The 57,671-nt window shown below is 65.4% G+C and carries 46 protein-coding genes and 1 pseudogene (2 of these 47 cut by a window edge); 15 read left to right on the top strand and 32 right to left on the bottom strand.

Annotated elements, in window-relative coordinates; translation table 11 throughout:
• The 8 genes from ACTPOE_RS12910 to ACTPOE_RS12945 form a co-directional block, all read right to left on the bottom strand.
• On the bottom strand, window positions 1-229 hold the beginning of the coding sequence (locus ACTPOE_RS12910; protein ID WP_458872534.1) for an endonuclease/exonuclease/phosphatase family protein. It extends 623 nt beyond the left edge of the window; only the first 229 of its 852 coding nucleotides appear in the window; the start codon lies at window positions 227-229; the stop codon falls past the left edge of the window.
• 10 nt (window positions 230-239) lie between these two features.
• Window positions 240-2,033 carry an aspartate--tRNA ligase gene (aspS, locus tag ACTPOE_RS12915; protein ID WP_458872535.1) on the bottom strand — a complete coding sequence of 598 codons (1,794 nt, stop codon included), beginning with the start codon at window positions 2,031-2,033 and terminating at the stop codon, window positions 240-242.
• 31 nt (window positions 2,034-2,064) lie between these two features.
• Window positions 2,065-2,715: a DUF502 domain-containing protein gene (locus tag ACTPOE_RS12920; RefSeq protein WP_458872536.1), complete on the bottom strand. Its 651-nt coding sequence runs from the start codon at window positions 2,713-2,715 to the stop codon at window positions 2,065-2,067.
• 12 nt (window positions 2,716-2,727) lie between these two features.
• The gene (locus tag ACTPOE_RS12925; protein ID WP_458872537.1) at window positions 2,728-2,961 is read right to left on the bottom strand and encodes an FmdB family zinc ribbon protein; all 234 of its coding nucleotides are present in this window, start codon (window positions 2,959-2,961) and stop codon (window positions 2,728-2,730) included.
• A gap of 149 nt (window positions 2,962-3,110) precedes the next feature.
• Entirely contained in the window at window positions 3,111-4,388 is a 1,278-nt protein-coding gene (locus ACTPOE_RS12930) for a putative Na+/H+ antiporter (RefSeq protein WP_458872538.1), read from the bottom strand.
• Window positions 4,389-4,421: 33 nt separating this feature from the next.
• Complete coding sequence (locus ACTPOE_RS12935) at window positions 4,422-6,035, bottom strand: GMC family oxidoreductase (protein WP_458872539.1); 1,614 nt, start codon at window positions 6,033-6,035, stop codon at window positions 4,422-4,424.
• A gap of 126 nt (window positions 6,036-6,161) precedes the next feature.
• Window positions 6,162-7,058 carry a 4-hydroxybenzoate octaprenyltransferase gene (gene ubiA / locus ACTPOE_RS12940; protein ID WP_458872540.1) on the bottom strand — a complete coding sequence of 299 codons (897 nt, stop codon included), beginning with the start codon at window positions 7,056-7,058 and terminating at the stop codon, window positions 6,162-6,164.
• Between the two features lie 53 nt (window positions 7,059-7,111).
• Window positions 7,112-8,317 (bottom strand): aminotransferase-like domain-containing protein, encoded by a 1,206-nt coding sequence (locus ACTPOE_RS12945; protein WP_458872541.1) that lies wholly within the window; start codon window positions 8,315-8,317, stop codon window positions 7,112-7,114.
• A gap of 226 nt (window positions 8,318-8,543) precedes the next feature.
• On the opposite strand from ACTPOE_RS12945, the gene ACTPOE_RS12950 reads away from it, so the two are divergent.
• Window positions 8,544-9,809: a transposase family protein gene (locus tag ACTPOE_RS12950; RefSeq protein WP_458870343.1), complete on the top strand. Its 1,266-nt coding sequence runs from the start codon at window positions 8,544-8,546 to the stop codon at window positions 9,807-9,809.
• A gap of 115 nt (window positions 9,810-9,924) precedes the next feature.
• Here the strand turns inward: ACTPOE_RS12950 and ACTPOE_RS12955 are convergent, their stop codons facing one another.
• The 3 genes and pseudogenes from ACTPOE_RS12955 to ACTPOE_RS12965 all read right to left on the bottom strand — a co-directional run.
• A complete protein-coding gene (locus tag ACTPOE_RS12955; protein WP_458872542.1) occupies window positions 9,925-10,806 on the bottom strand; it encodes a peptidoglycan DD-metalloendopeptidase family protein in 882 nt (293 codons plus the stop codon).
• Window positions 10,793-13,423: a cyanophycin synthetase gene (gene cphA / locus ACTPOE_RS12960; RefSeq protein ID WP_458872543.1), complete on the bottom strand. Its 2,631-nt coding sequence runs from the start codon at window positions 13,421-13,423 to the stop codon at window positions 10,793-10,795. Before cphA ends, ACTPOE_RS12955 begins: the two co-directional genes overlap by 14 nt.
• Before the next feature lie 110 nt (window positions 13,424-13,533).
• Window positions 13,534-15,684: pseudogene (locus ACTPOE_RS12965) on the bottom strand (cyanophycin synthetase); the annotation flags it as partial.
• A gap of 240 nt (window positions 15,685-15,924) precedes the next feature.
• On the opposite strand from ACTPOE_RS12965, the gene ACTPOE_RS12970 reads away from it, so the two are divergent.
• On the top strand, window positions 15,925-18,171 hold the full coding sequence (locus ACTPOE_RS12970; RefSeq protein ID WP_458872544.1) for a cyanophycin metabolism-associated ABC transporter: 2,247 nt from the start codon (window positions 15,925-15,927) through the stop codon (window positions 18,169-18,171).
• Window positions 18,161-18,697, top strand: coding sequence for a cyanophycin metabolism-associated DUF1854 family protein (locus tag ACTPOE_RS12975; protein WP_458872545.1), 537 nt, complete (start codon window positions 18,161-18,163; stop codon window positions 18,695-18,697). The genes ACTPOE_RS12970 and ACTPOE_RS12975 overlap by 11 nt, the downstream gene beginning before the upstream one ends.
• Before the next feature lie 63 nt (window positions 18,698-18,760).
• On the opposite strand, the gene ACTPOE_RS12980 is transcribed toward ACTPOE_RS12975, so the two are convergent.
• From ACTPOE_RS12980 to ACTPOE_RS13045, 14 genes are all read right to left on the bottom strand, one after another.
• A complete protein-coding gene (locus tag ACTPOE_RS12980; protein ID WP_458872832.1) occupies window positions 18,761-19,879 on the bottom strand; it encodes a CaiB/BaiF CoA transferase family protein in 1,119 nt (372 codons plus the stop codon).
• 45 nt (window positions 19,880-19,924) lie between these two features.
• Entirely contained in the window at window positions 19,925-22,138 is a 2,214-nt protein-coding gene (locus ACTPOE_RS12985; protein ID WP_458872546.1) for an acetate--CoA ligase family protein, read from the bottom strand.
• A gap of 21 nt (window positions 22,139-22,159) precedes the next feature.
• Entirely contained in the window at window positions 22,160-23,326 is a 1,167-nt protein-coding gene (locus ACTPOE_RS12990; protein WP_458872547.1) for a CaiB/BaiF CoA transferase family protein, read from the bottom strand.
• A gap of 37 nt (window positions 23,327-23,363) precedes the next feature.
• Window positions 23,364-24,494, bottom strand: coding sequence for an acyl-CoA dehydrogenase family protein (locus tag ACTPOE_RS12995; RefSeq protein ID WP_458872548.1), 1,131 nt, complete (start codon window positions 24,492-24,494; stop codon window positions 23,364-23,366).
• Between the two features lie 111 nt (window positions 24,495-24,605).
• Window positions 24,606-25,706, bottom strand: a complete 1,101-nt coding sequence (locus ACTPOE_RS13000) for an ABC transporter substrate-binding protein (RefSeq protein ID WP_458872549.1) — start codon at window positions 25,704-25,706, stop codon at window positions 24,606-24,608.
• Between the two features lie 69 nt (window positions 25,707-25,775).
• Window positions 25,776-26,564, bottom strand: a complete 789-nt coding sequence (locus tag ACTPOE_RS13005) for an ABC transporter permease (RefSeq protein ID WP_458872550.1) — start codon at window positions 26,562-26,564, stop codon at window positions 25,776-25,778.
• A gap of 48 nt (window positions 26,565-26,612) precedes the next feature.
• Window positions 26,613-27,431, bottom strand: coding sequence for an ABC transporter ATP-binding protein (locus ACTPOE_RS13010; RefSeq protein WP_458872551.1), 819 nt, complete (start codon window positions 27,429-27,431; stop codon window positions 26,613-26,615).
• Between the two features lie 102 nt (window positions 27,432-27,533).
• Window positions 27,534-28,367 carry an IclR family transcriptional regulator gene (locus ACTPOE_RS13015; protein ID WP_458872552.1) on the bottom strand — a complete coding sequence of 278 codons (834 nt, stop codon included), beginning with the start codon at window positions 28,365-28,367 and terminating at the stop codon, window positions 27,534-27,536.
• On the bottom strand, window positions 28,345-29,325 hold the full coding sequence (locus tag ACTPOE_RS13020) for a glycine/sarcosine/betaine reductase selenoprotein B family protein (protein WP_458872553.1): 981 nt from the start codon (window positions 29,323-29,325) through the stop codon (window positions 28,345-28,347). Before ACTPOE_RS13020 ends, ACTPOE_RS13015 begins: the two co-directional genes overlap by 23 nt.
• Before the next feature lie 270 nt (window positions 29,326-29,595).
• A complete protein-coding gene (locus ACTPOE_RS13025; protein ID WP_458872554.1) occupies window positions 29,596-30,717 on the bottom strand; it encodes a hypothetical protein in 1,122 nt (373 codons plus the stop codon).
• Between the two features lie 103 nt (window positions 30,718-30,820).
• Window positions 30,821-31,750 carry a patatin-like phospholipase RssA gene (gene rssA, locus ACTPOE_RS13030; protein ID WP_458872555.1) on the bottom strand — a complete coding sequence of 310 codons (930 nt, stop codon included), beginning with the start codon at window positions 31,748-31,750 and terminating at the stop codon, window positions 30,821-30,823.
• 69 nt (window positions 31,751-31,819) lie between these two features.
• Entirely contained in the window at window positions 31,820-32,809 is a 990-nt protein-coding gene (locus ACTPOE_RS13035; RefSeq protein ID WP_458872556.1) for a zinc-binding dehydrogenase, read from the bottom strand.
• A gap of 15 nt (window positions 32,810-32,824) precedes the next feature.
• On the bottom strand, window positions 32,825-33,862 hold the full coding sequence (locus ACTPOE_RS13040) for an acyl-CoA dehydrogenase family protein (protein ID WP_458872557.1): 1,038 nt from the start codon (window positions 33,860-33,862) through the stop codon (window positions 32,825-32,827).
• Window positions 33,863-33,892: 30 nt separating this feature from the next.
• The gene (locus ACTPOE_RS13045) at window positions 33,893-35,059 is read right to left on the bottom strand and encodes an acyl-CoA dehydrogenase family protein (RefSeq protein WP_458872558.1); all 1,167 of its coding nucleotides are present in this window, start codon (window positions 35,057-35,059) and stop codon (window positions 33,893-33,895) included.
• A 300-nt stretch (window positions 35,060-35,359) separates the two neighbouring features.
• On the opposite strand from ACTPOE_RS13045, the gene ACTPOE_RS13050 reads away from it, so the two are divergent.
• Window positions 35,360-36,175, top strand: a complete 816-nt coding sequence (locus ACTPOE_RS13050) for an IclR family transcriptional regulator (RefSeq protein WP_458872559.1) — start codon at window positions 35,360-35,362, stop codon at window positions 36,173-36,175.
• Between the two features lie 181 nt (window positions 36,176-36,356).
• Here ACTPOE_RS13050 and ssb read toward each other — a convergent pair whose 3' ends face one another.
• The 5 genes from ssb to ACTPOE_RS13075 form a co-directional block, all read right to left on the bottom strand.
• The gene (gene ssb, locus ACTPOE_RS13055; protein WP_376816218.1) at window positions 36,357-36,848 is read right to left on the bottom strand and encodes a single-stranded DNA-binding protein; all 492 of its coding nucleotides are present in this window, start codon (window positions 36,846-36,848) and stop codon (window positions 36,357-36,359) included.
• Window positions 36,849-37,071: 223 nt separating this feature from the next.
• Window positions 37,072-37,764, bottom strand: a complete 693-nt coding sequence (locus ACTPOE_RS13060) for a TetR/AcrR family transcriptional regulator (protein ID WP_458872560.1) — start codon at window positions 37,762-37,764, stop codon at window positions 37,072-37,074.
• Window positions 37,761-38,900, bottom strand: a complete 1,140-nt coding sequence (locus tag ACTPOE_RS13065) for a class I adenylate-forming enzyme family protein (protein ID WP_458872561.1) — start codon at window positions 38,898-38,900, stop codon at window positions 37,761-37,763. The genes ACTPOE_RS13060 and ACTPOE_RS13065 overlap by 4 nt, the downstream gene beginning before the upstream one ends.
• On the bottom strand, window positions 38,830-39,423 hold the full coding sequence (locus ACTPOE_RS13070) for an AMP-binding protein (protein WP_458872562.1): 594 nt from the start codon (window positions 39,421-39,423) through the stop codon (window positions 38,830-38,832). Before ACTPOE_RS13070 ends, ACTPOE_RS13065 begins: the two co-directional genes overlap by 71 nt.
• Window positions 39,424-39,438: 15 nt before the next feature.
• Window positions 39,439-40,194 (bottom strand): SDR family NAD(P)-dependent oxidoreductase, encoded by a 756-nt coding sequence (locus ACTPOE_RS13075; protein WP_458872563.1) that lies wholly within the window; start codon window positions 40,192-40,194, stop codon window positions 39,439-39,441.
• Between the two features lie 263 nt (window positions 40,195-40,457).
• On the opposite strand from ACTPOE_RS13075, the gene ACTPOE_RS13080 reads away from it, so the two are divergent.
• Genes ACTPOE_RS13080 through ACTPOE_RS13125 form a run of 10 tightly spaced genes read left to right on the top strand, consistent with a single transcriptional unit; the run spans window position 40,458 to window position 51,006 of the window.
• Entirely contained in the window at window positions 40,458-41,699 is a 1,242-nt protein-coding gene (locus ACTPOE_RS13080; protein WP_458872564.1) for a branched-chain amino acid ABC transporter substrate-binding protein, read from the top strand.
• Between the two features lie 33 nt (window positions 41,700-41,732).
• Entirely contained in the window at window positions 41,733-42,674 is a 942-nt protein-coding gene (locus ACTPOE_RS13085; protein ID WP_458872565.1) for a branched-chain amino acid ABC transporter permease, read from the top strand.
• A gap of 1 nt (window position 42,675) precedes the next feature.
• Window positions 42,676-43,917, top strand: coding sequence for a branched-chain amino acid ABC transporter permease (locus ACTPOE_RS13090; protein ID WP_458872566.1), 1,242 nt, complete (start codon window positions 42,676-42,678; stop codon window positions 43,915-43,917).
• Window positions 43,914-44,684, top strand: coding sequence for an ABC transporter ATP-binding protein (locus tag ACTPOE_RS13095; RefSeq protein WP_458872567.1), 771 nt, complete (start codon window positions 43,914-43,916; stop codon window positions 44,682-44,684). Before ACTPOE_RS13090 ends, ACTPOE_RS13095 begins: the two co-directional genes overlap by 4 nt.
• Window positions 44,681-45,427 (top strand): ABC transporter ATP-binding protein, encoded by a 747-nt coding sequence (locus ACTPOE_RS13100; protein WP_458872568.1) that lies wholly within the window; start codon window positions 44,681-44,683, stop codon window positions 45,425-45,427. The genes ACTPOE_RS13095 and ACTPOE_RS13100 overlap by 4 nt, the downstream gene beginning before the upstream one ends.
• A gap of 1 nt (window position 45,428) precedes the next feature.
• Window positions 45,429-46,685, top strand: coding sequence for an acetyl-CoA acetyltransferase (locus tag ACTPOE_RS13105; protein WP_458872569.1), 1,257 nt, complete (start codon window positions 45,429-45,431; stop codon window positions 46,683-46,685).
• A 21-nt stretch (window positions 46,686-46,706) separates the two neighbouring features.
• Window positions 46,707-47,933 (top strand): acyl-CoA dehydrogenase family protein, encoded by a 1,227-nt coding sequence (locus ACTPOE_RS13110; RefSeq protein ID WP_458872570.1) that lies wholly within the window; start codon window positions 46,707-46,709, stop codon window positions 47,931-47,933.
• Window positions 47,930-48,703 (top strand): SDR family NAD(P)-dependent oxidoreductase, encoded by a 774-nt coding sequence (locus ACTPOE_RS13115; protein ID WP_458872571.1) that lies wholly within the window; start codon window positions 47,930-47,932, stop codon window positions 48,701-48,703. Before ACTPOE_RS13110 ends, ACTPOE_RS13115 begins: the two co-directional genes overlap by 4 nt.
• Window positions 48,704-48,733: 30 nt before the next feature.
• On the top strand, window positions 48,734-50,218 hold the full coding sequence (locus tag ACTPOE_RS13120; protein WP_458872572.1) for a phosphotransferase: 1,485 nt from the start codon (window positions 48,734-48,736) through the stop codon (window positions 50,216-50,218).
• A gap of 5 nt (window positions 50,219-50,223) precedes the next feature.
• A complete protein-coding gene (locus ACTPOE_RS13125) occupies window positions 50,224-51,006 on the top strand; it encodes a 2-phosphosulfolactate phosphatase (protein WP_458872573.1) in 783 nt (260 codons plus the stop codon).
• A 12-nt stretch (window positions 51,007-51,018) separates the two neighbouring features.
• Here the strand turns inward: ACTPOE_RS13125 and ACTPOE_RS13130 are convergent, their stop codons facing one another.
• A complete protein-coding gene (locus ACTPOE_RS13130; RefSeq protein WP_458872574.1) occupies window positions 51,019-52,224 on the bottom strand; it encodes an MFS transporter in 1,206 nt (401 codons plus the stop codon).
• Window positions 52,225-52,402: 178 nt separating this feature from the next.
• On the opposite strand from ACTPOE_RS13130, the gene uvrA reads away from it, so the two are divergent.
• Window positions 52,403-55,261: an excinuclease ABC subunit UvrA gene (gene uvrA, locus ACTPOE_RS13135; protein WP_458872833.1), complete on the top strand. Its 2,859-nt coding sequence runs from the start codon at window positions 52,403-52,405 to the stop codon at window positions 55,259-55,261.
• A gap of 161 nt (window positions 55,262-55,422) precedes the next feature.
• Here uvrA and ACTPOE_RS13140 read toward each other — a convergent pair whose 3' ends face one another.
• A protein-coding gene (locus tag ACTPOE_RS13140) for a diguanylate cyclase (protein WP_458872575.1) crosses the window boundary here: on the bottom strand, window positions 55,423-57,671 show its 3' portion. The gene runs 478 nt beyond the window's last position; 2,249 of the gene's 2,727 nt are visible here — the last part of the coding sequence; its start codon lies off the right edge, out of view — the gene reads right to left on this strand; it ends in the stop codon at window positions 55,423-55,425.

A 57,671-nucleotide genomic window follows, 5' to 3' on the forward strand; every position in this document is an offset into this window, starting at 1 on the left:
GCACGGCGTTGCAACCGTAGGCGGCCTGCATGCGCAGGGCCGCCGCCAGGGACTCGTGCTGCGCGTCCAGGCTGCCACGCACGCGGTTGCGGCCCTGGACTTCCTGCAGGAACAGCAGGTCGGGCCGCAGGCCGTACAGGCCCAGCCGCAGGTCGGCCAGCGATTCCCGCCCACCCGTGGCCGAACGGCCCTTGTGGATGTTGTAGCTGACGATCCGCAGGGCGGGCATGGCTGGCCCCTTACTTGGCTTCCGTCTGGCGCAGGCGGATGTGCAGCTCGCGCAGCTGCTTCTCGTCCACGGCCGACGGCGCCTGCGTCAGCAGGCACTGGGCGCGCTGCGTCTTGGGGAAGGCGATCACGTCGCGGATGGATTCCGCGCCCGCCATCAGCGTCACCAGACGATCCAGGCCGAAGGCCAGGCCGCCATGCGGCGGCGCGCCGTACTGCAGAGCATCGAGCAGGAAGCCGAACTTCAGGCGGGCTTCTTCCTCGTCGATCTTCAGGGCCTTGAAGACCTTGCGCTGGACATCGGCGCGGTGGATGCGCTCGGACCCGCCGCCGACTTCCCAGCCGTTCATGACCATGTCGTAGGCCCGCGCCAGCGCCTTGCCGGGAGCGGACTCCAACAGGTCCTCGTGGCCCGGCTTGGGGCAGGTGAAGGGATGGTGCGCGGCCGTGTAGCGGCCTTCGCCCTCGTCGTATTCGAACATGGGGAAGTCCACCACCCACAGCGGCTTCCAGCCCGGCTCGAACAGGCCGTTGGCACGGCCGAACTCGCTCTGGCCGATCTTCACGCGCAGGGCGCCGATGGCGTCGGCGACGATCTTGGCGCGATCGGCTCCGAAGAAAATCAGGTCGCCGCTCCGCGCGCCGGTGCGCTCGATCAGGGCGCGCAAGGCGTCGGCGTGAATGTTCTTGACGATGGGCGACTGCAGGCCCTCGGGGATCGCGGCGGCGTCGTTGACCTTGATGTAGGCCAGGCCGCGCGCGCCGTAGATGCCGACGAACTGAGTGTAGGCGTCGATCTCGCTGCGCGGCAGGCTGGCGCCGCCGGGCACGCGCAGGGCCACCACGCGGCAGGCCGGGTCGTTGGCCGGGCCGGCGAAGACCTTGAAGCCCACGTCGCGCATCAGGTCGGCCACGTCGGTGAATTCCAGCTTCACGCGCAGGTCGGGCTTGTCGGAACCGAAGCGGCGCATGGCTTCTTCCCAGCTCATGACGGGGAAGGGATCGGGCAGCGCCACGTCCAGCACCTGGCGATAGATTTCACGCACCATGCCTTCGAAGATCTCGCGGATCTGGACCTCGTCCAGGAAGGAGGTTTCGCAATCGATCTGGGTGAATTCCGGCTGGCGGTCGGCGCGCAGATCCTCATCGCGGAAGCACTTGGTGATCTGATAATAGCGGTCGAAGCCGGACACCATCAGCATCTGCTTGAACAGCTGCGGCGACTGGGGCAGCGCGAAGAATTCGCCCGGATTCACGCGCGAGGGCACCAGGTAGTCGCGCGCGCCTTCCGGCGTGCTGCGGGTCAGCATCGGGGTCTCGATGTCGATGAAACCCAAGGCGTCCAGATAGTTGCGCGCCACCATGGACACGCGATAGCGCAGCATCAGGTTGCGTTGCATCTGCGGCCGGCGCAGATCCAGCACCCGGTGCGTCAGGCGCGTCGTCTCGGACAGATTGTCGTCGTCGAGCTGGAACGGCGGCGTGACCGAAGGGTTGAGGATATCGATCTCGCGGCAGAGGATTTCGATCTCGCCCGAGAGCAGATCGGGATTGGTGGTCCCGGCGGGGCGCAGGCGCACCAGGCCGGTGATCCGCAGGCAGTATTCATTGCGGATCCGCTCGGCGGTCTCGAACGCGGCCTCGTTGTCCGGGTCCACCACCACCTGGGCCAGTCCCGCGCGGTCGCGCAGGTCGATGAAAATCACGCCGCCATGGTCGCGGCGGCGATGCACCCAGCCGAACAGGGTCACGGTCTGGTCGAGGTGGGCTTTGGACACCTCGCCGGTGTAGCAAGTGCGGTTCAAGAATGGCTCCGTCAGAGGAATTGTTCGAGTTTCAATGGGCCTGCCCGCCGGGGGATTCCACGGCCGGCAGATCCATCTGTGTCTGGGGCGGCAGGCCGGGCGGCGCCACCACCCCCATGGACACGATGTATTTCAGTGCCGTTTCCACCGACATGTCGAGCACCTGGACATCGGCGCGCGGCATCATCAGGAAGAAGCCCGACGTCGGGTTGGGCGTCGTGGGCACGTAGACGCTGACGAAATCGCCGTCCAGCAGCGCGGCGATCTCGGTGCAGGGGATCCCGGTCAGGAAACCGATAGTCCAGGCGCCCTGGCGCGGATACTGCACCAGCACGGCTTCCCGGAAGGCCTGGCCGTTGGGCGCGAACACGGTGTCGCTGACCTGCTTGACCGAATTATAAATGGAGCGCACCAGAGGGATGCGGCCCAGCAGGGATTCCCAGCGCGACAGAATGGCGCGGCCGATGAAATTTGCGCAAAACAACCCCGTGACGAGGATGACCACCAGGACCAGCGCCAGTTCGAAGCCCGGGATCGCCACCCCGAACAGGGCCTCGGGGGAGAGGAACGACGGCACCAGGGAGCCGAGCGTGCCGGCCAGCACGGTCAGCACCCAGACCGTGGCCACCAGCGGCAGCCAGATCAGCAGACCGGTGATGAAGTAGCGTTTGAGAAAGCGCATGGGTTCCAGGCGTCAGCCCGACGTCGAGGCGGGCGCGGTGCCGCCGGAGGCGGGCGCGGCGCTCGACGAGGCCCCGCCCGCCGGGTCGGCGGATTTCGGGGCGGATTTCCCGCCCCCGCGAAAATCGGTTTCGTACCAGCCGGAGCCTTTCAGGCGGAACCCGGCGGCCGTCACCTGCTTTTCATAGGTGTCCTGGCCGCAGGCCGGGCAGGTCTTCAGCGGCGGATCCGAGATTTTCCGCAGCACGTCCTGCTCATGACCGCAGCGGCTGCAACGATAGGCGTAGATAGGCACAGCAATTCCAAATGAATCAACCGCCTGGATTTTAATCCTTTTAGGACAAGCGCTTCTGCCACTGAAACAACTCTCCACCGCGGCTTGCGGGCCGCCCGGATTCAACTGAACGAGTTGGGCAGCAGGAACATCACGGCGGCCACCAGCGTCGGTACGGCGGCCGCCCCCAGCAGCTTCAGCGGCGAAATCGAGCCGTCGCCAAAACAGCCCTTCAGAATGGAGAAACCGGCCGGGTTGGGCGCATTGGCGATCACGGTCAGGCCGCCGCCCGTCACGGCGCCGGCCACCAGCATGTAGCGCCAGAGCTCACCGGTGCCTTCGACCAGCGAACCCAGGTAGGTCAGGGCCGCGTTGTCGGTGACCGCCGTCAGAGCCGTGGCCCCCAGATACAGGACGTAGGGCGACAGGCCCCCCAGCAGGTCCTGGAGCCACCATTGCTGCAGGCCGCCCAGCACCACCAGGCCCGCCAGGAAGAAGCCGACCATCAGGCCTTCGCGCAGCAGCAGGGGCGACTGGTGCCGCTTGTAGGCATGGGCATAGCCGATGAACAGCACCAGCAGGGCCATGAAGATCTGCATGTGATGCGAAGCCAGCACCACGCCCAGCAGGAACAGCACATGCACGGCCATGACCACCGGGGACACCGGCGGCCGGCGCTCGCTTTCGTCCGCCTGGACGCCGATGCTGCCGTTGAGCAGGAAGGGTCGGCAGATCAGCGTCAGGATCAGGCCATTGAGCAGCACGGCCATCGCCGCGCGCCAGCCGAAATGGGTCGCCATGAAGGCCGTGTCCCAGCCGAAGGTATGGGCCACCATCAGCACCGGCGGCGCGGCGTAGGCCGTCAGCACCCCTCCGATGGACACATTGACGAACAGCACGCCGACGGCCAGGTACTTGAACCCGTCCTGGCCGGGCCGGCGGAAATAGGCCTGGCGCAGCAGCAGGGCGGCCAGGGTCATGGCGGCCGGCTCCGTGATCAGCGATCCCGCCAGCGGCACCAGGGTCATGATGACGAAGAAGCGCGACAGTTCGCGGGCCGCCGGCAACAGGCGCGACACCCCGTCGACCAACAGGCGGACCAGTTCGATGATGGGCCGGCTGGCCGCCACCACCATGATCACGAAGACGAAGGCCGGCTCGGTGAAGTTGCGCGTGTCGAGATATTCGACCGCCCCCTTCACCCCCAGGGTCAGTCCCATCCACACGAACAGCGCACAGGCCCAGACGCCGAACACGGCTTCGACTTCCGACAGCAGGTGCCACAGGCCCGCGTGCGGCCCGCCCTTGTTGGCCAGGCGGGCGAAAGCGGGTACGGAGAACGTGTGGATGATGGCGATGGCAAACAGAATGCTTGCCACGACCTCGGTATGACTGACCATGTCCGGGTCCTGTGTGAGAGGCTGAAAGGAGATTCAGGCACCGCCCAGAATCAGGCGCGCGCCCTTTTCGGCAATCATGATCGTCGGCGAGTTGGTGTTGCCCGAAGTGATGACCGGCATGATGGACGCGTCGATTACCCGCAGGCTTTCCAGCCCCCGGACGCGCAGTTCCGGATCCACCACGGCCAACGGATCGACGCCCATTTTACATGTCCCCACCGGATGGAAAATGGTGGTACCGATGTCGCCCGCCGCGGCTTCCAGCGCTTCCCGGGTCTGGACGGCATCGCCCGGCAGATATTCGCTGGGCCGATAGCGCGCCAGGGCGGGCTGGGCCATGATGCGCCGCGTCAGGCGCAGGGCGTCGGTCGCCACGGCGCGGTCCTCCGGGGTCTGCAGGTAATTGCAGAGGATGTCCGGCGCGTCGGCGGCGTTGGGCGAAACGATGCGCACGTGGCCCCGGCTGCCAGGCTGCAGATTGCAGACCGAGGCCGTCAGGGCCGGGAAGTCGTGCAGCGGGTCGCCGAACTTGTCCAGCGACAGGGGCTGGACGTGGTATTCCAGGTTGGGACGGGGCCGCGACGGATCCGAACGCGCGAAGGCCCCCAGTTGCGAGGGCGCCATGGACAGCGGCCCGCTGCGGAACAAGGCATATTGCAGGCCCATCGAGGCCTTGCCCCACCAGGAATGGACCAGGGTGTTCAGGGTGCGGGCGCCTTGCAGGCGGTAGATCATGCGCAGCTGGAGATGGTCCTGGAGATTTTCGCCCACGCCGGGCAGGTCCAGCACCATCGGGATGCCGAGCTTGCGCAGGCGCTCGGCGGAACCGACGCCGGAGACCTGGAGCAGCTGGGGCGAACCGATCGCCCCGGCCGCCAGGATGAGTTCCCGCCGCGCCGTGGCATGCAGGCGACCGCCGTCCGCCACGCACTCGACCCCGGTGGCGCGGCGCCCGGAAAAGCGGATGCGCTCCACCCGGACGCCGGTCATCACACGCAGCGTGTCCCGGTGCATGACGGGGCGCAGGAAGGCCTTGGCCGCGTTCCAGCGCACGCCCCGGCGCTGGTTGACCTCGAAGTAATCGCAGCCGGCGTTGTCGCCCCGGTTGAAGTCGTCGGTGCGCTCGATACCCGCCTGGGCCGCCGCGTCGCGGAAGGCGTCCAGCACGTCCCAGCGCAGGCGCTGGGGCTCGACCCGCCAGGTGCCCGAGGCGCCGTGGAATTCGCTGGCCCCCGCATGGTGGTCCTCGACGTCGCGGAACAGCGGCAGCACGTCGGCCCAGGCCCAGCCCGGATTGCCCATCGCCGCCCAGCCGTCGTAGTCGGCGGCCTGGCCGCGCAGATAAAGCATGCCGTTGATCGAGGACGAGCCGCCCAGCACCCGGCCGCGCGGGTAGCCCAGGGAGCGGTAGTTCAGGCCCGGATCCGGCAGGGTGTGGTAGCACCAGTCCGTGCGCGGATTGCCGATGCAGTACAGATAGCCGACCGGAATGTGGATCCAGCGCCAGTCGTCGGCGCCGCCCGCCTCGAGCAGCAGGACGCGGTGTTCGCGCGACAGGCGGTTCGCCAGCAGGCAGCCGGCCGAACCGGCCCCCACGATGACGTAATCGAATTCCAGCGCGGCGGCGTCCGGCGTTGTTGCGGTCATGACGTGCGGTCTCCTGCGGGGCCGTCGGGCGGCCTCGTCGTTTTGCTGGAAACAGTCTATCCGCAACGCCGGACCGGCGCCAGGCGGTCCGGGATCGCCCGCGGCCCGCCGCCTGCGTCCACGGACCTACAGCCAGGGGCGCAAGACCGTGCCCGCCAGGGCGGCGGCGATCAGCAGCACGCCCACCTGCATGTTGGAGCGGAACAGCCGCAGGCCGCGTTCCGGGTGACGCACGTCGAAGACGCACATCTGCCAGATGAAATGCGCGATGATGACGGCCATGACCAGGTAGTAGGGCCAATCCAGGCCCATGCCCCAGCCGGCCGCCAGCCACAAGGCCGCCGTGGCGGCGTACATGCCGCCGATCCATGCCTTGCCCTGGTCGCCGAAGCGCATGGCGACCGATTTCAGGCCCAGCATGCGGTCATCGCGCAGATCGATGTAGGCGTAGATGGCGTCGTAGCCGATCTGCCACAGCACCGCGCCAAACCACATGGCCACGGCGGTCCAGGGCACGATGTCGCGCGTGTCGGACCAGGCCATCAGCATGCCCCAGTTGAAGGCCGCCCCCAGCACGGCCTGCGGCCAGTAGGTGTAGCGCTTGCACAAGGGATAGATCACCACCAGCGGCATCAACGCCAGCGCCAGCCAGCGACTGGTGGCGTTGATGGCCAGCAGCAGCGTGGCGCTGACCAGGATCTGCGCGGCAGCGAACCACAGCGCCGCCCGCAGCGTGAGCTGGCCGCTGGTCAGGGGCCGGAAACGCGTGCGTTCGACGCGGTGATCGAAATCCCGGTCGAAGATATCGTTGAAGGTGCAGCCCACACCGCGCATCAGCAGCGCGCCCAGAGAGAACACCACGAGACGCCACAGAGTCGGCCACCCGTCGGCCGCCTGCACCAGCGCGGCCAGCGCCGGCAGCAGGGTCAGCCAGGTGCCGACGGGCCGGTCCAGCCGGCACAGCCGCGCATACGGCCCCCAGGACGCGGGCAGCCAGCGGGCCACCCAGTCGTCGAAACGCATGTCCGACAGGTCGGGACCGGTCCGTCCCGTCCCGGTGGGGGTGCCGCCCGCCATCATCCGCGCGCGGGCGCCGGACCGATGAGCTCGCCCAGTGTGCGCACGCCGGCGCGGATGCGGTCTTCGGGCACGGTGACGAAACTGAGGCGCAAGGTGTTGACCGGCGCATCGACGGCGTAGAACGGCGCACCCGGCACGAAGGCCACATTGCGCTGGATCGCCGCCTGCAGCAATTGCGTGGTGTCGATGGAGTCACGCAGCGTGACCCAGATGAACATGCCGCCTTCCGGGCGCGTCCAGTGGGCGTCGGACGGGAAATATTCCTGCAGCGCGTCGAGCATATAGCCGCACTGGCGGCGGTAGAGTTCGCGCACTTTCGGCAGGTGTTCGCGCAGGAAGCCGCTGCGCACGGCCTCGTACACCGCCATCTGTGTGACGGTGGCGGTGTGCAGGTCGGTGGCCTGCTTGATCTGCACCAGCTTGGAGATGATGTGGCGCGGCGCCACGACGTAGCCCAGGCGCATGCCGGGCGCCAGGACCTTGGAGAATGTGCCCAGCCGGATCACGGTGGCGCCCGCCGGACGGCCCAGTTCGAGCAGGCCGGGCTGCGGCTCGCCCGCGTAGCGCAGTTCGCCGTAGGGGTCGTCCTCGATGATGGGCAGGCCCAGGCGGGCGCAGCGCTCGACCAGAGCTTGGCGGCGCGCGCGATCCAGCGTCAGGCCGGTGGGATTCTGGAAATTGGGCAGCACGTAGATGAAGCGCGCATCGCGCACCAGATCGTCGCTCAGGGCGTCGGGCACCAGGCCCAGCGCGTCGGTGGGCACAGCCCGGTATTCAGGCTGGAATTGGGAAAACGACTGCAAGGCGCCCAGGTAGCTGGGGGCCTCGACCAGCACGGGCGAGCCCTCGTCGATAAACAGCTTGCCCAGCATGTCCAGCGCCTGCTGCGAACCCGACACGATCAGGACTTCCTCGGGATCGATGTCCAGCCCCGGGCGCGACAGGTCCTGGGCCACCCACTCGCGCAGCGGCGTGTAGCCCTCGGTACGGCCGTACTGCAGCGCCGTGGCGCCCTGGGTGGACAGCACCCGGTCGAAGGCCGCCCTCAGCTCGGGGATCGGGAACCCCTCGGGCGAAGGCAGGCCGCCGGCGAACGAGATGACCTCGGGCCGTTCGGTGATCTTGAGGATTTCGCGGATGGCCGAACTGGTGAGCTGGTTGGCGCGTTGGGAAAAGAGCGTGCGGGAAACGGACGTGTCCATGATTGATTCCGAATGGAAGCCTGCCTTGTGGGCCGACTGACTGGAAATCGCCGGCCGGCCCGGATCCGCGGGCGGTCGGCGCAGGTGAAGCTTTCTATATTAAATCAAGCGCGCCCGGGAGGCCATGGGGAGCCCTGTCCAATATCAGATGAGTCTGAAGGGGGCCTGGTGATTCCAACATCAGATGAGTCTGGAGCTTTGGCCGCGGGTCGTCGATCATCGGGAGATGATCTTGACCTTACACGACGAACGGCTCACCAGCCTGGAGAGCCTGGAACAATTCCTGGCCGGCACCGCTGGCCTGGAGCCACAGGTCGCCGCTGGCACCCAAGCGCAGCGCCAGGTGCACGTCCTGTCGGTGCTGCAGCGCTTTCGATACCCCTCGCTCACTCGCGTCCAGAAGGGACTGGTCATCCGCTACCTGCTCGCGACCAGTGGCTACTCACGCCAGCACCTGAGCCGATTGATCGCCCGATTCCGCGATCACACCCCGCTTGGGCAGCGCCACGCGCCCGCGCACGGCTTTACGCGCCGCTACACCGAGGGGGACATCACCGCGCTGGCCAGGCTCGATGCCCTGCACGAGAACCTGAGCGGGGCGGCCACTCGCCACCTGTGCCAACGCGCCTGGCTGGTCTACGGCGACGCGCGCTATGAGCGCCTGGCCACGATCTCCGTCTCCCACCTGTACAACCTACGCCACCAGGCGCGCTACCGGCAGACGCGCGGCCACTGGGAGCCGACCCGACCCAGCCGAGCCGTCTCCATCGCGATCAGGAAGGCCCCCGAGCCCGCAGGCCGCGCAGGCTTCATTCGCATCGACAGCGTGCACCAGGGCGACTACGACGGCATCAAGGGCGTGTACTACATCGACGCCGTGGATTGCATCACCCAGTGGCAGGTCGTCGCCTGTTGCGAACGCATCTCCGAGGCGTTCCTGCTGCCCGTGCTCGAACAGATGCTCGCCTGCTTCCCGTTTCGCATCCGCGGGGTTCATGCCGATAACGGCGGCGAATACATCAACCACCGCGTGGCCGCCCTGCTCGACAAGCTGAACGCCGAGTTCACCAAGTCCAGGCCCCGCCACACCAACGACAATGCCCTGGTCGAGGCCAAGAACGGCGTGGTCATCCGGCGCACCTTCGGCTACGCCCACATCCCGCAAAAGCACGCCCGGCCCATCAACGCGTTCTGTGAGCAGCACCTCGTGCCCTACCTGAACATGCACCGCCCTTGCCTGTTCCCCGAACAGACGATCGATGCCAAAGGCAAGATCCGCACCACCTACCCTCAAGCGCTCGTGCGAACCCCGCTGGAGAAGCTGCACAGTCTGCCGGCGCCTGCCCGTGGGCTCAAGCCCGGTATCACCCTACAGAGCCTGCTCATCCAGGCGCGGGCCATGAGTGATAATGAAGCCGCCGAACAGCTGCAAAAGGCACGCTCGGCGCTGTTTGCAACCATCCATCGACGATCCGCCGCCAAGGCCGCCTGAACAGCCTGTTCTCTGCAAGTTCAGACTCATCTACGGTTTGGAAAAGACTTGGGGTGGGCCGGGATACGGATCAGTCCCTGCGGGCCGGTCCATGACTGGCGATCGGAGCGGCCGATCAGTTCGGCCGCGCCGCGCCGATGAAAATGGCGGGATCCACCCGCGCGTCGTTCAGGCTGACATTCCAGTGCAGATGCGGCCCCGTGGCGCGTCCGGTGGCGCCCACCCTGCCCACCACGGCGCCGCGCGCGACTTCGTCGCCCACTTTCACGTCGATGGCCGACAGGTGGCAGAACATGCTGATGAAGCCCTGCCCATGGTCCACGAACACGGTCTTGCCGTTGAAGAAATAATCCCCCACCAGCGCCACGCGGCCGGCGGCCGGCGCCTTGACGGGCGTGCCGGCCGGCACGGCGAAATCCAGCCCCGAGTGCGGGTTGCGTTCCTCGCCATTGAAGAAGCGCCGCAGACCGAACGGACTGGAAAGGCGCCCGCCGACGGGGCGGTCCAGCATGACATTGCTCGGCACGACGCCGTCCCGGTACGTGCGATAGGCGGCCAATTGCAAGTCGAGCTCGCGCTCGATCCGCCTGAGGTCGTCGGGATCGGGCGAGACCTGCCGGCGGTTCTTCAGCGTGATGTGCTGGGCCGCGTATTGCTTGGCGCGGACCTCGAATGCGGCCGTCGGCCGGCCTTGCACCTGCACGGCCTGGCGGCCTGGCCTGGTGTCCAGCGGGACGCCCACCAGGGCGATCCAGCGCTGATCGCTGTCGCGGATCACCATGACGCGCCGGCCCGCATAACTGGCCCGCGGCGCCTGGGCGGCCCCTCCCAGCGGCACCACCGCCACCCCTCCCGGCACAGGCACGTCGAGCGTGCGGGCGATATAGCCTTGCGCGGCGGCCGGCGCGCCCGTCAGGGCCGCGGCAGACAGCGCCAGGCCCGCGACCAGGCGCCGTGGATTCGGGCTGCGGAGTGGATTCGGACTACAGATACGCATGCGTTCGCACTATTCCTTCTTTGGCGGAAATTGTATCCATCTCCTCGTTCCGAGGCTCGATCCGGCGGGTGAGGTGCGCCAGCGCCTCCTCGACCTGATCGATCAGGATCAGGCACAGGTCGCCGGGCTCCAGGGCGTCCAGCGCGGTGTCGATGGCCAGGAACTCGCCATGGATCTCCTCCAGGCGGCTCATGCGCCGGGCCGACCCCAGGCCCTCGCGCAGCAGGGCCAGGACCTCGCCATCGCCGCGTCCGCGCTGACACTGGTCCTGGTACAGGACGACCGTATCGAACACGTCGCCCAGGATCTCCGTCTGGCGGCGGATGTCCTGGTCGCGCCGGTCCCCCGCTCCGCTGATCACCACGGTGCGGCGCCGCGCGGGCATGGTCTCCACGGCCTCCGCCAACGCCAGGATCGCGTCCGGATTGTGGCCGTAGTCGGCGATCAGCGTGGCGCCCCGGTGGTCGAACACGTTGAAGCGGCCCGGCACGGTCCCGGCGTCGTTGACGAACGAGGCCAGGCCCGCCTGGATGCGCACCCAGTCCACCCCCAGAGCCCAGGCCGCGGCGGCGGCGGCCATGGCGTTCTCGACCTGAAAGCCGATGCTCCCGGCGCGGGTCAGGGGCACGGCGGCCAGTTCGATACGGGTCTCGATGCCGGCTTCCGCGAACACCAGGTCGCCCTGGTCGACGAACACTACCCGCCCCCTCTGCGCCCGGTGGGTCTCGATCACCGGATGACGGCCGTCGCGGGCGAAGAAGGTGACCCGGCCGGTGCAGCCGGACGCCATCCGGGCGACGATGGGGTCCTGGGCGTTGAGGACGACCATGCCCGTGGATGCCACATTCTCGACGATGACGCGCTTGACGATGGCCAGGTCCTCGACCGTGCTGATGTAGTTCAGCCCCAGGTGGTCGCCGATCCCGATGTTGGTCACCACGGCCACGTCGCAGCGGTCGAAAGCCAGACCCTCGCGCAGGATGCCGCCGCGCGCGGTCTCGAAGACCGCCATGTCCACGTCCGGATGCAGCAGCACGTTGCGCGCGCTGCGCGGCCCGCTGCAGTCGCCCGTGTCGATGCGCCGGCCGCCGACGTAGACGCCATCGGAATTGGTCATGCCCACGCAAGCGCCCGACTGGCCGCACAGGTGCGCAAGCAGCCGCACGGTCGTGGTCTTGCCATTGGTGCCCGTCACCGCCACCACCGGAATCCGGCCCGTTTCACCGGGAGGGAACAACATGTCGATGATGGCGCCGCCCACGTCGCGCCCCGTGCCGAAGGACGGATTCAGGTGCATGCGCAGGCCGGGCGCCGCGTTGACCTCGACGACGCAGCCGGTCTCGGCCGTCAGCGGCTGGTAGACGTCCCGGCCCACCACGTCGATGCCGCAGATGTCCAGGCCCACCATGCGCGCCGCCATGACGGCGCTGGCCGCCAGGTCCGGGTGCACGTGATCGGTCACGTCCGTGGCGGTCCCGCCCGTGCTCAGGTTGGCATTGTTGCGCAATACCACGCAGACACCAGGCGCCGGAACCGATCCGGGGTCGAAGCCCTGGGAGGCCAGGGTATTCAGGGCGATCTCGTCGAGCCGGATGCGCGTCAGGGACGTGCCATGGCCTTCGCCGCGCAGCGGATCCTGGTTGATCTGCTCGACCAGTTCCGCGATGGTGCGATAGCCGTCGCCCACCACCTGGGGCGGATCGCGCCGCGCCGCCGCGACCAGGCGATCCCCCACCACCAGCAGGCGAAAGTCGTGGCCGGGGAAATAACGCTCCACCAGCACGCCCGAGCCGTGCGCACGGGCCACGGCATAGGCGGCCATCACCGGCTCGCGCCCCTGCACGTTCACCGCCACGCCCTTGCCCTGGTTACCGTCCAACGGCTTGATCACGACCGGGCCGCCGATCTCACGAGCGGCGGCCCAGGCGTCCTCGGCATCCTCCACGCAGCGGCCCTGCGGCACCGAAACGCCGGCGGAAGCAAGCAGCGCCTTGGTCAGTGACTTGTCCTGGGCGATGGCCTCGGCGATGGCCCCGCTGGCATCGGTCTCGGCCGCCTGGATGCGGCGCTGGCGACGCCCCCAGCCGAACTGCACCAGGCTGCCCTCGGTCAGGCGCCGGAACGGGATGCCCCGGCGCACGGCGGCCTGCACGATGGCGCCGGTACTGGGCCCCAGCCGCATGTCCTCGTACATGGCCTTCAGTTCGGCGATCGTCGCGCCCGTGTCGAAAGGCTCGTCCCGCAGCGTGGCCATGCACAGCGCCAGCGCCCGGTCGAACGCCAGACGACCGACGGCCTCCTCGACGTACTCGATCGCTACCTGGTAGATGCCTGGCTCCAGGGTCTGCGCGACGCGGCAGAAGGCCACGGGGCAGCCCGCCTGGGTCTGCAGCCGCAAGGCTGCGGCCGCCAGGATGTGCGCCAATGAATGGGTGCCTTCCAGACCCGGGGGACGGGGCAGGTCGAGGTCCGGAAAGCGCGCGCGCAGGCGCGTTTCGAACGCGTCCATGTCACCGATCGCGCGCTCGCTTTCGGAACAGGCGACGATGGCTTCGATCGCGGTCTGGCGAGACCACAGATTGGGCCCGCGCAGGGCCCGGACTCGGGAGACTTCCATGATGGCCAATGTCCTTGGAGGGTAAGGGAGGGTCCGACGGCCGTCCAGCCGGGCCCGGAAGGGATGAGTGTCGTGTACAGGCCCTAGGCGGCGAGCGGTGGCTCATCGGGTATCCGGCGGGCGTTCCAGGTGCGCAGGCCGATGCGCATGCGCTCGACGTCCAGCCCCAGCGCCCAGGCCACGGCCAGGGCCGCCAGCACCGGCGCCGGCCCGTCGGCATCGATCGCCGGGGCCAGTTCGTCCAGACCGATCACCGGGATCTGGACTCCGTCCTCGGCCAGCACCGCCATGCCTCTGTGCACGGACACGGCGCGGCCCCCGGCGTCCAGGTGAGCGCGCAGGGCGGCCCCGTCGGGATCCAGGCCGTAGCACACCACGGTCCCGTCGCACAACGGCGCCAGTTCGGCCGTCAGAGAGTCGTCCGCGTTCAGGACGGCCGTCCCGCCCGGCAGGACGACATCGACCTGGGTACGGAAGATCCGCGCGAGCTGTTCCGGCGTTTCCATGTAGAACTCCGGCCAGGTCACGCCCAGGTCGATGCCGGTGACCACGCCGACCAGGCAGCGATCGTAGGCCAGGCCCTCGCCCAGGATGGCGCGGCCGCCGTTCTCGATCACGGCGTACTCAACCGCCCGGTTCAGCAGGACGCGGCGCGAGGCATCCCAGCACGCGGAATCCTGCGCCGTCACCCGGGCCGCCCCCATGAACAGCCCCTCGGACGAGGCCAGTCCCACCACGCGACCGGCCAGGCGCAACAGGTGCGCGACCAGGTGCGCGACCGCCGCGGTATGCCGGCTGCCGCTGATCCCGATCACCGGAATGCGCCCGTCCTCGGGCGCGGGAAACAGGTCGTCGATGATGGCGCGGCCGACCGGCCGGGGCTTGCCCACGGCGGGCTTCAGGTGCATCAGCAGGCCCGGACCGGCGTTGACCTCGACGATGGCCCCCCGCTGCTCGTCCAGAGGCCGCGAAATGTCGCGCGCCACCAGATCGATCCCGGCGATGTCCAGCCCCACCACGCGAGCCGCCAGCGCCACCTGCGCGGCCACCTCGGGATGCACATCATCGGTGACGTCGATGGACACGTTGCCGCTGCGCTGGACGAGCACCGCGCGGCCTCGCTCGGGAATGGCGTCGCCGCGCAGGCCCTGGCGTTCCAGCTCCAGGCGGGCCGCTGAATCCAGGCGGATGAAATTCAGCGGATGGTCCTCGTCGCGGCCGCGGCGGGGATCGGAATTGAGCTGGCTCTCGATCAGCTGCAGCACGGTGGACGTCCCGTCGCCCACCACCATCGCGGCCTCGCCACGCGCGGCGGCCACCACACGACCGCCCACCACCAGCAGGCGGTGCTCGTCGCCCTGTATGAAGCGCTCGACCATGACGCCGCTGCCCTCGTCCACCGCCACGGCATAGGCGGCCTCGATCTGTTCGCGCGTATTCAGGCAGGTGAAGACGCCGCGCCCGTGGTTGCCGTCCGAGGGTTTGATCACCACCGGCAGCCCCAGTTCCTGCGCCATGTCCCAGGCATCGGCGGCGCTGTCCACCAGGCGGCCCTCGGGCACCGGCACGCCGCAGGACTGCAACAGCCGACGGGTCAGATCCTTGTCGCGCGAGATGCTTTCCGCGATGGCGCTGGTGCGGCTGGTTTCCGCCGTCCAGATCCGCCGCTGGCGGGCGCCGTAGCCCAGCTGCAGCAGGTTGGCGTCGCTCAGGCGGATCGCCGGGATGTCGCGGTCGTCGGCCGCGTCCACGATGCATGCCGTGCTGGGACCCAGGCTCAGGGAATCGGCCAGGTCCTTCAGCCGCTCGACCGCGTCGGTCACGTCGAAGGGCCGGTCCTCGATGGCGGCCATGACCAGGTCGCGCGCGACGTGCAGCGCCTCGCGCGTCAGCGGCTCGTGCCAGGCGCGCACGATCACCTTGTAGACGCCGCGCAACGGCGTTTCCCGCGCGCGCCCGAGCCCGCCCGGCATGCCGGCCAGGCTCTGCAATTCCAGCGTGACGTGCTCCAGGATGTGGGCCGGCCAGGTGCCTTCGCGCACCCGCTTGAGGAAGCCGCCCCGCTCGCCCACGCTGCAGCGGTGCTCGACCAGGGACGGCAGCCAGGCGCTCAGGCGTTCGTAGAAGCCGGGGATAAGGTTGGAAGGACAGTCCTCGAGATCGTGGATGTCCACCAGCGCCTCGATGACGGGCCGGTAGGCCCAGATGTTCGGCCCCCGCAAATGCACCATATTGAGAAACTCAATATTCTTCTCGTTCATGATCGAACCATGCGTCAGGTGCCGGGGCCGGCGAAAACGGCCATCTTTCCCGGTGACCGCTGAAAAACATCGGCACACATATTAATCTCGCCCTTGTTGCGCGGCATAGAAAAAAAGTTGAAAATTGTGACGCGATTTCCTACGCTGAAAATATCCTGAAAGCGCGCTGACAGGCCCCTGAACACCGCCCCGATCCACCCGCGCCCCGATCCGCGACATCCCCCTCGACCATCCCCGTTCATGCAGGGCCTCCCCTCCGATTTCTCGCCGGCCGATCCGTGCCCGCCGGGCCCGCCCGAGCCGTGGCGCACCGTCCTGGCCGCGCAGCTCGCCGCCGATGAACGCATCCTGGGCTGGCTGCGCACCGACCTGGACGCCCATCTGCGCTACGGCGACGGGTTGATCGTCCTGACCGACCGCCGCTGGCTGGCCTGCGGAGCCGACGCCCAGGCCAGCCGATCCTGGCCGCTGCGCCCCGATCTGGAGGCACGGCTGCAGGACCACGCCGGGGTGGGCAGCCTGGAACTGACCGACGGCCACGCCCGCCTGGCGCGCTGGCGCTACACACTGGAACGCCAGCCCGAGGCCCAGCGCCTGGCGGCCGCCTGGCAGGCCCTGCGCGAACCGGCGATCGAGGCGTCCGCCGACACGCACGCCGCCGCCCCGGCGCCGGCCGCTCCGCGCGCCAGTTCCCTGTTCCGCCTGTGGCGCTTCGCCCGTCCCTACGGGCGGCAACTGGCCGCCGGCCTGATCCTGACCCTGGCGGCCACGGCAGCCTCGCTGGTCCCGCCCTATCTCACCATGCCGCTGATGGACGACGTGCTGATCCCGTTCCAGAACGGAATCCCGATCGACTACCACCTGGTGACGCTCTACCTGGGCGGCCTGCTGGCCTCCTCGATCCTCGCCTGGGGGCTGGGCTGGGCACGCAGCGCCATCCTGGCCTGGGTCAGCGAACGCATCGGCGCCGACCTGCGCACCGCCACCTACCAGCACCTGCAGCAACTGTCCTTGCAGTACTTCGGCGGCAAGCGCACCGGCGACCTGATCGCCCGCATCGGTTCGGAGTCCGACCGCATCTGCCTGTTCCTGTCCCTGCACCTGCTGGACTTCGTCACCGACGTGCTGATGATCGTGATGACGGCGGCCGTTCTGCTGACGATCGATCCGCTGCTGGCGCTGGCAACGCTGGCGCCGCTGCCGCTGATCCTGTGGATGATCCACTGGGTGCGAGACCGCCTGCGCCACGGCTTCGAGAAGGCCGATCGTGTCTGGTCGGACATCACCAACGTGCTGGCCGACACCATCCCCGGCATCCGCGTGGTCAAGGCCTTCGCCCAGGAACGCCGGGAAGTCGCGCGCTTCCGCGAGGCCAACGACCGCAACCTGGCCATCAATGACCGCGTCAACGCTCTCTGGTCGCTATTCACGCCCACGATCACGCTGCTCACGGAGCTGGGCCTGCTGGTGGTGTGGATCTTCGGCATCTGGCTGGTGTCCAGGGGATCGATCACCGTCGGCGTGCTGACCGCGTTCCTGGCCTACATCAGCCGCTTCTACGTGCGCCTGGACTCCATGAGCCGCATCGTCTCGACCACCCAGCGGGCCGCGGCGGGCGCCAAGCGCATCTTCGACATCCTCGACCACATCTCCAGCGTGCCGGAGCCCGCCACGCCCCACCGCGCCAGACACGTCCAGGGCCGCATCGAACTCAGCCACGTCAGCTTCCGCTACGGCAGCCGCACGGTGATCCACGACCTGAGCCTGGACATCGCCCCGGGCGAGATGGTCGGCCTGGTCGGCCACAGCGGATCGGGCAAGAGCACCCTGGTCAACCTGATCTGCCGCTTCTACGACGTATCCGGCGGGGCCATCCGCCTGGACGGCACGGACATCCGCCGCTATGCCATCGCCGACTACCGCCGCCGCATCGGCCTGGTGCTGCAGGAGCCCTTCCTGTTCTACGGCACGGTGGCGGAAAACATCGCCTACGGCCGCCCGGACGCCAGCCGTGCGGAGATAGTCGCCGCCGCCCGCGCCGCCCATGCCCACGAATTCATCCTGCGCCTGCCGCACGGCTACGACTCACTGGTCGGCGAGCGCGGCCAGGCCCTTTCCGGGGGCGAGCGCCAGCGCATCTCCATCGCCCGCGCGCTGCTGATCGATCCGCCCATCCTGATCCTGGACGAGGCCACCTCGTCCGTGGACACCACCACGGAAAACGAGATCCAGAAGGCGCTGGACAACCTGGTGCGCGGCCGCACGACGATCTCCATCGCCCACCGCCTCAGCACGCTGCGCGAGGCCGACCGCCTGGTGGTCATGGACCGCGGGCGGATCGTGGAAATCGGCCGCCACGAGGAACTGCTGGCCCGCGACGGCGCCTATGCGCGGCTCCACCGGGCCCAGCTGCAGGGCCAGTCCCCGATGGACCCTCCCGGCTGGGACGAGGCCGACGACACGGAGGAGACTTCCGATGCGTCCTGACACCGCGCCGGCGGATGCCGGCATCCGCCCCTCGCCTGCCCGGGCAGGCGATCCGGCGCCCATCCGCCCGGACTGGTCGCTGGCGCGCGACGCCTTCGGCCGGCTGATCCTCGCCCGTCCCGGGCAAGCCGACACGCCGGTGACGCCGGTCCGCGGCTTTCCCTTCACCGCGCCCGACGAAGGCATCGCCCTGATCGGTGCCCAAGGCCAGGAACTGGCCTGGATCGAACGCCTGGACGCGCTGCCGGCTGAAACGCGACGCCCGGTGGACGAGGAACTGGCGCAGCGGGAATTCAGGCCGGAGATCCTGCGCATCCGCCACGCCTCGACCTGGGCGACGCCCAGCCACTGGGACGTGGACACGGACCGGGGGCCGACCCGCCTGACCCTGAAGGCCGAGGAGGACATTCGCCGCCTGCCGGCCTCGTCCCTGCTGATCGTCGACGCCCACGGCGTGCAGTTCCTGGTGCGCGACACGGCGGCGCTGGACAAGGCCAGCCGCCGCATCCTGGATCATTTCCTGTAGGCTCCGGGGGAGCCGGGCGCGGACCGCGCAGGCATGGAAAAATCCGGGCTCCGGAAGCCGGCGTCAGGGAATGACCCCCCGCCGCCGTAGCGCCTCGATATCGACCGGGCTTCTGCCAAATTCCTGGAGTATTTCCACCGTATGCGCGCCCGGGACGGATATGGGGCCGGATTTCGCCGGCGTACGGCTGAATCGCGGTACGGGGGCGGGATGCACGATGCCATCGGTCTCGATGAACGTCCGGCGGGCGACATGATGGGGATGCCGAGGCGCTTCTTCGAAATCCAGCACGGGCGCGAAGCAGGCGTCGGTGCCTTCCAGCAGCCGGCACCACTCGTCGCGGGTCTTGCCGGCGAACAACCGCTCGAGTTTGGCGCGCAGCGCGGCCCACTGGCCCCGGTCCCACTGCGCGCCAAACGCCTCGTCCTCAATGCCGCACAAGGCCAGCAGCAGTTCATAGAAGGCGGGCTCGATCGCGCCGACGGAAACGTACTTGCCGTCGGCGCATCGATAGCAGCCATAGAAATGCGCCCCGCCGTCCAGCATGTTCGCCTGACGCTCGTTGATCCAGCGCCCCTTCGCCAGCATGCCATGGTATCCCGTGGCGAGAGCGGCGGCGCCATCGGAGATCGCCGCGTCGATCACCTGGCCCGTCCCGCTGTCGCGCGCCTCGAGCAAGGCGCATACGACGCCGAAGGCCAGCATCATCCCGCCGCCGCCGATATCCCCCACGAGATGCAGGGGGGGCGCGGGCGGACGATCGGCATGACCCATCGCATGCAAAGCGCCGGAAAGGGCGATGTAGTTCAGATCGTGGCCCGCGGCCCGCGCCAAGGGCCCCGTCTGGCCCCAGCCCGTCATGCGCCCGTAGACGAGCCCGGGATTGCGTGCCAGGCAGACGTCAGGCCCCAGGCCCAGCCGCTCCATCACGCCAGGCCTGAAGCCCTCGATGAGGGCATCGCATTCCGCCACGATGTCCAGGACGATCCCGGCGGCGCCCGGGGCCTTCAAATCCAGTGCGAGGCTGCGCCGCCCGCGATCCACGATCGTACCGCCCCCACCCAGGAAGCCCGGGGTCTTGCGGTCCACCCGGATCACCTCGGCGCCCATGTCCGCGAACATCATCGCGCAAAAGGGCGCGGGCCCTATGCCGGCAATCTCCAGGATCCGGTAGCCCGCCAAGGGACCGCTGGCCCCGCCTCCCCGTGCATGTCCCCGAGCCACGGCTCACCCCGCCTCGGGAGGATTCGGCTCCCTGAGCACGATCAGGGCGTCGAGAATACGCCACGAGGCGCCTCCTTCAGCGCACACGAGCGGGTTGACGTCGATCTCCGCGATCACATCGCGGTTGGCATGCACGAATGCGCTGAATCCGGAGACCAGCGCGGCAAGCGCGCCGACATCCGCGGGTGGCCTGCCTCTGGCGCCGTGCAGCAATGCCGCGCCTCGAAGCCGTTCGATCATTTCCCGCGCCTCCTCCACGCCGAAGGGGGGCAGGCGCATGACGATGTCGTTCGCGATCTCGACGAATATGCCGCCGATGCCCACGACCACCACCGGACCGAACTCGGGGTCGGTATTGGCGCCCAGGATCAGTTCCTGTTCGAACCGGACCCGTTCCTGGACCAGGACGCGCACCGGACCGGTCTCCCCCGTCAAGGCGCGGATACGGCTCTGGATCGCCTCGAACGCGGACTCGAGCGCGGCCTCGTCGGGCACGTCCAGGAACACGATGCCGGCATCGGACTTATGCAGAATCTCCTCATGCTCTCCCTTCAGCACCACGGGGAACCCCAGCCGCGCGGCGGCCGCTTTCGCCTGCGCGAGGCCGGACACGCCGATTTCCCGCGTTTCCGGCAAGCCCGCGGCGGCCAGCACCCGCTTGGCATCGCTCTCGGTCAACACCCGCCGCCCCTCGCGCACGGCAGCCAGCAGCAGGTCGCGCGCCGCCGCGGGAGAGGCCGGCGCCCCGAGGGAATCCGACGCCCGTCCGGCGCGCGCGTTCCAGACAGCGCAATACCGGTCGAGCGCGCGCAGGCCCCGGGCCGCCCGGGACGTCGTCCGGAACACGGGCACGAGACTGCCGTTCAGGCGCTTCCGTTCTCCCGGCTCGAAACTGCCGCCCGCCCAGACCACGGCCACGATTTCCTCGCGTTCGACGCAAATCTTCATGAAATCGTCGATCGCCGCCCCATAAGAATGCGCCACGGTGATGATGGGCACCACCACCTGGATGTCCGGATCGTCCATCATCACACGGACGCAGCGCCCCCAGAACGCATCATCGCCGATGACCCGCGACGTCGTATCCAGCGGATTCTGGAAATGCCCGTCGAAACCCAGCGCATCGACGATCGCCGGTTGCGTTTCCTGGCGGAATGGCGGGAAGCCCAAGCCCGCCAGGGATCCATGGTCCGCGAACAGGCCCACATTGCCGCCGGAAAGCGACAGGGCCGCGCAGTGCGCGCCGGGGCGCTCATAGCGGCGGAGCTTCCCCGACGCCCTCAGTTTCGAGAACATGGAGGCGATCTGGTAGAGATCGTCGATATCGTCCGCCACGGTCACGCCATACCGGTCGCAGACCATCTCGAACACTTCGGACTGGCCCGCCAAGGCGCCCGTATGCGACGCCGCCATGGTCTTGCCCAGGCTGGACCGTCCGGACTTCAGCACAACGACCGGCTTGTGAGCGGCTCCGGCCGACCGCAGGAACTCGATGAAACGACCGGGATCCTTCACGGCTTCGATGGTCATCGCGATGACGTCGGTACCGGGATCATCGACGAAGAATTCTCCGACCTCGACCGTGTCTATGTCCGCTTCATTCCCCGTGCTGATGAGATGGCTGAAGCCGATCTCTTCCTCGAAGGCGAAATACGCGACGGCCGCCAGCCCCAGGCCGCCGCTCTGCGTCACCAGGCCGATTCGGCCCCGCGGAGGTTCCGGCCACTCCATGACCGCCGCCGCCGACACCGCGGCCCCCGCCTGGAAATTGCAGAATCCGATGCAGTTCGGTCCCAGGAGCCGGATGCCATGGGCATGCGCGTACTTCAGCGCATCATCCTGGAGACGCTTGCCTTCCGCCGTTCCCGCCTCGGCGAATCCTCCGCTGACGACGACGACCAGCCGCACGCCTTTGGCCTTGCACTGCGCCAGGACCTCCATGATGCGGCCCGCGTCCACGCAATAAAGGACGCAGGCCACGCCACCGGGAACGTCCGCAAGCGTCGGATAGGCGGTCAGACCGCCGATCTCCGCGCGCTTGGGATTGACGGGGTAGATGGCGCCCGGATATCCATGGCGCAGCAGGGTCGGCACGATACGTCCCGTGAAACGGCGGGGATCGACCGACGCCCCCACGATCGCGATGGAATCCGGCGCGAACAATGCGCCGAAGGACTCCGCCTGTTCGACCTTTTTCTCAAACCGCTCTACTTTCATGGCTCACCAAAAAATTGTCAGTCAGTCTTTCTTGCCATACGCTGACCGGATCTCGTCGGTATCCTGCCCGAGATGCGGAGGACCCCGCCGCACGGGCAAGTTCTTTTCATTCAGGCGGATCGGCGCGATGAAGGTTCGCGTCTCCCGGCCATTGGGCAGCGTCAGGGGCTGGACCCAGCCCATGTGGGCGGTCTGCGGATCCGCAAGCGCACTTTCAAAGGTATTGATCCGCGCGTGCGGCACGCCGGCTCGATCGAAGGCGCCGATCCAGTGCGCGACCGGCCTCTTCCCGAAGACGGGCTTCAGGATGCGTTCGAGGGCGGCCTGATTCCTGGCGCGATCCGTCGTCGTCCTGAAACGCGCGTCCTCCGCCAGTTCCCGCAGGCCGACCACATCCAGCACTCCATGCCACAGTTTGTCGTTCCCCGCCGCGATCGCGAAATACCCATCGGTCGCCCGGAACGCCTGATAGGGCGCATTGCGCGGATGCGCCGAACCCAATTTCCCCGGGCTGCGGTTCGTACCGAAGTACTCGCTGGTTTGCAAGGCCGCGACACCCAGGGTGCACCCGAACATGGGCACGTCGATATGCGCGCCGGGACCGCCCGCTCGGACGCGCACCAGAGCGGCGGCGATGGAGAACGCGGCATAAAGGCCGGAAGAAAAATCGACCAGGGGAACGCCGCATTTCACCGGCCCGCCCTCCGGCTCCCCGGTGACGCTCATCACGCCCGCGGCTGCTTGAATCGTCAGATCGAATCCTCCCTCGTTCGAACGGGGCCCGCTCTGACCATAGGCGGAAATCGAGCAAAAGACCAGGGCCGGCTTTTCCCCCGCAAAGCTCTCATACCCCAGGCCCAGGCGGTCCATGACGCCGGGCCTGTTGTTCTCCAACACGACGTCCGAGTCGAGGATCAGACGACGGGCGATGGCGATGTCGTCCCGGTCCTTGAGGTTCAGCACCACGGACCGCTTGTTCCGGTTCAAGGACGCGAAATTCTCGCTATAGCCCCCGGTGAGCGGCGGCCATTGCCGAAAGCTGTCGCCGCCCGGCGGTTCGACCTTGATGACGTCCGCCCCCATGTCCGCCAGCAGCATGGCGCCATAGGGCCCGGACGCCGTCGTGCAGAATTCGATGACGCGGATGCCGGACAACGGCAGCGCGGAAGAATCAAGGAAAGCATCCATAGTCGGCAATATGCTCTTGAAATGTGTGATGATCTGGCTAGAGGGATCTCGCCACGATCTCCTGCATGATCTCGTCGGTCCCGCCGAACAGCCTCAGCAGCCTGGAATCGACCCATGCCTTGCCGATCAGGTATTCGGCCATGTACCCGTACCCTCCGAACATCTGCATCAGATCGTCCAGCAGCCGCGTCGCCATCCGGGAGGCGGTCAGCTTCACCATGGCCGCGTCCAGCGCGGTCAAACCGCCCCTCAGATGGCGCTCCAGGCAATCGTTGACGTAGCTTCTGAGCATCACCACCTCCGCCTTCGCGGAAGCCAGCTTGAAGCGGTTGCTCTGGAAATCGAAGACGGACTTGCCGAAGACCGTCCGCTGGCGCGTATAGTCGATCGTCTCGTCCAGCATGGATTCGAGGATGGCGATCGCCCGGATCGCGATCAGCAGACGCTCCTGGGGCAGATTCAGCATCAGGCAGGCGAAGCCCTCGTTTTCCTTGCCCAGCAGATTCTCCACGGGGACCCTGGCGCTGTCGAAAAACAGTTCCGCGGTGTCCTGCGCCTTGAATCCGATCTTGTCCAGGATGGAGCCCCGGGTGAAGCCTTCGGTTCCGCGCTCCACGACGATCAGCGAAATCCCCTTGGCGGCGGCCGAGGGATCCGTCCTGCAGACGACCACGACGATGTCCGCATTGATGCCATTGGTGATGAACGTCTTCTGCCCATTGATCACGTAGGCATCCCCGACCTTCTCGGCCGAGGCCTTGATGGCCTTCAAGTCGCTGCCTGCGCCGGGCTCCGTCATGGCGACCGCCGAAATCACTTCCCCGGACGCCATCCCGGGCAGCCACTTCCGCTTCTGCTCCTCGGTGCCGAAGTTCATGATGTAGGGCGCCACCGTGATCGAGTGGGTGGGAAAGCCGACCCCGGTCGCATTCACCCGCATCAGTTCCTCGACCACCACGGCCGAGTGCCCGAAATCCCCGCCCCCGCCGCCATATTCCTCGGGAACGTCGCAGCACAACAGCCCGGCCGCCCCCGCCTTCAGCCACACATCCCTGGGCACGATGCCCTTTTTTTCCCAGCGGTAATGATTCGGCGCGATCTCGGTTTCGACGAAGCGGCGCACCTGCTGTCGAAAGAGTTCGTGATCCTCACGATATATTTCACTCATAACTGCCCATGCCGTCTCATCCATTGACCGGTTGCGCCATGAACGCCCTTCGGGCCGTTCGAGAAACCGAGACCGCCTTCGCGCGCTCCATGAAGGCGGCCTCTTCGGCCGTCAGCGCGGCGGCGCGAGTTTCTTCGTCTCTTCTATCGAGAAGTCGTTCGCCTTTTGCGCAAACGAGAGATCGACATAGCGTTCCGTGTTGAACGGTTTCTTCAGCGTGCCCGCCTCGTGCAGAAGGTCCGCGGCCCGCTGTATTTCTTCCGGAGTCGCGTTTCCGTACAGGCCGCCATGCGGCTGAGCCAGGGCCAGCCGGGTTTCCAGCAGACGCTTGGCGAGAGCGGCCCTTTTCTCCCGGTCCGCCGCGGGCGGCTGCTGTTCGGGAAACTGCTTCCAATGCAGGGCGACGGCGGCCTCCGGATTGGCGCCGGCCCACACGATCGACTTCCAGAACGCCCGCAGCATGCCGACGACCAGCTCCGGCGATTTCTCGATCGTATCGCTGCTCACGATCACGGGACTCATCCCGGGCAAGCCGTTCATCGGCGAATCCAGGGTGCGCACCTTCTCGACTTCGATCATGTTGAACGCAAGCACGTTGGCCGCGTCCCACAGTCCGATCGCCTGGATGGCGCCACTCTGATAGGCCGCGGCCGCCTGATTGCCCACCCCGACCGGCAGCCAGCTGACATCCTTGTCCGGATCGAGCCCCGCCTTCTGAACCAGGATCCGGTCGAACTGGTACGACCCGGACCCGAGGGACTGGACGCCGATGACCTTCCCTTTCAGGTCGGCCATGGTCTTGATCGGCGACTCGTCCGCCACCTGGATTCGATAGATCCCGTCCGAATAGAAGGCGACCACCCTCAGGTTGCCCGCGATTTCCATGTACGGGTAGAAGCCTCCGGCCCCGGCGATGGAAATCAGCGCCTGGCCGTTCGCGACGGCCTGCGCGCCGGCCGCGCCATCCTTGACGGGCTGCATGATCACGTTCAACCCCTCATCCCGGTAGAAACCCATCCGTATGGGGATCGATGACAAATACATGGACGCCGGAGAATATCCCGGGTCCGTGAACGCGAACACCACATCGGTCAGGGGGCGTTTGCTCCCCGTCGCGGCCATCGCCAGGCCATGGCTCGCGTGATTGGCGCATACGATGCCTGCCGCGCCCAGAGCGGACAGCACCTGTCTTCTATTCCAGCCTGTTTTCATCGTCCTATCTCCTAGTTCATGGGCACCGGCGGACACACGATCCCGGCGCCGTTCCTCCTGCGTGGAAAATCAGTTCCCGGAAACACCTCCCATGGCGCGAGTCACGATATATTGACAACTGAACAGAATCCCGTAACCGACGAGTGCGATGCACGACAGGACCGCCAGAACGCCGAATACGCCCGGAATGTCGCCCACGGTGCTCAACTGGATGATCAGGAAGCCGAGCCCGCTGCGCGCGCCGACGAATTCACCGACGATCACGCCCAGCAAGGCACTGACGATGGCGACCGTCATCGAGGCAAAGATGTAAGTCGTCGCATTCGGGAGCCTGAGATACCGGAACTCCTGCCATGCCGACGCGCGCATGGAGCGCAGCAGATCGACCTGCCCGCCGTCCACGGATTTGAGGCCGGCCACTGTGTTCACGAATACGGGGAAGAAGGCGAGCATGGCGCCGATCACGATCTTGGAGGAATAGCCATAGCCCAGCCAGGTCAGGAGCAGCGGCGCGATCGCGATCTTGGGAAAGGTCTGCCCCATCAGGACGTAGGGATAGCAGGACAGCCGCAGGATATTGGAATAGGCGAACAGCGTACCCAGCACCAGAGCCACGGCGATCCCGATCACGAAGGCGAACAATGCCTCCATGATGGTCACGCCCATGTGGAGCGCCCAGTTCCCCACCCGGAAGCCCTGCGCCAGCGCCGTCAGGACATCCCCCGGCGCCGGCAATACCAGATGCGACACCCAGCGGAACGAATAGGCGGACTGCCATATCGCCATGATGCCTATGAATATGACGACCGTGATCAGAAAATGAACCGGCTTGTACCCCGTGTTTATGCTGTTTGCCATGATTCCAGACCATCCAGGTAAAGTTCAGAGATCGCGCCGCGCCGGGGGCTATGCGATTCCGGCAAGCGCGGGCGCGTCTTCGCCGATGGAGCCTTCCTCCTCCGCCAGGTTGGGATACAGGACGCCGCGCACACGCTTGATCAGTTCGAACATTTCGCTGCTCTGGCGCATCCGGCGCGTCCTCGGCCTGGGCAAATCCACGTGGATGATGTCCTCGATCACCCCCGGCCGCGGGGACATGATGACAATCCGGTCCGACAGGAACACGGCCTCCTCGATGCTGTGCGTGATGAAGAGAATCGTTTTTTTCTCGGCATGCCATATGCGCAGCAACTCATCGTTCAGCGTTTCGCGCGTGAACTCGTCCAGAGCGCCGAATGGCTCGTCCATCAGCAGCACGCGCGGATTCGTGACCAGGGCGCGCGCGATCGCGACCCGCTGCTGCATGCCGCCGGAGAGCTGGTGGGGAAAGTTGTCGACGAACGCCTCCAGGCCCACGAGCCGCAGCAGGTCGTGCGCCCTCGCGTTCGTTTCCTCATTCAAATCGTTATTGATGATCAAGGGCAGGAGAACGTTCCGCAGGACGGTTCTCCACGGCAGGAGCGTCGGCGCCTGAAACGCGATGCCGACCGCGGGGTGCGGTCCATTGATTTCCTGATCTCCGATCCGGACGGTTCCAGTCGTCTGCTTCAGAAGGCCTCCGATGATCTTGAGCAACGTCGATTTACCGCAGCCGCTCGGGCCCACGATCGACAGGAATTCACCCTCGCTGAATTCGAGCGACACCGGCCCGAGGGCTTTGATCGCCCCCCGATTGAATTCTTCTGTGACGTCATTGACTTCGATTGCGATATTTGGCGTAGACATGTCAAAAAGCACCCGGAGATTGATCAGAATGGAACTTGTTCGCGACTCCGACGGCCAGGACGCCGTCCCGGGCCGTGTCGCCACGCCCGCAAAACGCCTGCTTTATCCGCGTCCCCCTATCTCACCGGAAATGCGGTCCGCATACCGCCGGATCAGATCGACGTAATGCGCTTCCGGAGTGATGGAAAACCGATACGCCGGGCCCGACAGACTGATGGCGGCCACCGCGACATGCTCGTGATTGAAGATCGGCGCGGCGATCCCCACGATGTCGGCGCGATACTCACCGCGATTGATGGCATAGCCCTGCGCCCTGATTTCCGCGAGCCGCCGGCGCAACGCGTCCGGGTCGGTCGTGGTGAGCGGCGTATAGCCCTTCAAAGGCGCGGCGCATACGCGCTCCATTTCGGCCTCGTCCTGGTGAGCCAGCAACACAAGTCCGCTCGCGACGCAATGGGCGGGCGCCAGATCGCCCATCCTGACGTATGCCTGCACGGGGCTGGAGCAAACGACGTGTTCGAGATACAGGACATGATTGACCGACGAATATTCCGAGAGCAGGCTGCTTTCCGAAGTGGCCTCGGTCAGATCGCGGAGATGCTTGCGGCTCAGCGCCTTCAAGTCGATCTGCCGGTCCGCGATCAACCCGAGCTTCCATAGATTGCGGCCCAGCCGATAGGACACGGCATCGGCCCCCCGCAACACAAAACCTCGCGCCTCCAGATTGCTCAGGACGCCATGCACCGTTGCCTTGCCGATGCCCAGGCGCCGGGCGATATCGGTGACGCGGCAGCCCGCGTCGTGCGCATCGCCCAGGACTTCCAGCACGTCGATGGCGGTGTTCAGGGACTTCAGGTGCCGGCGCGGGGACGCGGCGGCACTCGATGCGGCCGGCGTCGGGCTCGGGTGTTTTTCAGCCATGCGCGGCGCATCCATACGTCGCTTCCCGCACTTCCTTGGCGACCCGTTTTTCCTCGTCCACCTCGGCGCGCAACTTCTTCAGTTCTTCCGGGGACCGCCGTTCGGGATTGCAGTAATCGAGCCGCCATTCGGTGGGTTCAATCCAGCGCAACGGATTCTGGACCGTGGTCCGGGGGCCCGGAGCGGCTTCCAGCAGACGCAGCGCAAGCCGCAAGGTGCTCTCCTGGGACGCCGGATCATGCGGCCGGCCCACCGAGTTCCCCAGGGGGAAGTCACTGAAGCACAGACGCGGCACGCCGACATGTTCCACGATGTCCTTGGCCACCCCCATCACCACTGTCGGGATCCCGTGCCGTTCCAGGTATCGCGCCGTCAGCGAGACCGATTGATGGCAGATCGGGCAGTTCGGCACCAGGATGACCGCATCGGCGCCGTCCTTCAGACAGCGCGCCAGCACGTCGGGACAATCCGCCTCCACAGTGTGGCGCTGGCTGCGATTGGTCGGAATCCCATGGAAATGCTCGGTGATGCCACCGATCACGCCCTCGTCCCGCAAGCGCTTGAGGGCCTGCAGGGGGAAATAGGTATTGAGGTCTTCCGCCGTCGTATGCTGCCTGTCGATGCCGACATGGGATATCCGCATGTCCGGGTTCCCGTCCGTGACGGCGGAGTAGACCTTATAGAACTTCGCCAGGGCGTTATAGGGAGCGCCCGGCCCCTGATCCCCCTTGCCCGGCTGGTAGGGCGCGGCGGTCGTGATCAAGGCGATGCGCATCCGATTGAGCGGCTTGCCCGGCGGCGTGAACGGCACGTCCTCGTAATGGGCCCACTGGTACGGATTGTTGTAGCCCAAGGCGAGATACCAGGCCTCCGTCCTCTCCATATAGCGCACCGGCGCATCCCAGGCCGGCGCGAAACCGAGATCGTCTCCGATATCCTGGACGACTGACTTGGGCTGCGCTTTAGCGTTCATTTGAAACTCCTGAAGAAGTGAAGAGCATCGAGATCGTTGATCCGGATCGCTATGTTGTTCACCTGTGGTGAACACCATTCGTGTATAGTGAACGATTAATGGCAGGCTATCGTGTCCGCGCACTGATGGACAATCCGTAGTTACCCTTGCTTGAGATGCCGCGACGCGACACGAGACCGGCGGCCGCGAGCCACCCTCATTCCCATGCGGAGACCCGCCGGCAGCGGCGCTTCTCATCGAAGCGGTCCGGCGTGGAGAAAAAGAAATCGCTCAGGCCGTGGCCACCAGGCTCGGCAACCCCAGATCCCAGGTGCCGGGCAGCAGGCAGCGCAACGCCTCGCGCGAAGCGTCGATGCATCCGCCCTCGGCATACACGCCGCCCGGATCGCGCAGACGCATCATGCGTTCCAGTATCCGGGACGTCGCCTCCGGATCGGCGAGGGACTCGGCCACGTGGGCCTCGACCACGGACTCGTCCATCCATGGACGGCCGCCGTCCCGGCGCAGGCCGTCGCGCCAGTGGTAGAGCTCCACGCACTTCGACACCAGGGTGTAGGGCTGCCCGGGTTTCCAGAAGTTCGTGAAACGGCCCGAGCCCAGGTAGAACACCCAGGATCCTTCGTAGCCTTCGACCTCGGCCGAGGCGGCGTCCGGATTGCGGAACCACAGCCGGTCGCCCGGAACATAGTAGCGGGACGGCAGCGGCGCCTGCAGGGATCCGTATTCCCGCAGGAACACGTCGTGGAAGGCGCCCGACTGGATCGCCCGCGTCCGCCATTGGCGCTGCAGCGCCCCCAGGGCGGCCGGGTGGCTTTCGGCCAGCTCCTGGGCCAGCGCCAGCAGGAGCACGTATTCCGTCGCCCGATAGCACGAAAAGGAAAAGAGACGGCCCGACAGGTCCGGCCAGAGTGTGCGCTCGAGCGAAGGAATCAGTTCGTGGCCCGGCTTCAGGACGAAGCCGGTTTCCTCGGCCCAGGACCAGCATTCGGGGCGTTCGGCCTGCTCGGTGTCGAAGGCCAGCACGGTGCGCCGGGCGGCCTGGACGATGCGGCGGCGCACACGTATGGCCGCGGCCAGCTCCCCCGCGCTGGGAAAATCGACACGCACCGGCGACCGCAGCAGGGCGACGAAAACCTCTTTTTCCAGGTCCTCCCGATGCGCTTCCGGATCCAGGGCCAGGGTCCGCGCGAGCTCCGTCGTGTCGCCGTCCGGCATCCAGCGCCCGGCCGCGTCCCGGGCCAGGCGCAGATCCCGGTATGCGCCCAGGGCATCGATCCCGCGCGTCTCCTCGACGGCTTCGGCCCAGCGATCATCGGACAGCCAGGCCGACAGGCTCTCGATTCCTGCGTCCGCCAGGGGGCCACGGACACGCACACCAGCAATCGGATTCACGGCGGACGCCTTCGCTCGGGAAAGAAAACCACCATGCTAAAGAGAAGCGGGCGGCGCGGATGTAACCTATGGATACCGACCCGCCCAGGCGGACCGGCCGGCCTCATTCAATCCGGCCGTCCCGGGTCCGGCCGACCAGGTCCCGCAGTTCCGGCAGCGCCCGCCGCGCCGCCCGCTCGCCCTCGTCGATCGCGATCGACGCGCGGTGATAGTCCATCAGGGCGAAATCCGCCAGCCGGGGCCGGATCAGCACGTCCGCCGGCTCTCCCGCGAGACGGCCGCGCGTGATGCGCACCTGCATGATGTTCAGGCTCATGCTCAGCACGTCGAAAATCGACGGCATGCCCGGCGCCTCCGGCGCGCCGCTCCTGGCCCCCCCGAGTCCCAACGACAGCTTGCTCAGCACCGAGGCCAGGGCGCCAGGCGCAACCGCCTCGTCGGCCTCGGGCGCCTCGTCCGGCTTGAGACGACGCCCGATCAGGTCGGAGTTCAGATCCACCGCGATGACGATGTCCGCCCCCATCGCGCGGCACAGGGACACGGGCACCGGATTCACCAGCGCGCCGTCGACCAGCAGGCGCCCCTCGCGCCGCGCGGGCGTGAACAGGCCCGGCAAGGCGGCGGAAGCGCGCACGGCGTCGATGACGGAACCCTCGCGCAGCCAGACCTCCCGTCCCGTCGCCAGTTCGGTGGCGACCGCCCCGTAGTCCCTGGGCAGGCTGTCGATCGTCTTGTCATCCAGGTGCGAACGCAGGAAGGAAAACAGCTTCTCACCGGGGATCAGGCCGCCGCTGACGGTGAAATCCAGCAGACCCATCACGCCCTGCCAGGTCAGTCCCCGCACCCAGGCCTCGAACTTTTCCAGCTGTCCGTCCGCATAGGCCGCGCCGACCAGCGCGCCGATCGAGGTCCCGCACACGACGTCCGGCGCGATGCCGGCCTCTTCCAGGATGCGGATGACGCCGATGTGCGACCAGCCGCGCGCCGACCCGCTGCCGAGGGCCAGTCCGATCCTGGGCTGGAATACGCGCATGGCGGCTCCTTTTCGACGATCCGGAGTTGTAGTCATTCACGTTGTAGCACAGGCGGTAGCCGCTTTCACTCAGGCGGTCAGCACAATCTTTCCTACGAACCCTCCCTCCGCGACCCGGTGCAGCGCTCGAGCGGCATCCGGCAAAGGAAGGCGGGCCGCGACAGGGACGCGGAAACGGCCGGCCCGCAGGTCGTCGATGTAGGCCGCCACGCTTGCCGAGACAATCTCGGGCTCGCGGTCCAGATAATCCCCCAACTGAAAACCGGTCACTGTCAGCCCCTTCAGGAGAACATAGTTCAGGGCCAGTTTCGGAATGGCGCCGCCAGCAAACCCAACAACCACCAACCGGCCGTTCCAGGCCAGGCTGCGACGGACATCATCAAAAACATCCCCTCCCACGAGATCGATCGCCACATCAACCCCGGCACCCGATGTCATCGCAAGAATGTGTTCCCGGATATTCCCGTCAGACGCATACAGAGTCTCATCAGGCATCGCCCCACCGGAACGCGCTTCACGTCCACGGCCCGATACAACTCCAATCACTCTCCGCGCACCGGCGGCGCGGGCTCTATGCACAGCGGCACGCCCGACGTCTCCGGCCGCCCCCGTAATCAGAACCGCATCACCCGGTCCCACTCGTCCACGAATATCGACCGCTATAGCCGCCGTCAGGTGCGACAGGAATCCGCCCACGACAACGGCTCGATCCAGAACGTCGCAATCCACCGGAAAGACACGGTGGCGCGGCACGAGGACCCGAGTCTGGAAGGCGCCCTGCGTGACCCAGGCCAGTGCAACCGAACCGGCACTGACATCTCTGACATCCGCGCCGACCCCCTCGACCACTCCAATCAACGATTTCCCCGGAACGAACGGCAAGTCGGGCCTCACCTGGTATTTGCCGCAAACCATCAGATAATCGGCATAGTTCACGGACGCGGCCTCCACGCGCATCAGTACTGAATCCGGAGCAGGCGCATCCAGTTGAACCGGTTTCCACGCAACATCGCAATCCGGCCCATAACGGTTGACGACGGCGCCATACACTGAAGTCATGCCCGCCTGCCATCCCTAAGCAAGAACGGATGACAGAGACTCGCGTTCACGCTCCCCACCCCCCTGCTCCAATTGAAGCTGCTTCGCGGCCCGGTAATATTTCTCTATCGGGCCGTTACGAAGAAATCCCTTGCCGCCCAACAGGTGCATACAGGTCGCACTGGCGCAAGCGCCCCCATCGCGGGCCAAGATGCCGGCGATGGAATAGGCATATGCGGCATTCCCGCTCGTCAGCCGCAAGGATTGGGCATGGTGGAGCACCCTTCTCACAGCATTGACTTCAGTATCGACATCGGCCAGCGTATGCTGAACCACTTGAATCGTGCCAAGCGGCTTTCCAAACTGCCTGCGCTCCTTGACGTATGTCACCGCGATATCGAGGCATGCGTGCATGGCGCCACCCAGATAAGCCGAACGCAATAAATCGACCACCATCGCCGCGCAGTTGAATTCATCGACGCTCACCACACCGATCATTTTCGATTCATCAATGGCCGACGACGTCATCATCACATCGGCACTCGCGTTGGGAAACATCGTGGAGACGGCTTCAACCCGCACGCCAGCACCTTTCGCCGGAACCGCATGAACAGAAACCGTTTCGCCGCTTTGGCGCGCGACAAGAAACATCCGGGCGGCCGCCGCATACGGAACCAGCCCGCATGCAATCGGTCGGCCTGCGCGATGCAAGGCGGCGCCGCAACCACCCACCAGCTGCACAACCGGGCCTCCCGCTGAAGCGACCTCGAAGATATCCGCCGCCAGCTTCCGGGGCCCGGCGGCCCCCAGACGCGCCAAACCCGCCGCCCATCCCATCATTCCGTATAGCGGAACCTGCGCCAGCCAATATCCCATGCTCCAGGACAGAGCGACAAGATCGGAAAGCTCCGCGCCGATCCCTACGGCCGCCAAATCATGCTCGCCGAGCATTTCCTCGAGCAGTTCACTATCCAGCCCATTCTCGTGAAGGTCTCGCCGCGCCATGATGTCGCCGCCAAAATGCCTCTTCAAGGACTCGATGATCCAATCCTTCCTTGCGCTCATCTCACTCATCTTTCTCACTCCACCTTGGAAAAAGAAAATTCACCGGCGCGGCAAGCCGAGACCATCTTTCGCAATGACGCCACGCTGAATCTCAGTCGCCCCCTCAGCCCAGCGCCTTTCCTGGAACTGTCGATAAGCCCACTCGATTTCACCTCTCAGCGGAGCGCCTTCGCTGTTGACGGACCTATAGCCGTCCGCCCCCAACATGTCCATCGCCATACCCGCAAGCTGTGGAATCAGCTCACTGATGAAAAGCTTCGACGAGGCGGCCGGCCCCATGGGGATTTCGCCTTTCTCTTCCAGATCCAGTACGTGATACACCATGAGGGTCGCGGCATGCGCCCTGGACACGGCATTCGTGACCGCGGCACGCCATCTTTCCTTCTCTTCGCTGGAAGGAAAACCGGTGTAGATCGCAACGATCTGATCCGCCAGGCGACGCACCTGTCCAACACGCCACGGCACGGTCCGCCCAAAAGTGAGACTCGTACCGAGCACTGACCACCCTTTATTCAGGCCCCCGACGATGCACGATGCATCGACCGCGACATCCTGATAATGGACCTCATTCAGCCTGAAACCACCACAGGTATGCACCGGCTTCACCGATATGCCCTCGGATTCAGCATCCACCAGCATCATGCTGATCCCTTCGTGACGTTCCACTGTCGAATCGGTACGTACAGCGACGTAGTACAAATCAGAGAGGTGGCCAACGCTTTGAAAGGCTTTCGTTCCATTGATGACATACTTGTCGCCCCGCTTCACCGCAGTGGTCTCCAGACTCGCAAGATCGCTCCCGACCTTGGGTTCCGTATAACCTACGCAAATATTCAGAGAGCCATCCCTGAGTCCGCCAATCACCTGTTTAGTCCGCTTTTCTTGCGGCTCCAGAGCCGCGAGGGTGCTCCCCACGATCTGACTCAGCACCGCCCCCAGCACCGGCGCCCGCCGGTAGGAAGACTCCTCAAAAACAATCGCCTGAGCCAAATGCCCCCTACCCCGGCCGCCGATCCGCTTCGGCCAGGCAAGCCCCAAATAACCCGCACGACCGACTGCTTGTGTAATTTCACGCGAATGCTCTTCGCCGCTTTCCTCCATCATGCGCCTCACGTCATTCGTGATGATTCCATCCAGAAATCCCCCAACCTCGCGCCGCAATGATTCTGTTGCCTCATCACGCGGCGCATGTATATTGCTATTCATAAAAATCCGTCTCCAATAGATATTTATAAATTGCCGCAACGTCAGATCATGCGGACCACGGCGCCTTGCATCCGGCATCTTTGCGATTTCCCTCGAGGCGGCCCGGGATCCACCGGAAATCAAGCGATTGGCACCTCGTGAGCCGGCATCAATTCGAGGTGATCGATTCCTCCGCCATGTGGCAGATGGTCACCAAGCTCATGAAGGTAGAATAGGCACGTTCCATAATGGAGCGCAATTGTTCCGTATTTGGGAACGGCATCCGACCGATGCTCTTGTCCCCATTGCAGCAATCACACCATGGGCAACGCCCTGCTCGAATACGAAATCGCCATGAACAACACACTCATCAAGGGGCTGCGGATCATCGAGCTACTGGCGCGGGAGCGTGAACCCATGGGCCTCTCGCAAATCGGTCGCGCGCTGGAAATCTCCAAAGGCAACGTACACCGCCTATTGCAAGCGCTCGTTGCCTGCGGCTATGTCATCCGCGTCCCTGGCGGCAGCGCTTACGCCTCGTCAATCAGGCTTTGGGAATTGGGTTCGGCCGTGCTCGCAAAACTGGATCTCAAGCGCCATGCGGAACACGTGATGGAGGCCCTGGCGGATGCCACCGGGGAAAGCGTGCATTTGTCCGTACGCGACCGCGACGAAGTCGTGTACGTTCACAAGATCGAAGGCCGCAACCCCATACGGGCATACACCCAGATCGGCGGGCGGGCGCCCATCTACTGCGTGGCCACGGGGAAGGCCATGCTGGCCTTCCAAAGCGACGAATACATCCTCCGGGTGAGCCAACACCTGGCGTCCCACAGTCCCAATACCATCACGGTTCCGCAGCAATTGCTGAAGGAGTTGAAGCTCATCCGCAGCCAGGGATATGCGGTGAACATCGGCGAATGGCGCGCCGAGGTCTCAGGTGTGGGCACCTCGATTTTCGACTCCGCGGGTCAGGTGATCGCCGCTGTCGGTATTTCTGGCCCCACAGAACGGTTCGATACAAGGCACATCCACCATTGTGCCGAGCTGTTGTGCGATGCCGCCGACACCATCATGGCCGGCCTGGGAGGAAACCGCTCGCAACACACGCTGTCTACGCTTGGGCGGCATGAGTAAAACGAGGCGCGCCCCGACGTTGACACGTTGCAAGCGATGATCAGGCGGCGCAGCGCCATCGAACCGATCGTCGGGCACGAACCCAGGGTCCGCGAGAAAGATGCCTTCGGTGGTTCAGAATCGGGGGAAAACGGTCGGCGCCTCCCAAGAGGCGCCGACCGCTACCCGCAAGAGCAGGTCTTTAGAACGGAATGTCGTCGTCCATGTCGGCCAGGTTGCTGGCCGGGGCCGCCGCCGGGGCGGCGGGACGCGGTTGCTGCTGTTGTTGCGGCGCGCGCCGGGCCGGCGGCTGGGAGAAGCCGCCCGAATCGCCGCCGCCCATTTCGCCGCCGCTGTCGCGCCCGCCCAGCATCTGCATCTGGTCGGCGACGATTTCCGTGCTGTAGCGATCGGCGCCGGTCTCCTTGTCCTGCCACTTGCGTGTCTTCAGGCGACCCTCGACGTAGACCGAGCGGCCTTTCTTCAGGTATTCGCCGGCGATCTCGGCCAGGCGGTTGTAGAACACCACACGGTGCCATTCGGTTTCTTCACGGCGCTCGCCCGAAGCCTTGTCCTTCCATTGGGACGTGGTGGCGATCGACACGTTGCAGATGGCGGCACCGTCCGGACTGTAGCGGACTTCGGGGTCGCGCCCCAGGTTGCCGACGAGGATGACTTTATTGACGGAGGCCATGGTGCAGAATCCTGTAGTGAACGATGTGGCTGCCATTATCGGGGACGATGCCCGTCCGGGCCGCATCGAAATGCATCAAATGATCATTATCGCCCAGGCGGGATTACACCTACAAGCTGTTGGCGCAGCCGCCCCTGCTTCCCGTTGGCGCAACGTGAGAATGTCCGGCCGGAATGCGGGCCAGCCGGACATGAACCCGCCACCGCCCACAATGCCGGCACGCTCAGTTCGACTGCGGGGGCAGGCGGAAGCCCGCCTCGACGTGCTGGATCATGCGTCTCAAGGTTTCTTCGAAGCTGTCTGTCTGGCACAAGCCGTCCGACAGGGCGCTGAGCCGGCTCAGGCTGGTGATCGTGTAGTGCAAGGCGCCCAGCGCGAAATGTAGCCGCCAGTAGATTTCCTCGAGGCTGAGCTCCGGAAGCACGGCCTGCAGATACGGCACGAATCGCTTGAGATGCGAGGTGTCATGGTGCAGCATATCGTATATCGGGGAATCACGATCCAGATGGCCCCGTTCCAGAAACTGGATGAACAAGCCGCGTCCACCCGCATCGAATGACCACCGCACACCGGGACGCAACAGGGCGTCCAGCACCGACCTCAGGGGGACGACGCCTCCGTCGGCTTTGAGTGCGGCGCGATGCAACAATTCAAAGCGTTCCTTGTTGAGCTCCCGCGCGCGTTGCAGGAACACGGCCTTGAAGAGGTCTTCCTTGTTGCCGAAATGGTAATGGGCGGCGGCCAATGCGACGTTCGCTTCGCTCGTGATCTCCCGCATGGATACCGAAGTGAAGGAGCGATGGGCGAACAAGCGCTCAGCCGCTGCAATGATCTTCGCACGCGTGACAAGGCTTCGACGCTGGCGCCGCTCGTCCGAGGCAAGCGGATCATCGTGGGATGCTTCTTCGAGGGTCACGATTGTTTTCTCGCAAACCGACGGGCCGCCTCGACCAGCGCGGCCTTCGTGATCTTCCCATTCGCATTGCGTGGCAAGGGTTCCATGCCGATCATGTAGAACTCGGGTTGTTTGTAGTCTGACAGAAGCTCGGCCAGGGCGCGTCGGACCCGGGGTTCATCAGGACCGTCGGGCTCGGCCCTCAGGCACAGGCAGACCCGTTCGCCCAGCACATCGTCGGGAACGGGCACGGCGGCCGCTTCCATGATGCCTCCGATGGACAATGCGGCATTTTCGACCTCGGCACTGAAGATCTTGTACCCGCCCCGATTGATCAAGTCCTTCTTCCGATCATGGATATACAGATACCCGTCCGAATCAATGCTGACGATGTCGCCCGTCTTCCAGTATCCGCTTTTGAAGTTGACTTCGGTCTGCGCGGGATCATTCCAGTAGCGCGGCACCACCATGGGCCCGCGAATCCAGAGCTCGCCGATTTCACCAGCGGGAAGTTCCACGCCATTGTCATCCATGATCAAGGCTTCGCCGCATTGAACCAGCAGGCCGATCGATGCCGGACGGTCGCGGCTCGCCCACGCCGGCATGATAGAAACCGGAGAAGACGTCTCCGTCGCGCCATACGCATTGATGAGCTGCAATTGCGGCATGAGGGCGGCCATGCGGGAGATCGTTGCGGGCGCCATGACGCCCCCTCCATAAATACCGGTGCGCCAGCTTGAAAGCGCATCCGGCGCAAACTCCGGATGCATCAGGATCAGATGGTAAATGGCAGGTACGAATACCGTGAAGGTGATGCGCTCCGCCCGCAGGGTCCGGATGACGATGCGGGTGTCATACTGACGCAGGATCACGGTGCAGCCGCATGAACTCAGCATGTTGACGAACAAGGCCATGAATCCGGAAATATGCGACCCGGGAATGGCCAGAAGACCGCGCTGTCCAGGCTTGAGATCAATGCCATAGGCATACTGCAGCGCGGAATGGACGATGTTGAGGTTCGTGATACAGGCCCCCTTCGGCCGCCCGGTCGTTCCGGACGTATAGAAGAGGAAAATCGTGTCATCCTCATCTCCGGTCGGGGGGGAAGGGTTTCGCGACCACGGGAAAATGGATGCCCAGGTCCCCCAGCGAACCATCGTCGCTTTCGACGCACCAGTGCCGGCGTACCGATCCGAGCTGATCCCAGGCGGGTATCCGGTCGCGCAAGCCGCCCTCCCAGATCAGGCCCGATGCCTCGCAGTGATTCAAGACATAAGCGAGCTCACCGGCAGCCATCTTTGCACTGAGCGGGACGGCGATCGCGCCACGTCTGGCAATCCCCATCATGACGAGGAAGAACGGCAGCCCGTTGCCCAGGAACACGCCAACGCGATCCCCGGCACGAATGTCCGCCTTCTCCAACGCCCAGGCCACGCGATCCGCCCATTCACCAAAGGCGCGATAGTTCAGGCCGACACCCGCGCAGCTCAGCGCCTCGTGGTCCGGAGTCGTCGCTTCCGCATGCCGCAAAAGCTCGTCAAAGCGTGCGGGTCGCTGCGCCAGGCAGCGGATCACCTGATTTTCAAAATGCAGTTCGGACCTCACCGTATTGATGCTCGGGTCCACCACAAAGCGCCCGTTCTCGATCCTCGGGGCATAGGATTCATGTTGTTCACCCATGATCATCTTCCTGGTTCAACGAGGGGGCAGGCGCAGACCGCCATCCAGCCGGATCACCACGCCATTGAGCAAATGTTGATCGACGATGGACAGCACGAGTGTCGCAAATTCGTCCGGATGCCCGAGACGATCGGGAAACGGCGGACGCAGGGTAGAAACGATATCACGTGCTTTTTCCTTCATCCCGTGCACCATCGGGGTGGAAAACACACCGGGCGCAATGGCCACCACCCGAATGCCGAACTTGCCCAGTTCCCGCGCCAATGGCAAGGTCATGGACGCGATGGCGCCCTTGGATGCCGCGTAGGCTGCCTGCCCCACCATGCCGTCGAAGGCTGCCACGGAACTGGTGTTGATGATGACGCCACGCTGGCCATCCGGATCGGCGTGAGCGGATTGCATCTCGCGTGCCGCCAGTCTGAGGTAGTTGTACGTGCCCACGGTATTGACTTCCAGCACGTGCCTGAACTCGTCCAGCGACATCGGTCCATCCGGCCTCAAGGTCGCGCCGGGCGCGGCAATCCCGGCGCAGTTCACCAATACGTTCGGAGCTTTCCATCGGGCCACATGGCGTTGAACGACCGCTTCCGCATCCTCGGCGGAGGCCACGTCGACGGTTTCCCGAACCAGCCCATCATGCTCCGGGCAGGCCGGTCCAAAGCCGCAGTCAACGGCCGTCACACGGTATCCACGCTCGAGCAAGGCATCCTGCGTGGCGCGACCCAGGCCTGAACCCGCTCCCGTCACGATGGCGCTCAGGCTCCGGTCCAAACTCGCATCCTCATAATGGAACGGTCGTATCATAAATTTCTCTCTCTTTTTGGATGATCCACAATTTTACGCATTATTGTGCCAAGAAATCGCCAATTTTCCTATGTTTCACCCATAGCCTCTCCTCGTTTACCCCGATATCGGCTTATATTTTTGGACGCTCGTACCAATTTTGCTAGAATCCGGACATCATCACGACCAAGATCGCCCCAGAGCATCGACAATCGGGCCAACCATCCGGCCCGGACACCAGGAGGAGTAGCATGAAAAAGCACACATTCTTTGGCATCGCCCTCATTGCGGGCCTGTCGTCATGGTCCGCAACGCAGGCAGCCGGCATCAAGATCGCCCATATCGACCCATTTTCCGGGGCCTTTGCCAATGTCGGCACCGTCAATGGCAAGCATGTGCAGTTCGGAGCCGACCTCGTCAATGAGGCCGGCGGCGTCCTGAAGGGTTCGACCCTGGAGATTGTCAGGTTCGACAACAAAGCGAACGCGAAGGACGCCGTCACGGCGCTGCAAGACGCCATCGATCAGGGCATTCGAATCGTCACCCAGGCGACGAACTCGGGGATTGCGCTGGCCGTCGAGGATGCAGTGGTGAAATACAACCGCCGGAACCCGCAGGATCCCGTGCTGTACCTGAATTACGGCTCCGCCGATCCATCGATCACCCGCGATCACTGCAATTTCTATACGTTCCGCTTCGAGGCGCATTCCGGCATGAAGCAGGACGCGCTGACCGATCGCATCGCCGCCGACAAAGACATCCGCAAGGTGTACATCATCGGCCAAGATTACGGCCACGGACATGAGGTCAGCCGCTACACGAAGGAAATGCTCGCCAGGAAGCGTCCGGACATCCAGATCGTGGGCGATGAATTCCACCCCATCGGCAAAGTCAAGGACTTCACCCCTTACATTGCCAAGATTCAGGCTTCAGGAGCCGATGCCGTGATCACGGGGAATTTCGGATCCGATCTGACCCTGCTGGTCAAGGCCGCCAACGATGCCGGTCTGAAAACGAAGCTCTTCACCCAGTACGCGGGCACGTTCGGAACGCCGACGGCCATCGGAAAGGGAGGGGTCGGGCGCATCTACGATGCGGCGCCCTGGCACCCCGAGGTCGCTATCGAGAAGCACTCGCAGAAAGCCGAACATCTGATTGCCACGTTCAAGCAAAAGTACGGCGAGGATCTGTACTACTACCAGATCCTGGTTCAGATGCAGATGCTTGGAAAGGCCATCGACCAGGCGGGTTCAGCGGAACCCAGGGCCGTCGCAAAGGCCCTGTCGGGCGCCAAGTTCCAGGGCGTGACGGGGGACATGCTCATGCGGCCAAGCGACCATCAGCTGCTGCATCCGCTCTTCGTCTCGATCTTTACGGACCAGAACATCCATTACGACTCCGAGAACACGGGCATTGGCTGGAAGACGGTCTCGGAAACACTCGCAAAGGATCTGAAGGACGACTCCACCTGCCAGGTGAAGCAGCCTTCCTGAGCCTGATCAGCCCCCGAGCCTCAAGGAGCCAAGGTGGACACACTGGCATTTTCGATCATCAACGGCCTGCTTTACGGCATGCTGCTGTTCATGCTGGCCAGCGGACTCACGCTGATTTTCAGTCTCATGGGCGTGCTCAACTTCGCTCATGGAAGCTTCTACATGCTGGGCGCGTATTTTGCGTTTCAGATCGGCTTGCACAGTTCGTTCTGGGTCGCCCTGTTCATCGCCCCCTTGCTGACGGCGATACTGGGCGCCCTCATTGAGCGGTTTGGCCTGCGCGTGGTGCACCGGCATGGCCACGTCGCAGAACTGCTGTTCACCTTCGGGCTCGCCTATCTCCTCGAGGAAGTCGTCCGTATGGTGTGGGGACGTCAGCCCGTCCCCTACACGATCCCGCAAGCATTGGACTTTCCCCTGTTCACCGTCGGCAATACCGCATTCTCGGCCTACCGCGGTTTCATGTTTCTGGTCGCGGTGCTGGTGTTCCTGGGTTTGTACTACATACTCAGACGCACGCGGACCGGCCTGCTGATTCAAGCCGCACTGAACCAACCCGATGTGCTGTGGGCCCTGGGCCACAACGTGCCGCGCCTGTTCATGTTCTTTTTTGGCGGCGGTGTGGCGCTCGCGGGCCTAGCGGGCGTGATCGGCGGCAACTATCTGGTGACGGAGCCCGGCATGGCGCACCAAATGGTCGTGATCCTGTTCGTCATCGTCGTCGGTGGATTGGGATCCATGGCGGGCGCGCTGCTGGCCTCGATCCTGATCGGCATTCTTCAAACCTTGATGGTGTCGTTCGACGTGACCCTGGCCGACCTGCTGTTTCGCTCGGGCATCCCCGCCTACGACGGCCCCTTCCATGAAATCTGGACGATCTCGCCCGCCCGTCTGGCCCCCGTCATGCCCTACATCCTGATGGTGGCGCTGATGACTTTCCGTCCCAAAGGACTGCTTGGAAAACGGAGCGGATGACATGAACCGTATCCTTCCGTTGATCTGCGCACTGCTGATCCTGCTGCTCCTGGTCTGGCCGCCCCTCTCCGGGTCGCGCTACACGGCCCTGATGATCGCACAGGTGCTGGTCGCCGCCAGCTTTGCGATGTCCTACAACATGCTCCTGGGACAGACCGGCCTGCTCTCCTTCGGCCATGCCGTCTACTTCGGAACCGGCGTATTTTCGGCCCTGTACATGACAAACGGCATCGGAGCCGGCACGCTGCCCATACCGCTGGAGCTGGTTCCCCTGGGAGCCGGCGTGGGCGGCCTGATTGCCGCGCTGCTGCTGGGCCCGGTCTCCGTCAAAAGTGGCCAGATCGCCTTTGCCATGATCACCCTGGGGCTGGCGGAACTGGTAGCCGTGGGCGCCATGGTGTTCCCTTCCGTGTTCGGCGGCGAACAGGGAATCTCGACCGACCGGATGGTTGACACGACCCTGACAGGAATGAATTACGGCAGGCCCGACCAACTGTACTGGTTGATCCTGTTCTGGGCGCTGGTTTCCATAGCCGCCATGGCATACCTGACCCGCACCCCTCTGGGCCGACTGGCCAATGCGGTTCGGGACAACGCGGAGCGCGTGGTTTTCCTGGGATACAGCCCATTCAGGATCCGCTACATGCAGTTTTGCCTGTCCGGCACGTTTGCGGGAATCGCTGGCGGCCTTTTCGCGCTGCTCTTCGAGATATCCAACTCGGAGATCTTCGGCCTGCGCACGTCGGCGGACGTATTGATCGCGGCCTACCTGGGCGGCACGAGCTACGTGTTCGGACCAGTGCTGGGCGCGGCATTGGTGACGATCCTGGAACTCAACATGGCCCGTTATACGGAAGCATGGCTGACCTACTACGGTCTGCTCTTCGTGAGCATCGTCCTGTTCGCCCCCAAGGGGGTCTGGAGCCTGCTCGAGCGCCTGGCGGGCGCAGCCCGGCGGGACGGCCTGGGAACCACAATGAAACGGGGCGTCTATTGGTGTCTGATGCTGCTGCCCGGCTGTCTGGGAGCCATCCTGATCATCGAGATGAGCAATCACCATGCCAATGCGTTCGATCCGACAGAGCCGCTGACGATCCTCGGGATGAACTACGACATCTTTTCCGCGAGCGACTGGGTGCTGGCTCTGGGCCTGCTCGCCGCAAGCGTATTTCTGCTCTGGCGAGACAGGCGCAGCAGAAAAATGCGGCTCCTCTCCCGCCTGGCCGAGGAGATGCCATCATGAGCACCACCGGTACGCGGACCGCGGCACCCAGCCTCACGCTCCGGAACGTGAAGAAATCATTCGGCCAGATCGAGATCATCAAGGGCATCGACCTCTCCGTCCAATCGGGCGAATTCCATGTCGTGATAGGCCCCAATGGAGCCGGGAAATCGACGCTCTTCAATTTGATTTCAGGCCGGATCGCACCGACTGCAGGCCATATCCTGTTGGACGACCGTGACATTTCCGGGCAGTCCCCCAGAATCATCAACCATCTCGGCTTGTCACGTTCGTTTCAGATCACCAACATCTTCCCGAACATGACCGTGTTCGAGAATTTCCGCTGCGCCGTGCTTGGAACCCAGGGCGTTGCTTACAACTTCCTGCGCCCGGCCAGCTACTTCCGCTCAATCACCGAAAAAGTCGATCAACTGCTGGAGGACGTCCGCCTGCGGCATCGGCGCGACGATATTGCCGGCAACCTGTCGTATGCGGAACAGCGCGCGCTCGAGGTCGGCATGACAATCGCCGGGGATGCCAGGATCCTGCTTCTGGATGAGCCCATGGCCGGCATGAACCACAATGAGATCGCCCAGTTCGCAGAGTTTCTGCGCATGATCGCCAGAAACCGGACGGTGCTCATGGTCGAGCATGACATGGGGGTCGTATTCAGCCTGGCGGACCGCATCTCCGTGCTGGTCTATGGCGAGCTGCTTGCATCCGGCACACCAGAGGCCATCCGGACGGACAGACGGGTCCAGGAAGCGTACTTGGGGACAGAAGCATGACCGAAGCGAACACTGGCTCGCCCGCTCCCGCAACGCAAAACCCCGGACCCCTGCTCGCCCTGGATGGCGTGCATGCCTGGTATGGGCTGAGCCATATCCTCCACGGCGTGCGAATGCACGTGTCGCGCGGCGAGATCGTGGCGCTGCTGGGCCGAAACGGTGTCGGGCGATCCACGCTTTGCAAGGCCATCATGGGCATCGCCGCACGCTCGGGCTCCATCCGGGTGAATGATGTGGAAACGGCAAACGCGAAACCGCACCAGATCGCCCGTCTCGGCATTGGCTATGTGCCGGAGGAGCGCGCCGTATTCCCAGGCCTGACGGTCGAGCAGAACCTCCTGCTGGGAATTCACGGCGCCGCCCGGCGGCCCTGGTCGCTCGACGCCGCATATCAGCTGTTCCCATCGTTGCGGCGCAGATCCGGCACATCCGCCGAGCTGCTGTCCGGTGGTGAACAGCAGATGCTATCCATCTGCAGGGCACTCATGAGCGGCCCGGAACTGCTGATCGTCGACGAACCCACCGAGGGCCTGGCACCGTTGATCGTGGATCAAGTGGGAGAACTGCTGCAATCCATCGCAACACGAGGCGTCTCTGTCCTGCTCGTCGAACAAAAGCTGACGATCGCCATGCGCATCGCGCATCGGGTGTACGTCATGGGGCATGGGCAGATTGCTTTTGAAGGAACGCCAGAGGCCTTGCGAGCGGCCCCTGATATCCGAAAATCCTGGTTGGAGGTCTGAAATGCCCATCGCATCGAAACACCGGAATTCCGTTTATGTCCTGGGCGGCGCCCAGACGGATTTTGCGCGCAACTGGCACCGGGAGGAGCTCACAATCGGGGACATGATGAAGGAAGCGCTCGCCAATGGCCTCAACCGCACGGGCCTGCAAGCGAGTGACATCCAGTCGGTCCATGTCGGCAATTTCGTCGCAGAACTATTCTGCGGCCAGGGACAGCTGGGCGGCCTCGTCGCAGAAATGGATCCTGCCCTGTCGGGGGTGCCCACCATGCGGCACGAAGCCGCTTGCGCATCCGGATCCATGGCCATCCTTGCCGCCATGGCGGAAATCGAGGCCGGTCGTTACGACCTGATCTGCGTGCTGGGAGTCGAGATGATGCGCAATGTCCCCGGCGCCGAGGCCGCGCGATATCTCGGGGCCGCGGCACTCGCCGGCGTCGAATGGCCGGATGCGCACTATCTCTGGCCGCGCGCCTTCTCGGACCTGTACCAGGTCTACTCCGACCGGTTCGGTGAACTGAACTATGCGCACCTGGGTGAAATCGCACGCATCAATTACAGCAATGCCAAGCGCAATCCGAACGCTCAGACCCGGCAATGGTCGTTCGACCCGGGCGCGTTTACCACCGATGACGAGCTGAATCCCGTCATCGAGGGCGCCGTCCGCCGCAATGACTGCGGCCAGATCACGGATGGGGCGGCCGTCGTGTTCCTGGCATCGGAAGCCGGCGCCCGCAAATACCTGCGGCACCATGGCAAGAATCCGCACGACATCGCGCGGATCGCCGGATGGGGTCATCGTACAGCCCCCATGAGCTTTGCCGCCAAGATCGCCGAAGGCGCGAATACACCCTACGTCCTGCCGCAGGTGAATCGCTGCATCCGCGATGCATTCGCGCGGGCGCGGATCGCGTCGCCCTTTGACCTGGATCTGATCGAGACCCATGACTGCTTTGCCATGACCGAATACGCAGCCATCGACAGCTTCGGAATCACGGCCCCCGGAGAAAGCTGGAAAGCGATCGAGGACGGCACCATTGCAGCGGACGGACGCCTGCCGATCAATCCGTCCGGCGGTCTGATCGGCCTCGGGCATCCGGTTGGCGCGACGGGTGTCCGCATGATGATCGATGCCTATGCCCAGGTGACGGGTCAGGCCGGGGACTGTCAGGTCGCCGGCGCTCGACAGGCCGGCATTCTGAACATCGGCGGCTCAACGACCACAATCGCCTCATTCGTCGTGGCGCAGGGCGACTGATTTCCAGAAGGATTCCCACCCATGTTCACACCCTATCCGTCCGAACGCAGCCGACACATCGGCGAGCGAGTCGAGGCCTTCGTCCGGGAAGTCGTCATTCCCTATGAGAAACACGCACGCGGTCATTCGCATGGCCCGGAAGCCGGCCTGGTCGAGGAACTCCGGCAAAAAGCACGCCACGCGGACCTGATGACCCCGCATATTCTGCCTGACGGACAGCACATGACCCAGATGGAAACGGCTGCGATCCTTAAACGTTCCGGCCTCTCTCCGCTCGGGCCGGTTGCCTTGAACACCATGGCGCCCGACGAAGGCAACATGTTCCTGCTGGGCAAGGTTGCCAGCGAAGCGCAAAAGCGGCACTTCCTCGACAAGATCATTTCCGGACATGCCCGGTCCGCCTTCTTCATGACTGAACCAGCGGAAGACGGCGGCGCCGGATCCGATCCGTCGATGCTGCAAACGACCGCCGTCGCCGACGGGGACGACTGGATCATCAACGGCCGGAAAGCATTCATCACAGGAGCCCAAGGCGCGGAAGTCGGCATCATCATGGCGCGAACCGGATCCTCCGAAAAAACACAGGCAACCATGTTCCTGGTCGACTTGCCCGATCCCGCGATTCAGATCGAACGCCTGATCAATACCATCGACAGCTCCATGCCGGGCGGCCATGCCGTCGTCAGCATCGACAATCTGCGGGTCGCCAGCCAGAATGTTCTGGGCGAAGCGCACCACGGGTTCCGTTACGCCCAGGTCAGGCTGTCTCCCGCCCGACTCTCACATTGCATGCGCTGGTTCGGAGCGGCGGTCCGCGCACACGAAATTGCCAGTGAATACGCAGTGACACGGCGGGCGTTCGGCAAGCTGCTCATCGATCATGAGGCCGTTGGCTTCATGCTGGCGGACAATCAGATCGATCTTCAGCAGGCCGCTCTCATGATCGACTGGTGCGCGCGCGAACTGGACGCCGGCAGCATGGCCACGGTCGAGAGCTCGATGACCAAAGCCACAGTGGCCGAAGCGCTTTTCCGGGTCGCCGATCGCTGCGTTCAGACCATGGGCGGACTGGGCCTGTCGCAGAGCACAGTCGTCGAGCAGATCTTTCGGGAGATCCGTGCATTCCGCATCTATGACGGTCCCACCGAGGTGCACAAATGGTCACTCGCCAAGAAGATCAAGCGTGCGACCCAGGCCAGGCGGCAAACGCAACCACTAGCTGACGGCATCGCCCAGGGAGCATCATGAAACAGCGACGCCAATATGATCTGCGGAGCAAGACCGCCTTGGTCACCGGCGCATCCGGCGCACTCGGCAGCGCATTCGCTCACGATCTGGCGCAATGCGGGGCCACGGTCGTGCTGACAGGCCGAAGCATGGACGCGCTGCGACCCGTCGCTGAAAGAATCGCCGGAGGCGGCGGCGTCGCGCACGCGGTGGCGATGGATGTCCTCGACGAAACCAGCGTCCATGCCGCATTCGAGCAGATTGCCGCTCTGGGCCTGCTGGCCGATATCGTCGTCTGCAACGCGGGGGTGGCAACGACACGGGCAGCGCTCGACCTGACGATCGACGACTGGAATCGCGTGGTCGGCACCAACCTGACCGGTTGCTGGCTGGTATCGAGGGAAGCTGGCCGGAGGCTGGTCACGGCGGGCCGTCCCGGCTCGATCATCCAGATCTCGTCCATCCTCGGACACCGCGTGTCCGGTGCCGTGATGCCCTATGCGGTGGCCAAGGCAGGCCTGGAACAGATGACACGCTGCCTGGCGCTCGAATGGGCGCGTTATGGCATCCGTGTCAACGCATTGGCACCGGGGTATGTGGAAACCCCCATGAATCGCGGCTTCTTTGAAACACCGCAGGGTCAGACATTGTTGCACCGGATTCCCATGCGGAGACTGGGGCGGACCGAGGATCTGAGATCACCCCTGCTGCTTCTGGCCAGCGATGAAAGCGCCTTCATGACGGGCAGTACGCTCGTCGTCGACGGCGGGCATCTGCAATCCACTTTGTGAAATGGGCACTCAGGTACAGGACATAGACGGATGCCGGACACAGAAAAACTGCAAGGGTTCTTGAAATTCATTCAAGACCGGACGCATGCCGATCAGATCGAGGTATTGGAATTCAAACCCCTGTCAGGAGGCGCCGTCCAGGAGAATCATGGCCTGAGCGTCCGCATGACCGGCGGTTCCATGCCTGGCGATCATCGCTTCGTCATACGGAGCGACGCTCCCGTCGCACTGTCGGTCAGCCTGGGCCGGGCGGAGGAATTCGAGATCCTGCGTATGGCCTGTGCGGCTGGAGTCAAAGCCCCACGGGCTTTCTGGTGCAGTTCGGGCAAGGACATCCTGGAACAGGACTTCTACATCATGGACTGGGCCCCCGGAACCGCCAGCGCCAGAACACTGACCAAGGATCACAGCCTGTCCCGGGAGCAGCGCCGCGGCCTGATGTTCGAGCTCGGCAGAAACCTGGCCTTGCTACACCAGATCCAATATGAGACCGACGCCGACGCGCTGCCGTTCCTCGCGCCCCCGGCGGGCAGTCCCGCGCAACATCGTCTTCAGCAATGCATTCGGCTTCTGGATCAGCTGGGCACTCCCTGCCCGGCGATCGAACTCGGCATTCAGTATCTGGCGCAGCACTGCCCTGATACCCGGGAGGTCGTGCTCTGCCATTGCGACTTCAGAACCGGCAACTACCTCGTGGACGACGGCGCGCTGACCGCCATCCTCGACTGGGAGTTCGCATCCTGGAGTGATCCTTACGAGGATCTCGGCTGGATGTGCGCGCGGTGCTGGAGATTCGGCCATCCCGAAAGGCAGGCGGGCGGCGTCGGAGACAAAGCCGATCTGTTCGCCGGTTACGGAAGCGTCTCGGGCAATCGGATCGATCCCGTGCGGCTCGCGTACTGGGAACTGATGGCCAATGCGCGTTGGGCGGTACTGGCCCTGGAACAATCCCATCGGCACCTGTCCGGCCAGCAGCCATCACTTGAACTTGCGCTGACCGGACGCATGCTGCCAGAGATTCAGCAAGACCTGCTTCGCCACTTGCGTGAGCTCATGGCAATGGTCGGCGCAGGCGGCGCGCCCACCGCACCCGCCACAGGCGGCAAACTCCCGGCGCGGCCCGGCCGTTCAAGCGATCAGCGCCGTGATTCACCTGACGCGCTTGTCCTGCTGGAGGCCGCCCATTCGGAACTCATGGAGAAGCTGCTTCCCGTGCTGCCTGGAGAACAGCGCTACAACGCTCACATGATCGCGAACGCCATCGGCATGGCAATACGGGAGCACACACTGGGGAATGCGGTCCGGGACGCACAGCGTCAACTCCTGCAGTCTTTCTACGCGATTCACGCCTCGAACCGGGACGGGCATGCACTGAGCGACCTGGCGCGTGACATCCGGGATGGTCATTTCACCGTGGAACAGCAGCCGTCCCTGCTTTCATTGATGGATTCACTGATGAACCTGGAGCTGTCGATCAGCAATCCCAAGCGCCTGCAGTCCGGCAAAACAACCTGAAGCACATGCGTAAGATCCATTTGGTATTGAGCAAGGAAGCATTGCGAAGCGGGCATCACGCCAATGCCTGCGCCATCGTGCTGGACATCATATTCGCCACGACCTCCATGACGGCAGCTCTCGACGCCGGAGCAAGGCAGATCATTCCGGCTCTCGATCTTGATGAGGCCAGGAGCATCGGCAGTCGCCTGAACCCTGCGGACCGGGTCCTGGCAGGTGAAAGGGACGCGGAGCCGTTCCGGGATGGCGTGCCCTATGATCCGATCGCGCTTTCGAACGCCGACATCGCCGACAGGGATCTGATTTACGCGACCACCAACGGCACCGTGGCATTGCGGCGCTCCAGCTTCTTCAAGCAGACATACGCCGCCAGCCTGCGTAATGGCCTGGCAGTCGTTCAGCATGTCGTGAATCACACGGACACCGAGGATATCGTGCTGGTCTGCTCGGGATCCAAAGGGAAATTCAGCCTCGAAGACTTTTATGGGGCTGGCCATCTGGCCCACTGGCTCGAGCACTGCCTTGCCGGCTCCATACGCTGCAACGACGCAGCCCAGGCCGCACAAATGGCTTATCGGGGCAGCGCGCCACTGCAAGTCCTCATGGACTCCCGTATCGGCAGAATCATGCGCGACCGGGGTCTGGCATCCAGTCTTGAGTACGCCAGCCAGCTGGATTGCAGCACTGCCGTCCCCCGCCTTGAGAATGGCCGCATCCGGGATGTCTCTGCGCACACGCGCGCGGCGCGGAGATCCGTCCGAGACGCCGAAGGTAAGGATCGGAATTAGCCAGACAGGACACTAGCGCCCAGGCTGCGGATCCTTGAACCCCCGCGCCGTGTACAGCCAGACGGCGGCCAGCATGGCACCGGTCCAGAACACCATGGACGCGCCGCCGCTGCGCGCCAGGATCCCGCCCAGCACGCCGCCGGCGAACACCCCGAGGGACTGGGCGGTGTTGTAGAACCCCAGCGCCAGGCCCTTGTAGGCGGGCGGCGCCACGCGCGACACCAGCGAGGGCTGCAGGGCCTCCAGGATGTTGAAGGCCACGAAGAAGGCGACGAAGGCCGAGACCACCAGCCAGAAGGAATCGGTCAGCCAGGGCAGCGCTCCCAGCACCACGGCCAGTCCCAGTACCGCCCATTCGAGCGCGGGCTTGTGGGCCTTGCGCGTCTCGGTGTAGAAAACCGCCGGCACCATCAGGACGAAGGACGCCAGGATGACCGGCAGGTAGACCTGCCACAGGCTGGCGGAATCATAGCCTCCCAGGCGGCCCAGCAGGCCCGGCGCCACCATGAACAGCGACATCAGGATGAAATGCAGGCAGAAGACGCCGAAATTCAGGCGCAGCAGGTCGCGGTGGCCCAGCACGTCGTGGGCCGTGGCCTGGACGATGTCGGCTTCGGAGCGCGGCACGTCCGGCACGAAGAACATGGCGATGAGCAGGCAGACGAAGCCCAGCAGGCTGATGGCCCAGAACAGCCCCGACAGGCCGAATTCGCCCACCAGCAGGGGCGAGAGCACCAGCGACAGGGCGAAGGAAACCCCGATCGACCCGCCCACCATGGCCATGGCGCGCGTGCGGACCTCGGGGCGGGTGGCGTCGGCGATCCAGGCCGTGATGGCGGCCGACACGGCCCCCAGGCCCTGGACCACGCGTCCGACCGTCACCCAGTCCACATCATTGGTCAGGGCGCAGATCACTCCGCCCACCACGAACAGCAGCATGCCGAACACGATCACGGGCCGGCGCCCATAGCGGTCGGACGCCATGCCCAGCGGAATCTGCATGATCGCCTGGGTCAGGCCGTATGCTCCCAGGGCCAGTCCCACCCGCGCCGGATCATCGCCCCCGGCCAGAGTGCGCGCCGCCACGGCGAAGATCGGTGTCAGCAGGAACAGGCCCAGCATCCGGGCGGCGAACAGGATCGCCAGGGCGATGCTGCTGCGTCGTTCCAGGGGAGTCAGCCGAAGCGCGGGCGAACGCGGACGGGAATGTGCGGGCATGGGAAAGGCCAAAAGAAGAGAAGCTGCGCGTTATAGTATCAAGTTGGCCTTTTAAAAACCTGAACTCCCCTACGGAGCCTCTGAATTTGATTCGGCCCATCCGGAAGATCCGGCCGCATGCGAGTCCGGCCGCAAGAACGAAGGACGCATGAACGAATCAGCCACGAAGCACACAAGCATGGACGCCATCTGCATCCGCGGCGCGCGCACCCACAACCTGAAGAACGTTTCAGTCGATCTGCCTCGGCGGAAACTGGTCGTTTTCACGGGGCTGTCCGGGTCGGGGAAGTCGTCCCTGGCCTTCGATACCCTGTACGCCGAAGGCCAGCGCCGCTATGTCGAAAGCCTGTCGGCCTACGCGCGGCAGTTCCTGCAGATGATGGACAAGCCCGACGTGGACGTCATCACCGGCCTGTCGCCGGCCATCGCCATCGAGCAGAAGACCGCCGGCCACAATCCGCGCTCGACCGTGGGCACGGTCACCGAGATCCACGACTACCTGCGCCTGCTGTACGCCCGTGTCGGCACCCCCTACTGCCCGGACCACGACCTGCCGCTGCGGGCGCAAAGCGTCAGCCAGATGGTGGACCAGATCCTGTCCCGCCCCGAGGACACCCGCGTGGCCATCCTGGCCCCGGTGGCCCGTGCCCGGCAGGACGATCTGACGGCCGAGTGCCGCCGCCTGCAGGCGCTGGGCTTCGTGCGGGTCCGCGTCAACGGCGCCATCCAATCACTGGACGGCGGCGCGCCGCAGGCCTCGCTGGACGGCCCCTGGGACCTGGACGTGGTCGTCGACCGGCTGCGCGTGCGCCCCGACAGCCGCCAGCGGCTGGCTGAAAGCTTCGAGACCGCGCTGGAACTGGCGCAGGGCCGCGCCCTGGCGCTGGACCTGGACACGGACCAGGAACAGGCTTTTTCCGCCGCCTACGCCTGCCCGGTCTGCGCACGCGGCATGGGCGCGCTCGAACCGCGCCTGTTCAGCTTCAACAACCCGGCCGGCGCCTGTCCGACCTGCAATGGCCTGGGCCAGGTGGAATCCTTCGACCCGGCGCGCGTCGTCGCCTTCCCCGAACTGAGCCTGGCCGCGGGCGCCATCCACGGCTGGGACCGCCGCAACGCCTTCAGCTACGCCATGATGGCCAGCCTGGCTCGGCACTACGGCTTCGACCTGGATACACCGTTCCAGGCGCTGGATCCGGCCGTGCGCGACCATATCCTGCACGGCTCTGGCGGCCAGGAGATCGTCTTCCAGTACCTGGGCGAAAACGGCGTGCCCGCCACCCGCCGCCACGCCTTCGAAGGCATCATCCCCAATCTGGAACGGCGCTGGCGGGAAACGCACTCCAACGCCGTGCGCGAGGAACTGGGCCGGCTGCGCCACCTCGTCCTCTGCCCCGAATGCCACGGCGCCCGCCTGTGCTCCGAGGCCCGCAACGTCCTCATCGGCCAGGACTCGGGCCCCGGCGAACGTCGCGGCCGGGCCCTGTACGAAATCGAATCCCTGTCGCTGGCCGACTGCCGTCAGTGGTTCCTGGACTGGGCGCCGGACGGCGCCCGGCGCGAGGTCGCCGACCGCATCATCCAGGAAATCCGCGCCCGTCTGGACTTCCTGGTGAACGTGGGCCTGGGCTACCTGTCCCTGGACCGGGGCGCCGATACCCTGTCCGGCGGCGAAGCCCAGCGCATCCGCCTGGCCAGCCAGATCGGCTCGGGCCTGACCGGCGTCATGTACGTGCTCGACGAACCGTCCATCGGCCTGCACCAGCGCGACAACCACCGACTGATCGAGACCCTGCGGCAACTGCGCGACCTGGGCAACAGCGTGATCGTGGTCGAACACGACGAGGACATGATCCGCGCCGCCGACCACGTGCTGGACATGGGCCCGGGCGCGGGCGAGCAGGGCGGCTGTGTGATCGCCCAGGGCACTCCTGAGGAAATCATGGCCCAGCCCCAGTCGCTGACCGGCCAGTACCTGGCCGGCGCCCGGCGGATCGCCATCCCGGAGCGCCGTCCGGTCGGGCCGGACCAGGCCTGGCTGCGCGCCCTGGGCTGCCGGGGCAACAACCTGCGGGCCGTCGACCTGGCCGTTCCGGTGGGCCGCCTGACCTGCATCACCGGCGTTTCGGGATCGGGCAAATCCACCTTGATCAACGACACCCTGGTGACGGCTCTGGCCCAGGCGCTGAACCGCGCCCAGGCGGACCCCGCCCCGCACGATCGCATCGAGGGCCTGGAGGCCTTCGACAAGATCATCAGCGTCGACCAGAATCCCATCGGCCGCACACCGCGCAGCAACCCGGCGACCTATACGGGCCTGTTCACGCCGATCCGCGAACTGTACGCGGGGGTGCCCGAGGCCCGCCTGCGCGGCTACGACCCGGGGCGCTTTTCTTTCAACGTCAAGGGCGGGCGCTGCGAGGCCTGCCAGGGCGACGGCGTGGTGCGCGTGGAAATGCACTTCCTGCCCGACATGTACGTGCCCTGCGAGGTCTGCGAGGGCCGCCGCTACAACCGCGAAACTCTGGACATCCGCTACCGGGGCCTGTCCATCAGCGAGGTCCTGGACCTGACGGTGGCTCAGGCCCTGGAACTGTTCCAGGCGGTACCCGCCGTGGCCCGCAAGCTGCAGACCCTGGTGGACGTCGGCCTGTCCTACATCCGCCTGGGCCAAAGCGCCACCACCCTGTCCGGCGGCGAGGCGCAGCGCATCAAGCTGTCACAGGAACTCTCCCGGCGCGGCTCGGAGCGCACCCTGTACGTGCTGGACGAACCCACCACCGGCCTGCACTTCCACGATATCGAGGTGCTGCTGGGCGTGCTGCGCCGCCTGGTGGACACGGGCAGCACCGTCCTGGTGATCGAGCACAACCTGGACGTGATCAAGACCGCCGACTGGATCGTGGACCTGGGTCCCGAAGGCGGCGCGAGCGGCGGCCGGATCGTCGCCCAGGGCACACCGGAAACCGTGGCCTCCACGCCCGGCAGCCATACCGGCCAATGGCTCAAGGGCGTGCTGGCGCCGTCCGCCGCCTAGTGTCCTGTCTGGCTAATTCCGATCCTTACCTTCGGCGCCCGGGCTGGCCATGCTGCGTTGCTTGTCCACCTCACCGCTTGCAAGCGGTTCGCGCCTCGCCTGACAAGCCCATGCATCCGAATTCAAGTGACCAAACTCACCAGACAGGACACTAGAATCATTCAGGCCGAGGATGGCGCCGCGGGTCCTTCGGGCCCGACGTTCGCGCGGGCGATCTCGACGCGGTTGCGGCCTCCGGCCTTGGCCCGATAAAGCGCCGCGTCGGCCTGGCCGACCAGGATCTCGGCCGCGTGGGCATCGTCCAGGTCCATTTCCGCCACGCCGACGCTGATCGTGACCCGGCCCGACAGGCCATGCGCATGCGTGATGGCCAGCGCCTCGACGCTGGCGCGGATACGCTCCGCCATCCCACCCGCCGCACGGGCATCCAGGCCCGGCAGGATCACGGCGAATTCCTCGCCGCCGTAGCGGGCCGCCAGGTCCCCCGGGCGGCGCACGGACTCGAGCAGGATCCGGGCAACCTGGCACAGCACGACGTCGCCCGCCGGGTGCCCATGCTGGTCGTTGTAGTGCTTGAACCAGTCCACATCCAGCATCAGCAGGCTCATCGGCCGCCGGTCCCGGCGAGACCGGTCGCCCTCCCGCGCCAGCACTTCGTCGAAATGGCGGCGGTTCGCCAGCCCGGTCAGACCGTCGGTCAGCGACAGGCTGACCAGGCGCTGGTTGGCCTGGACGAGCGCCTGCGTGCGCTCGGCCACCTGGCGCTCGAGATCCCGGGCGTGACTGCGCTGCCGTTCGGCCATGCTCTCCAGCGCGTGCGCCAGAGCGGCGATCTCGCGCACCGGACTGCGAACCGAGGGGCTGAGCCGCCCCCCGCCTCCGGCGAGGTCTTCCGCCCAGCGACTGAGGGACAGCAGGGGACGCGACAGCCACCAGGCCGCCAGCAGCGCGACCGCGACCCCGACCCCCCAGAAACCCAGGATCAGCAGGCTGATGCGCTTCAAGGCCCGCTCGGCCGGTTCCGCATAGCGGCTCTCCGGCAACGCCAGGGCGATGGTCAGCATGGGGCCGTCCGGCAGCAGGATCGACTGCCAGCTGGCCGCATACCGGCGGCCCTCGACCTCCAGGGACAGCCGGCCCGTGAACCGGCCCGAATGCAGGATGCGAGCGCCCAGCAGGCGGATTTCTGGCGTACCGCTCTGATCCGCCAGCACCCGGCGGACCTGGCCGCCCTCCAGACGATAGATCGGCTCGCCGCCGGAACTGGCGAGCAGCGCCCCGCCGGATTCCGCCAGAAAGGCAATGCCGTCGATCCTGGCCGCTTCCGCGCGCAGGAACCGGCTGATCTGGGACAAGGCCACATCGGCCGTCAGCACGCCTTCCAGGCGGCCGGTCCCATCGCGCAAGGCGACCGACATGCCCATGCCCATGTCCTCGAAGAGACCGCCCGGATCGTGAATGGCGTAGCGATAGGCCGGATACCAGCGCAGGCTTTCTGCCCGCAGGGCGTTCTCGAACCAGGGCCGGTCCCGGGCGTCATAGCGAGGATTGCCGATGCCCGCCGAAGTGCTGCGCCGGTTTTCGTCATCCACCCGGTCGATGCGCAGCGCCCCGCCGCCGGGATCGGCCTGCAGAATGCGCAGGCTACGCTCATTTCCCGCGGGAGGCCGGCCCGCCGCCAGGTAGCCGCCATCGGCCGTGCCGATCGACAGCAGCGTCAGCAGAGGCTGCTGGCGCAACTGCAGCAGGAAGCTGCGCAGCAGGTCTTCCCGCCGGTCCAGGCCGACCAGCCCGTTCTTGAACTGGCTGGCATTGAAGGCCGCGGCCGCGCGCGGCACCTCGAAGAAATCGACGACCTTGCCCCTGAGCTGGTCGGCCAGTTCGTCGACCTGCTGCCGTTCGAGATCCTCGACCGCCTGGATCGAGGCCGTGAACACCAGCCAGCCCGCCAGGCCGACCATCAGCGGCATGGGCGCCAGCGTGGCGATCAGCAGCAGCGCGCGCAAGGATGCCAATCCGTCCCGGACGGCGCACGCTCCCTGACCGGAGCGCCACGCGCCGCCGCGATACAGCACCGTCAGCAGGAGGAGCAGCGTCACGGTGGCGCCCACCCCCCGGATCAACCAGGCACGCGCGGGATCATAGGCCAGACCGTCCTTGGGCACGGCGGCCAGTTCCCAGGTGGCGTCCGGCAGCGTGATCGTCGCCGGGACGTGCGGCTGGTCGAACAGCCCCGTGTCGCCGAACAGGCCATAGGCGGGCCGGCCGTCCTCGCGGCCGCGGATCGCCAGATCGAAGACCGTCTCCGGTCCGATCAGCCCGGCGCGGCGCAGAGTGCCCTCCAGATCGACCGTCAGGGCCGTCATGCCGCGGTAACCGTCGCCGCCGGCGGCATCCGGCGCGTCGAAGA

It is taken from the genome of Castellaniella sp. WN, assembly GCF_054457555.1.

Bases quoted from the DNA above. Each gene is read 5' to 3' on its own strand.
- ACTPOE_RS13095 (WP_458872567.1), top strand. From the start codon at position 43,914: ATGAGCACCACCGGTACGCGGACCGCGGCACCCAGCCTCACGCTCCGG.
- ACTPOE_RS13100 (WP_458872568.1), top strand. From the start codon at position 44,681: ATGACCGAAGCGAACACTGGCTCGCCCGCTCCCGCAACGCAAAACCCC.
- ACTPOE_RS12920 (WP_458872536.1), bottom strand. From the start codon at position 2,715: ATGCGCTTTCTCAAACGCTACTTCATCACCGGTCTGCTGATCTGGCTG.
- ACTPOE_RS12975 (WP_458872545.1), top strand. From the start codon at position 18,161: ATGCGTCCTGACACCGCGCCGGCGGATGCCGGCATCCGCCCCTCGCCT.
- ACTPOE_RS13110 (WP_458872570.1), top strand. From the start codon at position 46,707: ATGTTCACACCCTATCCGTCCGAACGCAGCCGACACATCGGCGAGCGA.
- ACTPOE_RS12945 (WP_458872541.1), bottom strand. From the start codon at position 8,317: ATGGACACGTCCGTTTCCCGCACGCTCTTTTCCCAACGCGCCAACCAG.
- ACTPOE_RS13090 (WP_458872566.1), top strand. From the start codon at position 42,676: ATGAACCGTATCCTTCCGTTGATCTGCGCACTGCTGATCCTGCTGCTC.
- ACTPOE_RS13015 (WP_458872552.1), bottom strand. From the start codon at position 28,367: ATGGATGCGCCGCGCATGGCTGAAAAACACCCGAGCCCGACGCCGGCC.
- ACTPOE_RS13130 (WP_458872574.1), bottom strand. From the start codon at position 52,224: ATGCCCGCACATTCCCGTCCGCGTTCGCCCGCGCTTCGGCTGACTCCC.
- cphA (WP_458872543.1), bottom strand. From the start codon at position 13,423: ATGGAAGTCTCCCGAGTCCGGGCCCTGCGCGGGCCCAATCTGTGGTCT.
- rssA (WP_458872555.1), bottom strand. From the start codon at position 31,750: ATGCGCGTATTCCAGCCCAGGATCGGACTGGCCCTCGGCAGCGGGTCG.
- ACTPOE_RS13105 (WP_458872569.1), top strand. From the start codon at position 45,429: ATGCCCATCGCATCGAAACACCGGAATTCCGTTTATGTCCTGGGCGGC.
- ACTPOE_RS12995 (WP_458872548.1), bottom strand. From the start codon at position 24,494: ATGAGTGAAATATATCGTGAGGATCACGAACTCTTTCGACAGCAGGTG.
- ACTPOE_RS12955 (WP_458872542.1), bottom strand. From the start codon at position 10,806: ATGCGTATCTGTAGTCCGAATCCACTCCGCAGCCCGAATCCACGGCGC.
- uvrA (WP_458872833.1), top strand. From the start codon at position 52,403: ATGGACGCCATCTGCATCCGCGGCGCGCGCACCCACAACCTGAAGAAC.
- ACTPOE_RS12990 (WP_458872547.1), bottom strand. From the start codon at position 23,326: ATGGATGCTTTCCTTGATTCTTCCGCGCTGCCGTTGTCCGGCATCCGC.
- ACTPOE_RS13125 (WP_458872573.1), top strand. From the start codon at position 50,224: ATGCGTAAGATCCATTTGGTATTGAGCAAGGAAGCATTGCGAAGCGGG.
- ACTPOE_RS13005 (WP_458872550.1), bottom strand. From the start codon at position 26,564: ATGGCAAACAGCATAAACACGGGGTACAAGCCGGTTCATTTTCTGATC.
- ACTPOE_RS13020 (WP_458872553.1), bottom strand. From the start codon at position 29,325: ATGAACGCTAAAGCGCAGCCCAAGTCAGTCGTCCAGGATATCGGAGAC.
- ACTPOE_RS12985 (WP_458872546.1), bottom strand. From the start codon at position 22,138: ATGAAAGTAGAGCGGTTTGAGAAAAAGGTCGAACAGGCGGAGTCCTTC.
- ACTPOE_RS12950 (WP_458870343.1), top strand. From the start codon at position 8,544: ATGATCTTGACCTTACACGACGAACGGCTCACCAGCCTGGAGAGCCTG.
- ACTPOE_RS13065 (WP_458872561.1), bottom strand. From the start codon at position 38,900: ATGGTTCGCTGGGGGACCTGGGCATCCATTTTCCCGTGGTCGCGAAAC.
- ACTPOE_RS13045 (WP_458872558.1), bottom strand. From the start codon at position 35,059: ATGAATAGCAATATACATGCGCCGCGTGATGAGGCAACAGAATCATTG.
- ACTPOE_RS13040 (WP_458872557.1), bottom strand. From the start codon at position 33,862: ATGAGTGAGATGAGCGCAAGGAAGGATTGGATCATCGAGTCCTTGAAG.
- ACTPOE_RS12970 (WP_458872544.1), top strand. From the start codon at position 15,925: ATGCAGGGCCTCCCCTCCGATTTCTCGCCGGCCGATCCGTGCCCGCCG.
- ACTPOE_RS13120 (WP_458872572.1), top strand. From the start codon at position 48,734: ATGCCGGACACAGAAAAACTGCAAGGGTTCTTGAAATTCATTCAAGAC.
- ACTPOE_RS12935 (WP_458872539.1), bottom strand. From the start codon at position 6,035: ATGACCGCAACAACGCCGGACGCCGCCGCGCTGGAATTCGATTACGTC.
- ssb (WP_376816218.1), bottom strand. From the start codon at position 36,848: ATGGCCTCCGTCAATAAAGTCATCCTCGTCGGCAACCTGGGGCGCGAC.
- ACTPOE_RS13000 (WP_458872549.1), bottom strand. From the start codon at position 25,706: ATGAAAACAGGCTGGAATAGAAGACAGGTGCTGTCCGCTCTGGGCGCG.
- ACTPOE_RS13080 (WP_458872564.1), top strand. From the start codon at position 40,458: ATGAAAAAGCACACATTCTTTGGCATCGCCCTCATTGCGGGCCTGTCG.
- ACTPOE_RS13050 (WP_458872559.1), top strand. From the start codon at position 35,360: ATGGGCAACGCCCTGCTCGAATACGAAATCGCCATGAACAACACACTC.
- ACTPOE_RS12930 (WP_458872538.1), bottom strand. From the start codon at position 4,388: ATGGTCAGTCATACCGAGGTCGTGGCAAGCATTCTGTTTGCCATCGCC.
- ACTPOE_RS13070 (WP_458872562.1), bottom strand. From the start codon at position 39,423: ATGGGTGAACAACATGAATCCTATGCCCCGAGGATCGAGAACGGGCGC.
- ACTPOE_RS13010 (WP_458872551.1), bottom strand. From the start codon at position 27,431: ATGTCTACGCCAAATATCGCAATCGAAGTCAATGACGTCACAGAAGAA.
- ACTPOE_RS13115 (WP_458872571.1), top strand. From the start codon at position 47,930: ATGAAACAGCGACGCCAATATGATCTGCGGAGCAAGACCGCCTTGGTC.
- ACTPOE_RS13035 (WP_458872556.1), bottom strand. From the start codon at position 32,809: ATGACTTCAGTGTATGGCGCCGTCGTCAACCGTTATGGGCCGGATTGC.
- ubiA (WP_458872540.1), bottom strand. From the start codon at position 7,058: ATGCGTTTCGACGACTGGGTGGCCCGCTGGCTGCCCGCGTCCTGGGGG.